General features: G+C 55.0%; 38 protein-coding genes and 1 pseudogene. 18 read left to right on the top strand and 21 right to left on the bottom strand.

The window, feature by feature from the left end; genetic code table 11:
• The coding region (locus H6F57_RS20465) for a transposase (RefSeq protein WP_190795030.1) at window positions 1-144 on the top strand (144 nt) is incomplete at its 5' end.
• A 44-nt stretch (window positions 145-188) separates the two neighbouring features.
• Here H6F57_RS20465 and H6F57_RS20460 read toward each other — a convergent pair.
• Window positions 189-2273, bottom strand: a complete 2085-nt coding sequence (locus H6F57_RS20460; RefSeq protein ID WP_190625170.1) for a M3 family metallopeptidase — start codon at window positions 2271-2273, stop codon at window positions 189-191.
• A 305-nt stretch (window positions 2274-2578) separates the two neighbouring features.
• Here H6F57_RS20460 and H6F57_RS20455 point away from each other — a divergent pair, with 305 nt between their 5' ends.
• Entirely contained in the window at window positions 2579-3640 is a 1062-nt protein-coding gene (locus H6F57_RS20455; RefSeq protein ID WP_190625169.1) for a potassium channel protein, read from the top strand.
• A gap of 94 nt (window positions 3641-3734) precedes the next feature.
• On the opposite strand, the gene H6F57_RS20450 is transcribed toward H6F57_RS20455, so the two are convergent.
• Complete coding sequence (locus tag H6F57_RS20450; RefSeq protein ID WP_190625168.1) at window positions 3735-4100, bottom strand: Lin0512 family protein; 366 nt, start codon at window positions 4098-4100, stop codon at window positions 3735-3737.
• A 263-nt stretch (window positions 4101-4363) separates the two neighbouring features.
• On the opposite strand from H6F57_RS20450, the gene H6F57_RS20445 reads away from it, so the two are divergent.
• From H6F57_RS20445 to H6F57_RS20420, 6 genes are all read left to right on the top strand, one after another.
• Window positions 4364-4558: a hypothetical protein gene (locus H6F57_RS20445; protein ID WP_190795029.1), complete on the top strand. Its 195-nt coding sequence runs from the start codon at window positions 4364-4366 to the stop codon at window positions 4556-4558.
• A gap of 111 nt (window positions 4559-4669) precedes the next feature.
• Window positions 4670-5746, top strand: coding sequence for a hypothetical protein (locus H6F57_RS20440; RefSeq protein WP_190625167.1), 1077 nt, complete (start codon window positions 4670-4672; stop codon window positions 5744-5746).
• Between the two features lie 350 nt (window positions 5747-6096).
• Entirely contained in the window at window positions 6097-6900 is an 804-nt protein-coding gene (locus tag H6F57_RS20435; RefSeq protein ID WP_190625166.1) for a cyanophycinase, read from the top strand.
• A gap of 316 nt (window positions 6901-7216) precedes the next feature.
• Window positions 7217-8023: a cyanophycinase gene (locus H6F57_RS20430; protein WP_190625165.1), complete on the top strand. Its 807-nt coding sequence runs from the start codon at window positions 7217-7219 to the stop codon at window positions 8021-8023.
• Window positions 8024-9149: 1126 nt separating this feature from the next.
• The gene (locus tag H6F57_RS20425; RefSeq protein WP_190625164.1) at window positions 9150-10220 is read left to right on the top strand and encodes a succinylglutamate desuccinylase/aspartoacylase family protein; all 1071 of its coding nucleotides are present in this window, start codon (window positions 9150-9152) and stop codon (window positions 10218-10220) included.
• Window positions 10221-10228: 8 nt separating this feature from the next.
• Entirely contained in the window at window positions 10229-10504 is a 276-nt protein-coding gene (locus tag H6F57_RS20420; protein ID WP_190625163.1) for a hypothetical protein, read from the top strand.
• 222 nt (window positions 10505-10726) lie between these two features.
• On the opposite strand, the gene H6F57_RS20415 is transcribed toward H6F57_RS20420, so the two are convergent.
• On the bottom strand, window positions 10727-11335 hold the full coding sequence (locus H6F57_RS20415; protein WP_190625162.1) for a DedA family protein: 609 nt from the start codon (window positions 11333-11335) through the stop codon (window positions 10727-10729).
• 354 nt (window positions 11336-11689) lie between these two features.
• Here H6F57_RS20415 and H6F57_RS20410 point away from each other — a divergent pair, with 354 nt between their 5' ends.
• Entirely contained in the window at window positions 11690-12790 is a 1101-nt protein-coding gene (locus H6F57_RS20410; RefSeq protein WP_190625161.1) for a DUF3616 domain-containing protein, read from the top strand.
• A gap of 273 nt (window positions 12791-13063) precedes the next feature.
• Here H6F57_RS20410 and H6F57_RS20405 read toward each other — a convergent pair whose 3' ends face one another.
• From H6F57_RS20405 to H6F57_RS20380, 6 genes are all read right to left on the bottom strand, one after another.
• On the bottom strand, window positions 13064-13987 hold the full coding sequence (locus H6F57_RS20405; protein WP_190625160.1) for a CHAD domain-containing protein: 924 nt from the start codon (window positions 13985-13987) through the stop codon (window positions 13064-13066).
• A 9-nt stretch (window positions 13988-13996) separates the two neighbouring features.
• A complete protein-coding gene (locus H6F57_RS20400) occupies window positions 13997-14443 on the bottom strand; it encodes a DUF6335 family protein (RefSeq protein WP_190625159.1) in 447 nt (148 codons plus the stop codon).
• A gap of 227 nt (window positions 14444-14670) precedes the next feature.
• On the bottom strand, window positions 14671-15123 hold the full coding sequence (locus H6F57_RS20395) for an MgtC/SapB family protein (RefSeq protein WP_190625158.1): 453 nt from the start codon (window positions 15121-15123) through the stop codon (window positions 14671-14673).
• On the bottom strand, window positions 15120-16019 hold the full coding sequence (locus tag H6F57_RS20390) for a YihY/virulence factor BrkB family protein (protein WP_190625157.1): 900 nt from the start codon (window positions 16017-16019) through the stop codon (window positions 15120-15122). Before H6F57_RS20390 ends, H6F57_RS20395 begins: the two co-directional genes overlap by 4 nt.
• 328 nt (window positions 16020-16347) lie before the next feature.
• Window positions 16348-16521, bottom strand: a complete 174-nt coding sequence (locus tag H6F57_RS20385) for a hypothetical protein (RefSeq protein ID WP_190625156.1) — start codon at window positions 16519-16521, stop codon at window positions 16348-16350.
• Window positions 16522-16899: 378 nt separating this feature from the next.
• Entirely contained in the window at window positions 16900-17358 is a 459-nt protein-coding gene (locus H6F57_RS20380) for a tryptophan-rich sensory protein (protein ID WP_190625155.1), read from the bottom strand.
• A gap of 419 nt (window positions 17359-17777) precedes the next feature.
• On the opposite strand from H6F57_RS20380, the gene H6F57_RS20375 reads away from it, so the two are divergent.
• On the top strand, window positions 17778-19346 hold the full coding sequence (locus H6F57_RS20375; RefSeq protein WP_190625154.1) for a WG repeat-containing protein: 1569 nt from the start codon (window positions 17778-17780) through the stop codon (window positions 19344-19346).
• Between the two features lie 126 nt (window positions 19347-19472).
• Here the strand turns inward: H6F57_RS20375 and H6F57_RS28425 are convergent, their stop codons facing one another.
• The 4 genes from H6F57_RS28425 to H6F57_RS20355 all read right to left on the bottom strand — a co-directional run bounded on the left by H6F57_RS28425 (window position 19473) and on the right by H6F57_RS20355 (window position 23388).
• The gene (locus tag H6F57_RS28425) at window positions 19473-20270 is read right to left on the bottom strand and encodes an MOSC domain-containing protein (protein WP_190625153.1); all 798 of its coding nucleotides are present in this window, start codon (window positions 20268-20270) and stop codon (window positions 19473-19475) included.
• Window positions 20271-20415: 145 nt separating this feature from the next.
• Complete coding sequence (locus H6F57_RS20365) at window positions 20416-21537, bottom strand: WG repeat-containing protein (protein WP_190625152.1); 1122 nt, start codon at window positions 21535-21537, stop codon at window positions 20416-20418.
• Window positions 21538-22503: 966 nt separating this feature from the next.
• Window positions 22504-22755, bottom strand: coding sequence for a hypothetical protein (locus H6F57_RS20360; protein WP_190795028.1), 252 nt, complete (start codon window positions 22753-22755; stop codon window positions 22504-22506).
• Window positions 22756-22785: 30 nt separating this feature from the next.
• The gene (locus H6F57_RS20355) at window positions 22786-23388 is read right to left on the bottom strand and encodes a Uma2 family endonuclease (RefSeq protein WP_190625150.1); all 603 of its coding nucleotides are present in this window, start codon (window positions 23386-23388) and stop codon (window positions 22786-22788) included.
• A gap of 527 nt (window positions 23389-23915) precedes the next feature.
• Between H6F57_RS20355 and H6F57_RS20350 the strand changes: the two genes are divergently transcribed.
• The gene (locus H6F57_RS20350) at window positions 23916-24692 is read left to right on the top strand and encodes a sterol desaturase family protein (RefSeq protein ID WP_190625149.1); all 777 of its coding nucleotides are present in this window, start codon (window positions 23916-23918) and stop codon (window positions 24690-24692) included.
• A gap of 62 nt (window positions 24693-24754) precedes the next feature.
• Window positions 24755-25450, top strand: coding sequence for a fatty acid desaturase (locus H6F57_RS20345; RefSeq protein WP_199289517.1), 696 nt, complete (start codon window positions 24755-24757; stop codon window positions 25448-25450).
• Window positions 25451-25525: 75 nt separating this feature from the next.
• Here H6F57_RS20345 and H6F57_RS20340 read toward each other — a convergent pair whose 3' ends face one another.
• The gene (locus H6F57_RS20340) at window positions 25526-27427 is read right to left on the bottom strand and encodes a GUN4 domain-containing protein (RefSeq protein WP_190625148.1); all 1902 of its coding nucleotides are present in this window, start codon (window positions 27425-27427) and stop codon (window positions 25526-25528) included.
• 11 nt (window positions 27428-27438) lie between these two features.
• Window positions 27439-28089, bottom strand: coding sequence for a hypothetical protein (locus tag H6F57_RS20335; RefSeq protein WP_190625147.1), 651 nt, complete (start codon window positions 28087-28089; stop codon window positions 27439-27441).
• A 314-nt stretch (window positions 28090-28403) separates the two neighbouring features.
• Here H6F57_RS20335 and H6F57_RS20330 point away from each other — a divergent pair, with 314 nt between their 5' ends.
• Entirely contained in the window at window positions 28404-28544 is a 141-nt protein-coding gene (locus tag H6F57_RS20330; protein ID WP_190625146.1) for a hypothetical protein, read from the top strand.
• A gap of 766 nt (window positions 28545-29310) precedes the next feature.
• Entirely contained in the window at window positions 29311-30429 is a 1119-nt protein-coding gene (locus H6F57_RS20325; protein WP_190625145.1) for a glycosyltransferase family 4 protein, read from the top strand.
• Between the two features lie 416 nt (window positions 30430-30845).
• Here H6F57_RS20325 and H6F57_RS20320 read toward each other — a convergent pair whose 3' ends face one another.
• From H6F57_RS20320 to H6F57_RS20295, 6 genes are all read right to left on the bottom strand, one after another.
• A complete protein-coding gene (locus H6F57_RS20320) occupies window positions 30846-31247 on the bottom strand; it encodes a fasciclin domain-containing protein (RefSeq protein ID WP_190625144.1) in 402 nt (133 codons plus the stop codon).
• A gap of 203 nt (window positions 31248-31450) precedes the next feature.
• The gene (locus tag H6F57_RS20315; RefSeq protein ID WP_190625143.1) at window positions 31451-31993 is read right to left on the bottom strand and encodes a GAF domain-containing protein; all 543 of its coding nucleotides are present in this window, start codon (window positions 31991-31993) and stop codon (window positions 31451-31453) included.
• A gap of 238 nt (window positions 31994-32231) precedes the next feature.
• The gene (locus H6F57_RS20310; RefSeq protein WP_190625142.1) at window positions 32232-32903 is read right to left on the bottom strand and encodes a glutathione S-transferase; all 672 of its coding nucleotides are present in this window, start codon (window positions 32901-32903) and stop codon (window positions 32232-32234) included.
• Between the two features lie 114 nt (window positions 32904-33017).
• A complete protein-coding gene (locus H6F57_RS20305) occupies window positions 33018-33317 on the bottom strand; it encodes a hypothetical protein (RefSeq protein WP_190625141.1) in 300 nt (99 codons plus the stop codon).
• 141 nt (window positions 33318-33458) lie between these two features.
• Entirely contained in the window at window positions 33459-35330 is a 1872-nt protein-coding gene (gene ftsH / locus H6F57_RS20300) for an ATP-dependent zinc metalloprotease FtsH (protein ID WP_190625140.1), read from the bottom strand.
• Window positions 35331-35995: 665 nt separating this feature from the next.
• The gene (locus H6F57_RS20295) at window positions 35996-36781 is read right to left on the bottom strand and encodes a transglutaminase family protein (RefSeq protein WP_190625139.1); all 786 of its coding nucleotides are present in this window, start codon (window positions 36779-36781) and stop codon (window positions 35996-35998) included.
• 312 nt (window positions 36782-37093) lie between these two features.
• Between H6F57_RS20295 and H6F57_RS20290 the strand changes: the two genes are divergently transcribed.
• The 4 genes and pseudogenes from H6F57_RS20290 to H6F57_RS20275 all read left to right on the top strand — a co-directional run.
• Window positions 37094-40243 (top strand): ATP-binding protein, encoded by a 3150-nt coding sequence (locus H6F57_RS20290; RefSeq protein ID WP_190625138.1) that lies wholly within the window; start codon window positions 37094-37096, stop codon window positions 40241-40243.
• A gap of 52 nt (window positions 40244-40295) precedes the next feature.
• Window positions 40296-43208 carry an ATP-binding protein gene (locus tag H6F57_RS20285; RefSeq protein WP_242024767.1) on the top strand — a complete coding sequence of 971 codons (2913 nt, stop codon included), beginning with the start codon at window positions 40296-40298 and terminating at the stop codon, window positions 43206-43208.
• A gap of 214 nt (window positions 43209-43422) precedes the next feature.
• Entirely contained in the window at window positions 43423-43962 is a 540-nt protein-coding gene (locus H6F57_RS20280) for a helix-turn-helix domain-containing protein (protein ID WP_190625136.1), read from the top strand.
• Window positions 43928-44150 (top strand): annotated as a pseudogene (locus H6F57_RS20275) (hypothetical protein); the annotation flags it as partial. The gene H6F57_RS20280 and the pseudogene H6F57_RS20275, both read left to right, overlap by 35 nt.

Below are 44150 nucleotides of genomic sequence, written 5' to 3'. Positions count from 1 at the left end.
TGTCATCTCTTATATCTGCCGCCTTACTCCCCGGATTTGAACCCGATTGAACATCAATGGTTTGTTCTGAAAAACCGGATGCGAAAACAGATTCAATCCGGCCAACCCTTTCGGCAAGTCGTTGACCAAGCCTTCGTTGACTGACCGGACCTATCCACGGATTGCTATAGTCTATTTAATGGCAGGCTTTAAGCGGCTACCAGGCCACGGTGGCGGAGCAAAGCTTGAGTGCTGGGCTCGCGACCCCGGAAGGCTTTGAACACCTCCATCGGATGGCGACTGCCGCCCAGGGCAAGCACGGTGTCGCGGAAGCGGCGACCGGTGGCAGCGATCGCGCCCTCATCGTTCAGCCCTGCCTCCTCAAAGGCGGCAAAGGCGTCGGCGCTCAGCACCTCGGCCCAGAAGTAGCTGTAATAACCCGCCGCGTAGCCCCCCGCAAAAATGTGGGTAAAGGCGCAGAGGAAGGCATCCTCCGGCAGGGGCTTGAGAATAGAGGACTGCTCGGCAATGCGCTGACTGACGGTGGTCACCGTTTCGCCGCTGCCGGGGCGGTAGCGATGGTGCAGCTCAATGTCAGTCCAGCCAAAGCGCACCTGGCGCAGAATGGCGCTGCCGGTCATAAAGGTGCGGGCGGCAACGATCTTTTGGTAAAGATCTTCGGGCAGGGGTGCACCCGTATCAACATGGCGGGCCAGGGTGAGCAGAGTGTCGCGGTGGTAGCACCAATTCTCCATAAACTGGCTGGGCAGCTCGACGGCGTCCCACTCCACGTTGTTAATGCCTGCGGCTCCGGTGAAGTCAACCTTGGTCAGCATGTGCTGGAGGCCGTGGCCAAACTCGTGGAACAGTGTCTCCACATCCCTAAAGGTCATCAGACTGGGCTTGCCATCCACCGGGGGAGCTTGATTGCACACCAGGTAAGCCACGGGCAGCCGCACCTGATCGTTGATTTTGCCCCGGTTGATGCAGTCATCCATCCAGGCTCCGCCGCGCTTTTCGGCGGGGCGGCTGTAGGGGTCGAGGTAAAAGTGGGCGATCGGGTCGCCGCCGCCATTCAGCACCTGAAAGTAGCGCACGTCGGGGTGCCACACCGGGGCTTCGCCATCGGCGGGGGCAATAGTGACGTCAAAGATGCGGTGGGCCAGAGCAAACAGGCCGTCGAGCACCTGGGGCAGGGGAAAGTAGGGGCGCAGCTCTTCGTCGTTGAGGCCGTACTTTTCTTCACGAATGCGCTCAGCCCAAAAGGCGGTGTCCCAGTGGGTGAGGCTGTCGGCCTCGGCGGCTCCCTTCGCTTGAGCAAAGGCTTTGAGTTCCTCCAGCTCCTTGACGGCAGTGTCGTAGCTAGCCACTCGCAGCTCGCCCATCAGCTTTTCGATCGCCTCGACAGAGGGAGCCATTTTGCGAGCCAGGCTAAGGTCAGCGTAGGTGGCGTAACCCAGCAGGTTGGCCATTTCGTGGCGCAGCTCAAGAATTTTCTCAATGTTGGGGCTGTTGTCGAGATCGCCCTCTGAGGCGCGGGTGACAAAGGCGCGATAGAGCTGCTCGCGCAGGTCGCGACGGCGGCTGTGCTGCATAAACGGGCCAAAGCTGGGGTAATCCAGCGTGATCCGCCAGGGTCCAGCGGCGGCGGTGGCGCTGTCGTCTCCGGCATCGCGGGCAGTTTGAGCCGCCTGGGCCAGTAGGCTGGGGGGCAGCCCGTCGATTTCTTCAGCAGTGGTCAGGGTAAGGCTAAAGGCCTTGGTGGCGTCGAGTACGTTGTTGGAGAACTTGTTGGTGAGTTCAGCCAGGCTCTGCTGAATCTCGTTGAAGCGATCTTTTTCAGCGCCCTCTAGGCCTACCCCCGACAGCTCGGCCTCACGGATCGAAGACTCGACGATGCGCTGCTGGGCGGGGTCGAAGCTGGCCCACTGGTCACTGGCGCGGAGCTCTTTGAAGGCTTCGTAAATGGGCTTGCTCTGGCCCAAGCTGGTGGCGAACTGCACCAGGGGCGGCTGCACTGTTTCGTAGGCAGCACGCAGCTCGGGGCTATTTTTTACCCCCATCAGGTGACCGACAATGCTCCAGCTCCAGCCCAGGCGCTCTTCGATGCGGGTAAGAGGCTCAACCAGGCCGTCCCAGGTGGGGGTGACTTGGGCTTCGAGGGTTTCTAGGGCAGTGGCGAGGTCGTCAAGCAGGGCAGTGATGCCCGGCACGATGTGAGTGGTGTCGATGCTGTCGAAGGGAGGGAGACCGGCACCAATTAGTAGGGGGTTTTGCAAAACGGAAGCTGTCATAGTCGCAGAATCAATGGAGGTAGGAGGGACAAAAACGATAAAACTGACTGGGCTGGGCGATTCTCATTCAGAAACACTTTCTCTAAAAAAGACGCCTCGCGAACGCGAACGCCCTTAGAGCGGCCCTTATACGGGCAATATTTTATAGATAGTGGACTTAGTCGAAGTCATTATGAGTTTGCTTTATAGTGTATCTCAGTTTGCTATGTGCCGCACTCTTTGAGGGGCAGACTGTCAATTACCATAGCCTTTATTTGAGAACTGATCCGATTTCTGTCGAGGCCTGGGCCCTGTCTGAGGTGTTGATGCCAAATAGCTCATTTCGGCGGATTGTGACGGGAATTATCTTCTTCTCGCTGACGGTGGTGACGGCGGTAATTGGCTATATGGCGGCAGGCTGGAACTTCCTCGACGCCATCTATATGGTCGTGATCACCATCTTTGGGGTGGGCTATGGGGAAGTGCAGCCCCTGACCTCGCCGCCGCTCAAGGTGTTTACGATTTTTGTGATTATCGCGGGAGCGCTATCGGTGGCCTACACCGTGTCGGGCTTCGTGCAGATGATTACCGAAGGGGAGATTCATCGAGCCCTCAACGTGAAACGCATGACTAAAGAGATTGCCGGCCTGGAAGACCATGTGATTATCTGCGGCTTTGGCCGCATTGGCCAGCTGGTGGCCCGCAAGCTAAAGCGCGATCGCCAGCCATTCATCATTGTTGACAATGACCCTGAGCGGGTGGCCCTGGCCCAAGAGCAGGGCTATTTAATGTATCAAGGCAACGCCACCGATGAAATGGCCCTGGAAGCAGCAGGAATTCTCCGGGCCAAATCGCTGGCGACGGTGTTGCCCAACGACGCTGCCAACGTGTTCATTACTCTGACGGCGCGGGAGATGAACCCAAACCTGATGATTTTGGCCCGAGGCGAAATGCCCTCCACCGAGAAAAAGCTGCGTTTGGCCGGGGCTAACCATGTGGTGCTGCCCGCCAGCATTAGCGCCCTGCGCATGGCCCACTTGATCAGCCATCCATCAGCGGTGGACTTTTTGTCGCAGACCGATGGCCAGCACGGGCTAAACGAGTTTTTGGCGGAGCTAGATATTCAGCTAAATGAGTTGGTGATTAATGCCGCCTCACCGCTGATTGGCGGCACCATCGGCGACATTGAGGTCAAGGGTCAGGGCACGTTTATCACCGTAGCCCTGCGCCGCGCCGACGGCGAGGTGATTATTCACCCCAGCCGAGCTACCTATCTGGCCCTGGGCGACTCGATTATATTGATGGGCCATCAGGGGGATATGCCCAACTTTGCCCAGCAGAATGCGATGAAGAAGGAGATGCGGTATCGAGGGGCGAGGTTAAGGTAAAAGTTTTGAATGTTGAGTTTTGAGCTTTGAATTATGGCGGTCAACTCAAAACTCAAAACTGAGAACTCAAAACTTTCTAACCCATATTTATTGCCTATGAATCGGGGATCGATACCGTTACTGCGGCGATCGCCACATACATATCGTCGTTCTTATCGTCGAGTTCAGGGATGGCACGCCCGGCCACTACCATGCCGCCTTCCTTGAGTACCAGGGTCTTTTGGCCAAAGGGCAGCACGGCTAGCACGTCGTCTTGCCGCACCTGATCGGGAAAGGGAACGGCGACCTGCACTTCGACAAGCATCTCGTTGGGGTGGCTGAGGCCAGCGACTTCCCAAACGCCGGGGAGGGCGTTGTGGGCGATCGCATTGCGCACCGCTCGCGCTGCCGCCACGGTGGGGTCTTGGCCGTGCTGATCGACGCCCATTCCCATTTCAATAATCAGTCGCTTGTGAGCCACGGTCAGTCCTTAAAGTCTTTATAGGGATGATTAAACGTTGCTTGAGTTAGCCTTACTTCGCTAAAAGCATGTCAAGATGTCAACTCCCCTCTACAAGGGGCAAAATTTTCAGGGCAACGTTTTTCTATGAATTTCCTATAGTAATCCTTTACTGTTGCAGCCATAGTCCATCCCAGCAGCCCTACTCCTGAAGTCTTAGCTCACTTCAGAATAGGACATTCCTTTCAAGAATTTGAACGGGCGTTGCAACGTCTAGAAAACCTATGCTTTTGATTGAAGAGGCCAATTCTCGAGCGATTTCGGGTGCCTGCCCGAATGAGCTCGACGGCTGGAACGTGACATTATCTAGCTTTATTCACGAGGGAATTAAGCTATGCGAAACTAGCCAGCCAGATGTTGTTTTGATGGACGCATCAAAGCTGGGCGCGGGCGCGGCGGCCACTGCATTACCTAGGTGATGGTCACACCACAAGGTTAAAGGTGGCCAGGGCCCACCCTACCTATTCACCCCTTATAACGAGACAGGGGTGGCCCCAGGTCCCCTCGATGACTAGATAGGAAAACTGCTCATGATTACCCGCCAAGATCTTAAGGAACTGCAAAGCCTCACCAAGGTACCCGCCCTGTCGCTGCTGCTGCCCACCCACCGCACCTCCCCTGACAACAAGCAAGATCCCATTCGGGTCAAAAACCTGGTTAAAGAGGCCACCGATCGCCTTTCCGAAGAATTTTCCACCCGCGAGCTAGAGCCGCTGCTGAAAGACCTGGACGAGTTAGTGGAGGATATCAATTACGACTACGCCCTCGACGGCCTGGCGCTGTTTGTCGCTGACGATTTCGCCAAAAAATTCTACCTGCCTTTCACTGTGCCCAAGCGGGTGATTATTGACCAGAGCTTTGCCACTCGCGACCTAGTCTACGGGCTGCACCGCGCCCAGCGCTACTGGGTGTTTTTGCTCAGCCAAAACGCCAGCCGTCTGCTGGCGGGCACCGGCGAAACCCTTGAAGAGGTGAATAACAAAGACTTCCCGTTGCAAATGGAAGGCCCTGGGGCCACCACCGCCCCACCCGATCAGGCCGACTCGGCCTATGTTGATGATCGCCATCGTCGCTTCTTTCAGTCGGTCGATCGCGCCTTTACCGCCTATGCCGCAGACGACTCGCTGCCGATCATCGTGGGCGGGGTAATTCGCCAGATCTCCTTCTTTCAAGAAGTGTCGCAGTACACGTCACAGATTGCGGGCACCATCACCGGCAACTTTGACAGCGCCACCGAGGCCGAGCTGATGCCTCAGGTGTGGCCGATTGTGCAGGAGGTGCGATCGCAGCAGCGCGCCGACGCCCTGGCTGCCCTCGACACCGCCATGGGCGAGAAAAAAGTGGCCTCTGCCCTGGAGGAAATTTGGCAGCTCGCCCACGAAGGGCGCGGTCAATTGCTGCTGGTTGAAAACGGCTACCGCATTCCGGCCACGGTGGATGACAAAGGTGGCCTTCAGGTAGTCGATGAAAAAGGCGGCACCGACGTGATGGATGACGCGATCGACGAAGTCATCGAAGCCGTGCTGGCCAAGGGGGGTGAAGTCATGCTGATGGACGACGGTGCCCTGGCCGACTACGACCGCATTGCCCTCACCCTGCGCTACTAGGTGAACCGCCAAGGTTAGACTCTCGGAGCCGCTGTGGGTTGGGTGGTACGGAGTGGAACCCAACAGCATCAGAACTTTGCTGGATTCCGCAGTTGCTTCACCCAACCCACAGTCTGAGTTCAAAACCCAACCTACAAAACGCTGACCGTTTCCCCCAGCAAAGGCGGCGAGGCTACCTTTGTCCCGCCGCTGGATGAGGTGTAGACGCTGGCTAACGCTAGACTGTGAACGCGCGATCAACCGCGCCAACGGCAACTCCTTCTCGAAGACTCAGCCGGTAGGTATGGCATGCCCCGCCTACCCAGCTGGGAGTTACTACGCTCTCAACCAATCCCTCAGGAGTTACCGCTATGGGTACCGAACAGACCATCGGCCCGCTTGTGATTATCGGCGGCGCAGAAGATAAAGAAGGCGACTGCACCATTCTGCGAGAATTTGTTCGCATTGCTGGAGGCATTAAAGCCCATATCGCTGTTATGACCGCCGCCACCAGCCTGCCCGGCGAGGTAGGAGCTGAATACATTCGCGTTTTTGAGCGCATTGGAGCCCAGTCGGTAGAGGTGGTGAACACCGAGCGACGAGAAGACTCGGATCGAGAAGACAACCTCAAAAAGATTGCCTCGGCCACCGGCATTTTCTTTACCGGGGGCGACCAGTCGCGGATTGTCGATTTTATCAAAGACACCCCCCTGGACGCGGCTATTCGCCAACGCCGTCAAGAGGGAGCTGTCATTGGTGGCACCAGCGCCGGAGCCGCCATGATGCCCGACGAGATGATCGTGGGTGGGTCGTCGGTATCAAACCCCAGCATGGATGCGGTCGAAATGGGGCCAGGTATGGGGTTTTTACCCGGCATTGTGGTCGATCAGCACTTTGCCCAGCGGGGTCGCCTGGGTCGTCTGCTATCCGCCCTGGCGCTACAACCGGCGGTGCTGGGTCTGGGTATCGATGAAAACACCAGCATTGTGGTGACCGGCGATGAGTTTGAGGTGGTGGGTGAGGGGAGCATCACCGTGGTGGATGAAACCACGGCCACCCACAACAACCTGGAGGGGGTGCTAAAAGACGAACCCATTGCCCTATGGGGCGTGAAGCTGCACATTTTGCCCCACGGCTATCGGTTTAATCTCAAAACCCATACGCCGCTGGTATAGCCGTTGCCACGAAGGTTGGGACGTTCTCATCAGTAACCCACAGTCGATGGCTATACACCCGTTCGCTGTCCCAGTCTTGGCTACAGGCGGTCAGTACTGTCCTATGCGAACTGGGGCAGCGCTACATATGCGATCACCAGGTTGGTAGAAAGGTATGGCCCAGGCAACCTCAGCCCAAGGGGGCATGCCCCCTGGGCTGAGGCCAATGTAGCCGAAAGGTATGGCCAATAGGCATAGCATGACCACCCCATTCGTCTGTGATACTTGAGTTCTGTAACGACAAACACTTTACAGACACTTTTAAGGAGTCATCACTGTGGGTACCGAACAAGAACAACTGGGCTCGCTCGTCATCATCGGCGGCGCAGAAGACAAAGAGGGCGACTGCCTCGTACTACGAGAATTTCTTCGCGCTGCCGGGGGCGTCAACGCCCACGTTGCTGTCATGACCGCCGCCACCAGCCTGCCTGGCGAAGTTGGGGACGAATATATCCGTGTGTTTGAGCGGCTTGGCGCCGAGTCAGTAGAAGTCGTGCACACCGAGCGCCGGGAAGACGCTGAGCGGGAAGACGGCCTTCGTAAGGTCTCCGAAGCCACCGGCATTTTTTTTACTGGGGGCGACCAGTCACGGATTGTTGACTATATCAAAGATACGCCCTTGGGCAAGGCCATTCGTGAGCGCCGGGCCGCCGGGGCAGTGATTGGCGGCACCAGCGCCGGGGCAGCGATGATGCCCGACGAAATGATTGTGGGCGGGTCCTCAGTATCGAACCCTAGTGTTGACGCGGTGGAAATGGGACCGGGCATGGGCTTTTTGCCGGGCATTGTGGTCGATCAGCACTTTGCCCAGCGGGGCCGCCTGGGTCGTCTGCTGGCAGCTTTGGTACTGCAACCGGCGGTGCTGGGTCTGGGTATTGACGAAAACACCGGCATTATCGTGACCGGGGACGAGTTTACCGTAGTCGGCCAGGGAACCGTCACCGTGGTGGATGAAACCAGCGCCACCCACAACAACCTGGAGGGTTTACTCAACGACGAACCCATTGCCCTATGCGGGGTCAAGCTGCATATTCTGCCCCAGGGCTACCGTTTTAACCTCAAAACCCATACGCCGATCGTGTAGTGGTAGCGGTTAGGTAACGAGTGTTATGCGATGAGTGATAGCCCAGCCCTTAGACGTACTGCGTTTCCCTGGCTCCCCTCTGCTCTAGGCACTATTGCAAACGTCCGTCGAGTTAGGACAGGTTTGACGCGGGGGCATTGCAGTGCAGTGTCCCTACCAAAGGATTGCGCCTGTCAAAGTGTCTTAGCTAAATCAACTGCTGCAATATATAGCGTTGGCCACTGCGCTTAGGACATGAGCTACTATCACCGGCAAAAACTGGGGCAGCGCATTGGCGTATAGCCATCGCTCTAAGGGATTATGCAGAGTGTCATAACCGATCTGGCGATAGCTATAGCTGTAGCTCGTCTAGTTGAGATATTGCCCTAAAAACGTTCAAACGTCTGAACGTTTTTAGGGCTTTTTGATGTTCTACCCAACATGACTATGGCTGTGTCTCCCCTGAATGGTGCTGATGGGCGGAGCTGTTACTCGCTAGAAAGGCTATCGATAGCCGCCGTCTTTAGTCTTAAAAATGGCCTCCCTTGGTCAGCAATGAGCGCCTTTGGGATTTGGCCCTATTGCCCATTGTTAGCACCATGTTCATAGCCGTTGCCGTACGTTGCCGTAAGGTTAGGACGTTTTTATAAGTAGCTTATTGGCGATGGTTATAGACCCGTTCACTACCCCAGTCTCAACTATTGCCTGTCAGGGCTGTTCTTTCGGTGCTGTTCTTATGGGAATTAGCCAGGGCTAGGTTGGGCTGGCGGTAGCAGCGCTAAGCGCCCCTGGAATAGGTTGCCACCGATGCAGGAACGATACCCTCACTCCTGGTACCCTGGATCTCCTACGGGTCGTTTTAGGTGCTCCGCTCGCTTTGGGCTCCACTCTCTATCTGCTCTGTTGCATTTTTAATAGTGCTAGCCCGCAATGCCGCAGGCCTACGGCATTGCGGGCCGAAAAATTTGAGCAGCTGCCCACCGCACCTGACTCTACCGCCGAGGCGCTTTGACCCAGGTGGGCTGCACTAGCTGCGCGAGCGATGGCCTTGAGGGGGTAGTCTAACGCTTAAGCAGAGGCTGCACTGAGAGCGTCGCGTCGCCGGTATTCATAGACGCTGGTGTAAATTCCACAACCGCTAACCCCTATGACCACTCTCATCAACCCAAGTTCCATCCCCAACCTCAAGAAGACCGTTTATACCGGTGACGTTCTGCAGGGGGTGCCGGCGATTAGCCATCTGGTCGTTGGCGATCTGGCCCCAGGACAGTGCCATCGCTTCTTTTTTCAGGGGGTGCAGATGGCGACGGGCCAGCACTGGTATGTGCCGGTGGTGGTGGCCAAGGGCGATCGCCCCGGCCCTTGTGTTGGCCTCGTGGCCGGCATCCACGGCGATGAGGTGAGTGGCATTGATGCGGCGCAGCGGGTGATCACTCAGCTCGACCCAGCGGCGATGGCGGGCAGTGTGGTGGCGGTGCTGGGAGTGTCGCGTCCGGCGGTGGAGTATACGCGATCGCACTGGCTGACGGCCCAGGGTGGCGGCTCGCAGGTGGATATGAACCGGGTGTGGCCGGGAGATGAAACTGGTGTCAATGCCGCCACTCGCCACGCCGGGCTGCTGTGGAATCGTCTGCTAATCACCAACGTCGATATGGTGATCGACTACCACACGGTAACGACTGGCAGCGACTTTACCCTGTTTTTGTTTGCCGATCTGCGGCAGCCCACGGTGCGGCAAATGGCCGAGCTGTTTCCGGCTGAGCAGATTCAAAACGATCCGGGGCTGGTCGGCACCCTGGAAACCGCTTTAGTAGCGGCGGATATTCCGGCGATGACGGTGGAAATTGGTGGGCCTAGACGGTTTGACGCCAGCAAAATTGCTTTGGCGGTGGAGGGTACCTGCAACGTGCTCAAGCACTACGGCCTGATCGATGGCCCCCTGGGGCGCACCGCCGCCGAGGTGGGCACCGTCTATGGCAACGCTCTGGAGACAATTCGCGCTACCACGGGCGGCTTTTTGGAGCTGCTGGTAGATCTGCGCGATCGCGTCACCCCCGGCCAACCAATAGCGGTCCAGCGCAATGCCTTTGGGGATGTGGTCGCTGAGTACCGAGCTAGCGTGGCTGGCGAAGTCGCCGTGGTCGCCCGCGACGCCCTCTGCGAACCCGGCTCGCGCGTGATGCAGATTCTCTACAGCCGTAGTGAGACTGAGCCCTAGGGTGCTGCATGACCATCACTAAGGTTGTCTCTGATTGCGCTGAGTATTTTAGCAATCATTTCGCCGATGGTGGCCGCGGCTTTTTTACCGCCATGATGGGGCAGATCTCCCTCATCAGCGGCATCGTTATGGTGGTTAAATCGTTGCGATCGCATCTGTCCAGGGCTTTTTGCTCAACCTCACCGTCGGTATTTCCTACGCCGGAGAAGGCCGTTGTATTTTGTTTAACCTCGGGCGGTGCTGCTGGCTCTCACTTTTTTCTCTGTCATTTTGTTCATCGTTGAGGGCGTTTGGCCCGCTGGTGGCGGCCCTAGCAGCCCGCCAGCCAACGGCTGATACGATCACCGTGGCTGATGCTTAGGTGAAATCCAGCCTGCTCGACCCAGGGAATTTTCTTTGTGGTGGAGCGATCGCCCGAGGGTAAATACTCCTCACCTAAAAACCGCCGCCAGAGTTAATCTGGCGGTGGCTTTTGAATGAGTTCAGCAAAATTCGCCAACAGCAGTCTAAGCCTGGCGGCGGCGGCGAACAGCGACCCAGATAACCAGGGCGATCGCACAGCTAATCAGCACAATTTTGCCAATGGGGCCAAGAAACACCTGCACCCGCTCAAACTGAGAGCCTAAGATGTAACCCGCCACCGCCAGCGCCCCCGTCCACAGCAGGGTACCCAGGGCAGAGTAACCCAGGTAGGGCAGCAGCGGCATGTGACTCAGTCCCGCCGGCACTGACACGTAGGTGCGCACCCCCGGCACCATGCGGCCTGCCCCTACAATCCAGCCGCCGCCACTCTTCTGAAAAAAATCCATCGCCTTTTCAATGTCTCTCGGCTTGAGCGTCAGCCAGCGTCCGTAGCGTCTCACCCAGCCCATCATCTGCTCATGGCTGATCAACTGACCCACCACATACCACGCTGACGCCCCAATCAAGGAGCCTAGGGATCCCGATAAAATAACCCCGACCAGGTTCATATCCGAGCTGTTGCGGCTGACAAACCCCGCCAACGGCATCACCAACTCCGACGGAATGGGCGGAAACAGATGTTCTAGCACCATCAGACCAAAAATGCCGACATAGCCAAGAGACTCAATCCAGGTCGTGATCCAGTTGAACATGGGGTGGGGAAATGGTTAAACCGGTTAGGGATCGGGCTTGAGATTTAGCATTCAAGAGGGCCAGAGAAGCGGCTTGGTACAAGATTAGACCTCCTGCCCTCAAGATAACTGTTGCAGAATATCGTGCTGCTAAGCAAACAGCTTGGTCATCTCAATCGAGCGACATACCACTGCTCTTAAATCCCTTTCTAAAAGAATTATATTGCTCAAACCTACGGTAGAGTTAATTTTTTAGTCCTCTATCTGTGTATAGAATGTTGGCCTTGCGCATCAGTATTTCTCTCCTTTGAAGGAGGGCGCTATCAGCCGAATTATTTAGAATAATAGTCTCAAAGTAGCGATCGGTTAGTCACTATGCCCAATGGATTTTTGCTCAGCCGCGCTCTGCTTAACTTTCAATCCGACGACGACGATCTAATAGCTGAACTATCTGCTGTGACCCGCACCCCAGATGGTAATCTCTGGCTCGGTTCCGATGAATTCACTACCCTAGAGCGGCTAAGCCCCATGGGTGATGGGGTCTATGGCAACCACAAAACCTTTCACCTCCAAGACTTTATTCAGCTCTTTGATGATGAGTCTGAAATCGATATTGAAGGCCTTGACTATTGCGACGGCTATCTTTGGGTCGTGGGTTCTCACAGCTTTAAACGTACTCAAGCTAAGGGTAAAAAGCAGCTCAAAGACATTCAGCGGCTCTCTGAAATTGAGCGTGACCCAAACCGATCGCTGTTGGCTCGCCTACCAATTCTCAATGGCGAAATTGTGCCAACCTACGCCCGGTCTGACAACGAGGGTGATACCCTCACTGCAGCTAGCTTAAAGCATGTGAGCGGCCACAATCTGCTGATGGAGGCTCTCGCCAAAGACGAGCACCTGGGGCTATTTCTCAAGATGCAGCTACCCTCCAAAGACAACGGCTTCGATGTCGAAGGCCTTGCCGTTAGCGGCAGCAAAATCTTTTTGGGCCTGCGCGGTCCAGTGTTACGCGGGTGGGCCATTATTCTTGAAATCGAAGTAGAAGATACTGAACCCGGTGTGCTCACGCTTAAAGATTTGGGAGAAGGTTGTCTCTACCGTAAACACTTTCTTGATCTCAACGGTCAGGGAATTCGCGAGTTGTGTCTACACGAAGGCGATCTACTGCTGCTAGCTGGCCCAACTATGGAGCTAGAGGGTGCTATGCAGATGTTCCGCCTTGATGACGTTCTTGAGCACACCAACGATACACTGTGGAGCCAAGACTCTGGCCAACTCAAGGTTTTGTTTGATCTACCATTTACCATCGGCTCTGACCATGCCGAAGGCTTGGCGCTGGTGCCCTGCCTAGGTTATGACGATGGGCTGATGGTGGTCTACGATTCGCCCGACGACAGGCGTCGCCCCGGCCCTAAAGCGATATTTGCTGACATCTTTCGCCTCCCTAACCAAACTGGAATCGGGGTGATTGATTGAGAGGAGTTCTGTGGCAGGTAAAGTCTAAATAGGGCAATCCAAGAGACCGAAATTCAAGCTCATTAGACACTTTTAGCAGTGCTGATCAAGGAATGAACTGACAAACCCTTAAATCTTGCATACCTTCCTAAATCCCACATTTTGGGGGCAAGCATTCTGCCATCTGTCCCCAAAATGTGGGGCGGAGCGCGATTATTACTGATATTATGCAACGCTCACTTTTTTGTTTTTCGTTCTTCTATTCTCAATCTTTATATGGTCAGCGCTGCATTTCTAAGGCTCACCCGAACTCGAAAACTCACTCTGCCAATAACTATGAATACGCCGGATGAATGTCTTGGGCTTCTCGCTGTAGAGTTTTTCCCCTAAATCTTTGGCCTGCCGGTGCAGCTTTTCTTGGCGATGAGCCAATAGGGGCATGAGTACAGTTAAATGCGTATCACTAAGCGCCACTTCCGAAGGGGGATGTTGCAAAAAATGTTGTAGAACAGCAATGTCATGGCCATCGCCCAGCAATTCAGAGAGGTAGTGAGTTTCGGAACCAAAAGTTTCCATAACGGGGGGCCAAGCCTGCTTGAGCAAACAGGAGTTGTACCACAGATCTTTAACCCGTTTGCGCCAATCGTGAAATACTTCGTCATCGCCGTCTTTGTAGGCAGCGTGGAATCGATCTTGACCCTGACGATAAATTTGTTCTAGGCTTTTGGAGATAGCTTTCCACCCCGTCTGATGCAAAGTGAGTTGGCTGAGTCGATCTTTACTCGCTTCTAGATCGGCCAGAATAGGCGCTATGGCATTGTCGCGCTCGCGCAGTGCCTTGAGTTTAGATTGATACAGGTTTGCCAGGCTGTCTTGCAGCTCAGAAAGTCCCTTATTCTCAAGTGATATTCCATAGATTTTGATTAAATCGCCCAAGGTTTTTTGATAGACAGCACCATCGCGGGCCGGGGCAAGAGCCTGACCAATACTTCTTAACTGATCATTCTCTCGCTGGTAGGTTTTTTCGCCGATAGACCTTCGCACCAGCCGCAGCAGCGATCGCCCCTTTTTCAGCCGCTTGCGAGTGTTGTGAATTGCCTTCTCAGGATCGTCTCCCATGCCTTCACTCAGCTCTTGGGCAGCTTTCCCGATCTGCTCGTTAAAAATGCGCTGAACATTGGTCTCAACGGTGCTGTCTGTGAAAAATCGATAGGGCATAGCTGACAATTAAGACTCAGGATCCTTAGACTCCGGATCAAGTTCAAACCGCTGGTCATCCCGACGATTCATTTCGTTGAGGACGCCGACGGGGTGCTCGGGCTGAATGCTAATGCCTACAGCGTCAGCGATATCATCAACATCGTTTTGCTCAGGAGTTGGTGTCGTGCCACCAATGGCCTCTTCTCCCACTGTTTCGGCTTGCCCTGCATCGGCATCGGGGTCACCCCCCGTCACGGGGCTAATCGTTTCCATAGCGTTATCGGCAGTCACTTCAGCCCCAAGCTGCGCACTGTCATAACTCTGCCCGACCCGAGCATCTTCAACTTCGAACTGACTGGGCGGCAGGTGAATTACGGGCTCGTTAGACGGCGGTGGCGCTGCATCTATCTCATGGGGGAGAAGTTTTTCAGCGAGATCAGACTGTTGTGGGTTCATCGAGTTATCGTTAGCCATAAATTCAAGGCCGCATCGTACCGTTGTATTCGCAAAAACAATGCCTGACATGAAAGCAAAAATACTTATGGTCAAGCATTTGTCGGTGCTGTTTTTGTCAACCCTGAGGAATTAATCCAGAGTAACAATCTTGCCTACGCAAATTTATCATCCTATGGATGGATTTTAAAAGGCTTTGCTATCTTCAACGCTGGCAGTGAATAGCGGTTTCGCTAGCAAATATCTACTCAATAGTGGGGAGGTTGTGGTTGTTGCACACGGCCTTCGGCAAATTTCATCAAACGTAGAATAATTAAGGCAAATCCCGTGCCTAAAAGACCCAGCTGCCATAGCCCTAATCCAGCAGCAATACCAGTGCCAGCGGATACCCAAATGGCCGTGGCAGAGGTCAGCCCTCGCACCCGATCCTCCCGGAAAATAGTCCCAGCTCCCACGAACCCAACCCCAGTAATAATGCCCTGAAGAATACGACCCATGGCGCTATTGTCCACCTGGGCCATGCCGCTTTGAATGGTTACTAAAACAAATAGAGCAGCCCCTAAGGAGACCAACATGTTTGTCCTTAGACCAGCAGCTTTGCGGCTAAATTGTCTATCGACACCAATCACCGCCCCTAGGGCAACAGCGACGGCCAATCGACCGGTAACATCTATCCAAGAAATGGGTGAAAGGGGAGTCATGACTGCTCAGGCGATGGATCTCGCTGAACAGCATACTTGTTGGGCTTAATCTGTGAGCCAAAGCGACAGCTGTAGACCTGGGTAAGTTCGGCCCCGTAAAATAAAATTTGGGCTGAATAAAACACCCAAACCAGCAAAATTATCACCGATCCTGCCGCGCCGTAGGATGAGCCAAAACTGCTATTGCCTAAGTAGAGACCAATCAAATATTTGCCTATCGAAAATAAAATAGCAGTAGCAGCAGCCCCAAACCAAACATCGCGCCAGGCAATGATGGCGTCGGGTAAATATTTAAACATGACGGCAAAAAGCAAAGTGCTTAGACCAAAGGCCAGTACAAAATTGAGGAACTGAACCAGTGCGTCTAAACCTGGCATGAGCATGCTGAGATAGCCTGAAAACCCAGAGATCATCGAACTGGCGATCAGCGACACCAGCAGCAGAAAGCCAATGACAATAACCATCCCCAACGATAGCAGCCGCTTGCGAACTTGATCGATCAGGCCGATTCCAGGGCGAGCTTCTAAATTCCAAATTGTGTTGAGCGACAGTTGGAGCTGCGACAGTACCCCCGTAGCACCCACCAACAGCAGCACCACGCTGATTGCTGACGCCACCCAGCCAGAGTTTTCTCCAGGGCGGTTGGCGTTGTCGAGCACGGTGCGCACAAAGTCGGCGCTAGCCCCACCCATCAAAGATTCGACTTGGCCCATGAGTTGCTCACGCACGGCACCGTTATCAAAAAACAGGCTGGCGATCGCGATCGCTAAAATAAGCAGAGGCGCTAGAGAAAACAGGGTGTAGTAGGCCAGCGCAGCGGCTAACTGCGAAGCTTTGTCTTGGTTCCACTCCTGAAAAGCCTGCTTGAGCAGTCGCCAAACCTGTTTTAAACTCATTGTCAGCGCTCTGGTTTCTCGTTGCGTTATGGCCAAAAAACATCAGATCGGCAGCCCGCTTTCTGACGCTTTATTTTTGTCGTTTAGGCAATCGAACTTGATTGTTCTACTGCTTCTTTTGTTTTATATAAAAGAAGCAGTAATATTGCCCCTAATTAATTGATGAACCTCTAAATTGACAGGCTAGATAGTGAATTTCAGTCCAACATCAAACTAAGTTTTATTTGGGTTTGCTAACGCGTACCTAACCTGCGCAATAGAAGATCAACTTTGTTAGTAAGTCGCGATTTGCTATAGCTCGGCCTCAGTTTTGAAGGGGTAAAAGCCTCTAGTCGTCACCTCCACCCTCTTCCTCTTCCTCTTCTTCGCCTTCGACAGGCTCAAGCCCGCTCGGCTCTGTTTCTAGCTGTTCTTCAGCCTCAGTGTTTCCTGCGGTGTCACAGGCAACAGTTAGAGAAGCAAGACCAAGCACCAACGGTAAAACCATCCAGCTTGCTTTCATGGCGTTTGCTCTATCTACATGAATAGAAATAGATTACAGATTGGAGCAAAAGATTGCTACCTGCCGCGAGGCATAACTTTTTTAATCTAAATGTATAAATTTTGCTGAGAGGGTTGATAGAGAGGCTGAAGTGTAAAATCTGGCTCTCAAATTGTTTTAGTCTGAGTTCAAGCAGATCCCAAAGAAAATCTTAGAGAATTGACGGATTCTGCTGCTACTGGTTTTTTGTAGCTCAGGCGTGACATAAAACTCTAAGGTTTTCAACGGCGATCGCACTGCTATTTCATATGATTAAGACTAGTGAGTTATTGTGGTGCGATCGCCGACTTCTCTAATGCATCGTCAATAAACAAACTTGAGTTGGTCAGACCACCAGGGTTATTGGCCCGGATTTAGCTGCGTCATCTGCCAGGTAATTAGCGTTCCTACTGGGCTCCATAGTAGGAAGGGTAGCAGCAAGAGGAATGCTGTTCCGTCTACCTGTGCCACTGGCAAGGCCAGCAGCAACCCAAACACAAACCCTGCCGCACCGATCGCCGTGCCCGCTCGCAAATTCTGTAAGTTGCACATGACCGGGTTATAGCTCACAATCAGCAGCTCAAGCACGACGTACCCCGCCATGAACCACCAGCTCTGGGTTTGTTTCCAGACAATGTAGGCCGACCAGCCACCGCAGATAAATACCGCCATCCACACGACAGGAATGGCAAACTCAAACTTTAACCAGTCGGGGCGACGCTGTCGCTTAAACCACTTAAGACCGCGAGGCCTAACCAGGCTGGATGCAGACGCGATCGCCGCTCCCACCACCGCAATGACTAACCAGGCTGGAAACATTATCCACCTCACAGGATCTGCTTAAACTAAACCAGGCCAGAGCCGCCGCGACATCTTACCCATGGCACAACTTAAAAAAAATGGCGGACTGGGGATGCTAGCCTGCCATAGGCCTTGTCAAATGGTGTGGAGGCTGATGGTGGCGCGTGATGGCTAAGGGGAGGAGTTGGCGATCGGGAAGCGATAGGTGAGAGCGTTGATGGGGTGGTGGGTAGTGCCCACCCTACTTTTGATCCTGACTAGAGCTATAGAGGTTGAAACAGTTTTAACAGATGAAACAATTAGGCATTAATCTTCTATTGTCTGCTGATAATTCTTAAAGCTGCATTCCATTTCATTGACCTATCTGGTGTAGGATGACCTTTCTCAAACTGCTTCGCTCCATTACCCTTTCAGCAACCGCAACTGTCACTTGGGCTTTGGCTGCTTCCAGCGCCCTTGCTTTTTCAGATACCCAATCTCATTGGGCCGCTACCTGTATTGACCAATTAGCGGCGCAACGTCGGGTGAGTGGTTATCCCGAGGGCAGCTTTCGCCCCCAAGCAACCCTGACTCGCACTGAATTCGCTGTTCTCATGCTCAATTCGTTTGGCGATGTTGAGCCGACTCGCAGTGCTCCGACGTTTCGAGATGTGCCCTCTACCTTCTGGGGCTATCGAGCTATCCGAGATGCCTACGCGCGGGAATTTTTCTCAGGCTATCCGGACGGCACATTTCGGCCTACAGAAGCCATTCCCCGAGTGCAGGCGATCGCAATTTTGGCGAATGCTACTCACATGAGCAGCCCAGAAGCAGCGGAAACGGTCTTGCAGCGACATTTTGACGATGCTCAGCAGGTGCCACCCTACGCTAGAAATGCGATCGCAGCCGGAACGGTTGGGCGTTTGGTCGTGAACTATCCGAACCTGCGGCAACTACAGCCCAATCGAGCCATCACTCGGGGTGAGGTAGCGGCCTTGATCTGTCAGTCCCTCAACCTCGCTCGGACGGTGCCCGTACAGTATGTGGCAGGCGATCGCACAGTGTTTACGATTCCTCCTGAACTGGGCGGGTTTGATCGCTTTTCAGAGGGGCTAGTGCCCTTCTTAGTCAATGGAAAAGTTGGCTATATGAACCAGCAGGGGGCAACGGTAATTGCACCGCAGTTTGACGAGGGGGGAGCATTTTCAGACGGGTTAGCGGCGGTGCGGGTCGGGGCTGAATGGGGCTTTATCGATCGCACGGGAGCTTACGCCATTCCCCGTCAATTTACAACCCGCCCTGAGGACTTCTCGGATGGCCTGGCCGCCATTCGCCCTGAGAGTGAGCTGACTGGATTATTTATTGATAAAACGGGGGCGATCGCTATTCGGCCTTATCCCTATTACGTGACCTTTTTTACGGAAGGGCTGGCCGCGATCACAGTAGATGGTCAATCTGGCTTTATCGACAAAACGGGGGCGATCGCGATTCAGCCCCAGTTTGAGCAAGTCAGAGCGTTTTCCGACGGGTTGGCGGCTGTGAAAGTGCGTCCTTCTCCCACGGCTAGTGCATTGTGGGGCTATATCGATCGCACTGGGGCCTTTGTGATCGAGCCTCAGTATTACGATGCCGAGCCCTTTGCTGAGGGATTGGCTGCCGTTCTCGGCCTCAATGGTGATGGACGAACCTGGGGCTACATTAACCGCGCTGGTGAAACGGCAATTTCACCGCAATTCTTTGCCCATGCAGAGTATCAAGGCCTGGTGGCAACTCCCTTTTCGGGGGGCATTGCCATGGTGCGCCGGGGCGAACAGGCTGGCTTTATTGACCGCACAGGGCGATATGCGATCGCACCTCAGTTTGTGGATGCGGATCGGGTCTCAAATGGCATGGCACGGGTCAATGTGGGCGGCACCTGGACCCGAGTGCAGACGGTCTGTAGCCAAAGCGACGGCTGTTTTTATTCCAGCCAGCTCCGGGGTGGCAAGTGGGGCTATATTCAAATGCCGCGCACTGCCAATCCATAAGCAAAGTATCTGTGGGGTGGGCACTGGCCCGCCCTACTTTCACTAACGCGTCACGCAACCTACAGTATTGCCTTAACTGTGAATATGTTCCATGCTGTCAGCAGAAAGTGCAGCCGACAACTGAGATCAGGCTACTTCCAATTCGATAAAATCGCCTTTTTTCAATACTCCTTCAACTAAAACTGCACAGTAGAGTCCGGCAAAGTTGCCATTTGCTTGGGTAACTTTCTGTGAAACTTCAGGGTTGTGTTCTCCTGTATCTGGATCGAGCGAAATCATCTTGCAACGCGGGTCGCGCTCAAGAACCATAACCATTGCGGTCGAACCAATCTGTAGACGACGACCGACAAAATTATCTTCAGCAAATCCGCTTTCGTCTGACGCAAACTCGAAGTAGATGTTTGCTCGAAAACGCCGCTTATCAATTGGGATTGAGCATTCTGAGTTAATTTGTCGAATCGTGGATAAGCTGATCAACGAAATCGGGCGACAATCGGTTAAAGCCCGGTCTGAGTGCACAAGTTTCAGTTGGGTCTTTTCGTCGAGTCCTTCGCCCAATAGTTGTATCAGTTCTGGGTCATCAACAGAAATAGTTTTGCCCGCCGGAGTGACAATGTCCAAAATCATGTCTTCTGGATTACTGTTAGCCGGTGTCACTCCAGGTGCTATGCTCGCTGCTTCAATTAAATTTGGCGGTTTCGAGGCTCGTTCTGGGTAGCGATATTGTGGACGATACTGCAACATTTGTTGCTGCACATTCGCATTCAAATAAGGAAAGCCTTTGTGGGCAGTAGAACTTTTGAAGGCGTAGCAGCGATCGCCGTAGACGCCAGAAAACCCCATAAAGATTTCGGGCATTTCCACGCCGCGCATACTTTTAACTGGGTAGCACCACAAGCTCTCGACGGTTCCGATAGTTGTCACGGCAAAATTGAAAATCTCATTTTAGCTGGCTACTGCTGATTGGTTGAGGTTCCAGGCTCGAATGAGCCTGCTGTGCCAAGCAATTATCCAACTTTTTCTTGGAAGCAGCCGGATGTATTAATGCTGGGGTAGATGAGCGTTTTCCTTAACGGTAGATAAAGCGGCAGTGATCGCCCCCAAAACAGACACGGGCAAACCCATCGGAAAAGGAATAGACATCATCATACACAGGACGAATTGCCCAGCGACCTTGGCGATCGATGAATCCCCAATGGCCTCCGAACCCCTGCCCATCTGCATCCACCCGTACCGCCGCCAGCCCTAGCCGAAACTCCATTGCACCATCGAAGCGCGGTTTGATGACCCATTTTCCAGTTTTATTGATATAGCCAAATTTTTCGGACTCTACAACAGCAATGCCGTCGGAAAATGCCATCGTCCGGGCCGGGCGAGGAGAAATACGCCAGGCTCCTGTGGTGTCGATGTAACCCCAGCCTTCATGGGTCGCAACAGCCGCCAACCCTTCGGAAAATGAGATTGCTGAACGGTATTTAGGCGGAATCACCCATTTCCCAGTTAGATCGAGAAAGCCCCACTGCTCACCGTCCTGCGCCGCTGCTAAGCCTTCCCGGAACGGGAGTAAATCCGTAAATTTGGGGGAGACAATCCATTTCCCGGCACGATCGATGATGCCCCAGCGATCGCCCACCCGCACTGCCGCACGGTCATCCACAAAACCGTCCGCCGCATCGAACTGAGGTAAAATTACCCACCGTCCATCTCGGTTGATGTAGCCCCAGCGGTCATTTTGTGGCACCGAGGCCATGCCCTGTTGAAACTGGTAGTCGGCAACGAACTTTATAGGTTGTGGCCCTGGCAACGGCTTTCGCTGGAACTGGGGTTCAATCATCATCTCACCAGACGGATTGATAAACCCATACAGCCCATTTTTCATGACCGCTGCCAAGCCTTCTGAAAAGTCTTGAGCCAGCTCAAACTCAGCAGGGATAACCAGTTTTCCTTGGCGATTGATGTAGCCATAGCTCTGGAACACCGGCTCGACTTGGGCCAATCCTTCGCGAAAGCTATGGGCGGAATAAAACCAGCGATCGACTAGTAGTTGCCCAGTCTGGGGCGTGATCTCTTTTGAGCGAACGGGATAGCGATCGCATCCCCCAGTTCCCAACATCACGCACCCCAACAGAACCATGCACCACAGACTCAATCTCAACCGCCGAATCCACCGCCGTCCTAGACCCACAGCCATGCCAGTACCATTCACTCCAGAAATCTAAAATCCAAAAGGTCTCAGACGTAGGTTGGATTTCCTTCGTTAATCCAACCTACAGGAGATCTGCGATCGCACTCGCCAACATACGAGCACTTTCACTACTACTACCTTTGCTGGAGAAATTCCTTCTTAGTTACCCATATAAGACTCTCCTGATAAAAGCATCACGAGAAGCATACTCATCCAAAGTGCGAACGTTAGATAGATTAATAGAGCAAAACAATTTAGTACCAGCCTTAATACCTTTCGCCATACGCGCTGTTTTCGTCTAATTGCTGTGATGACCTTCACTAATCCTGTAATAACAAGGGGGAGTGTTGCGATCGCAGCTAAAAGACAACCACAGAATAAAGAGATAAATGGTGCTATTTTAAGCACTACATGCATCAGCATTATTAGACAAGCCAGAACGAGCAAGCCTGCACAATTGAGTTCTATGAGAAGGCTTCCCATACTAGATTGTGCTCGCCTGCGATATTTAAGAGCACTTGTAGCAATAAGAATTCCATGTAATCCAGCCAACCCAGCAATTACGTACATTGGTGTTTAACTCCGGCGTAAAGCTGTTTGAAAAGTCTGATAGACAACAAAAAACCCTCCTCAGATGCTCTGGTTTTTCCATAAATAATCGCCGCTCATTCCCACAACTCATACCAAAACTTTCAGAACCCATCGCTTCCGGAAGTGGGCAAGTTAACTTGTTATTAGAGGGAAAAATTCCGCTTAATATGCCTATATAGCAGTTTGAATGGGAATTTGGCGGCCTAATACACTGTGGGGGTGTTAGGTGGCAATACGTCAGTTTAATTGCTCTATATGAGTGATTAGATAGAAAAAATCCAGTATAACTACCTCTCTATTGGAGGCTAAAATCTTTCAGCTTCCCTTTACAGATAGCTCTCGTCCACGGTTGACGGGGAGCTTTATCCTCCATGCCCACGGCTACACCGACCCCAACGACTGGAGCGACTCCATCCTCGTGCCGCCCACCAGCGACGTCCATGGTTCCGCTAGATGCTGAACCGGGTTGTGAATGGCGATTCCAGGACGGATACTCGTTCCGAGTCGGTTCCCGAATGCTTCGCGAATCGCCACTAAAACCGTGCTGATTGAGTAATGCCCGCCGCCCGCCCTAACGGCATACTCTTTGCTATCGGGGGCTGCGATCGCTAAAATCAACTCCCCTGCCCCCACGCCTGGGCACACTGAGCAGCCCGTTTCGTATTAGAACTCAGAGATTTCCTCAGATGGCTCCAGCGTCACGTCTTCGTACAGGGCCGCAATGGTGGCTGTAAAGTCGATGCTCTCTAGGCAAAACGTAGCTGTTTCGGGCATGGCTGTTTCGGCCATAAAATATTGCAACACCCACAGCCCCGCCTCATTGCGGCGAAAGCATTCCACCCGCTGGTGGCGCGTGTTGATCAAGACGTATTCTTCTAAGCTCTCCAGGGTTTGGTAGTCAGCAAACTTATCGCCCCGGTCAAAAGCCTCGGTAGAGTCAGACAGCACCTCAACCACCAGCTTAGGAAAGCGCTTGTAGGCTGAAGTTTCCTGGTCGCGCGGGTCGCAGGTGACTATTACATCGGGATAGTAGAAGCGATCGCGAGTCTCAATGCGAACCTTCATATCTGAAATGTAGACCCGGCAGCCCGTGCCGCGCACATGGCTACGGAGCAGGGCAAAAAGGTTGCCCGCAATGGTGACATGTACATCACTGGCCCCAGCCATAGCATAGACTTCTCCCCCAAAGTACTCATGCTTGATGGGGCTTTCGGCTTCGAGCTGAAGGTAGCTTTCAGGGGTGAGATACTGCGGCGAGGCGACCATGGCATTAGGTAACGTCAACAATCAAGTTTGAGCCGTAATCCAATCTCCAATCATCCTACTGTTTGTGGCTGCTGCACCGCGATGGTTAAAGACCAGCCTCATAGGGCCAACGCAACCGCTAGCTACATCAGTAAACTGGAGGATTTTCCAGCATGATAAATCGTCGACGATCGCCCTTATAAAAACTTAAAAACCGCCCAAACGACGGGTGGTAATTTGCTGTTGGCAGGATAGGGTAATGCCAATGGGGTAGGTTGTCCAACTCGCTTGAGGCACAGGTTCCTACCACCGGAAAAACTGAGGTAGCACTCTGGCGTACTAGCGCTACTAAGGGGTGTACAGCATGTCTTAACCGACCTGGCAATGGCTGCAACCACCCCTTGGTGTGGTGAGCGATCGTCAGGCCCAACGGCTGGCCTGCTGCTAAACTCGGTCTACATCGGGCGACCCCAGCTCCCTAGATCGTTGACGCGCACCTCGGGCGAACACCACTGCACCATAAGGGCCCAAAAAGGAACTAAATCAACTTGAGAGAACAATCCTTTGAGTTTTACAGCATCGCCTTTTTAGGGATCATTATGTTCCGCTATTTTTTAGTAGCAGGCATCACCTACTGGGTCTTTTATTCGCCAATCAGTCAGTTGTTTGTCAACCATCGACTGCGGCAGCGAGTGCCATCCTGGCCAGCGATTCGTCACGACATCAATCTTTCGACGCTGTCGGCCTTGGTGTTTGCGTTGGCTGCTGGCTTTATCCTCTCCTCCTACCAAGACGGAGCCACCCGCCTCTACACCGACCCGAGACAATATGGACTGTGGTATTTGGGGGCTAGCTATGGCGCAGTCTTGGTTTTGCAGGATACCTATTTCTATTTCACCCACCGACTGTTTCACCATCCCAAGCTGTTTGCCTGGCTGCACCGGGGCCACCACCGATCGCGTTACCCCACCCCCTGGACTTCTTTTGCCTTTGACCCCCTAGAAGCTGTTGCTCAAGCGCTCTTTTTAGTCGGCATTATCTTTGTGCTGCCGCTGCATTTCATTACAGTGGTTGCCGTGCTCACAACGATGACGGTATGGGCTGTGCTTAACCATTTGGGGCCAGATCGCCTACCGGCTCTGTTTCCCCACCACTGGCTAGGGGAGTGGGTAATTGGCCCCGCCCATCACTCTATTCATCACCTCAAATACGCTGTGCACTACGGGCTTTACTTCACGTTTTGGGATCGACTACTGGGCACCCAAGACCCAAACTATACGCAAAGCCTAAGCGACTTTCGATTTGGTCGCGGCGACAGCGTTTAGTCCGTAGCTCTAAGTGTTAATTACTGAAATCTATAGCCTGGTTTTGTAGGCCATTTCTTGTCATGGGTATTTTTGTCGCATTAATAATTGTGGTGCTCTGGCTGAGCAGTTTGACAGGGCTTTTGCTGGTAGATATAACCCAGCTCAACCTGCTGTGGATGGTTGTAGCCATACTAGGGCGTACTTATATTCAAACTGGGCTATTCATTGTGGCCCACGACGCCATTCATGGGGTTGTGGTGCCGAGCGATCGCCGCTTAAACCACAGCATTGGGCAACTGGTCGTCACCCTATATGCCCCTTTGTCCTATCAGAAACTCTCTATCAATCATTGGCGGCACCATCGGTATCCTGGTCAAGCTCAAGATCCCGATTTTCACGACGGCACTCACCGCAGCTTTGCCCGCTGGTATTGGAAATTTATGGCGGGCTATATCAACGGCCGAGAAAAATTGGTCATGCTGCTAAAGCTAGTTGCCATCGGTCTACTATTCAACATTGGATTTCAAATTCCTGTCAGCAACCTGATCTTATTTTGGCTTTTGCCCATCGTGCTGAGCTCGATGCAGTTGTTTTTGTTTGGCACCTATTTGCCCCACCGCGCGGAACAAGCCAATCCTCACTGTGCGGTTAGTAGCAACTATCCACTCGTGCTGTCGCTGTTGACCTGTTACTACTTCGGCTACCACTGGGAGCACCACGAATATCCCCATCTGCCTTGGTATAACCTGCCCTCAGCCCGCCAGCTCAATTCCTGAAACTGAGGGCGCACTGGCCGCCGTTGCGATCGAGGGTGAAGCTGCCTTCACCCTCGATCGCAATGAATACGCTAGTTATTGCAACAATCCACGGTAGGGATGCCAGAGTTGCACTCGCTGCCCCTGGGCCATTAAAAACTGACCATTGGGGCTGAACTGAAACTGGCCCACGTCGTGGAGCTGCGAGAGCGACTGCCCGGTCGCCACCGACCACAGGGTAATGCCCTGGCTGGGGATGGGTTCGCTTTGCACCAGAGGCAGCAGCAGGGTGCTGGTGGCCAGGGTTTGTCCGTCGGGGCTGAAGGCCACTGCGCCTAGGTTGGTAGGCTGAGTGGGGTGCCCAGCGCTTTGATTGAGCGTGAGGGTGTGAACCGTCTCATAGGTTTGCCGGTTCCACAGGCGAGCCGTTTTGCCGTCGCTGGTGGCCAGGCGCTGGGAGTCTGGGCTAAAGGCCAGATGCCGCACGGGCTCGGTGTGCCCGGTGAGGGTAAGCTGGCGTACGCCAGTGGTGGCGTTCCAGAGCTTGACGCTGTTGTCGCGATCGCCTGTGGCCAAAATTTGCCCATCGGGGCTAAAGGCCAAAGGCAGCAGGGGGGAGCGGGTTGCGGCCCGGTTCACCAGGGTGCGCACTAGTTGCCCAGTGGTGGTATCCCAAAGCTGGAGGGTATTTTGGGCAGTCGCTGTGGCCAACCGCTGACCGTCGGGGCTAAACCGCAGGGTGTGCACCATGCCATCGGCGGCATTCATCGACATCGTCCGCAACAGCTGCCCGGTTTGTAGGTTCCACAGTTTTAGAGTTTGGTCTGCGCTGGCGCTAGCCAGAGTGGTGCCGTCAGGGCTGATGGCGATCGCCCGCACTGCATACCGATGTCCCTGAAACGTGCGGACGTGCTCGCCCGTCGTCGCTGACCAGAGCCGAATCACACCATAAGACATGCCCGCTGCGACAAACTGACTGTCGGGGGTAAACGCTACGGCATTGGCCACATCCCCAACGATGCGAGTTCCTTGCCCCGCAGGCTCCTGGGGCGGATTCCCCTGAGCAGAAGCCTCTAGGGCTGGCCCTCGGTGCAGGGTAATGATGCGGTTGCCGCGCTCAGCGTTCCACAGGGCCAGAGCACTTTCTCCACGGGTGCACGATCGCTCGTAGCTGTAGCTGCCGATGGCAATTACCGCCCCGTTGGGGCTAATGGCCGAAGACGCAGTGCGAATCGGGCACTGGGAGTCGGGGTAGAGAGATTTGAGATCGATGCTTCTCGCCAACTGGGGCTGCTGCCAGGAGCCGACCGCCGGAACGGGTAGCCCTAGCGCCGTGTCTACCCAGTTAAACAGCAGCGGCAGATACTGGTTGAACCGTTCGCCCTGTAAGTACATGGCGTCGATGGTGCAGCTGCCACAGCTTTCAACTGACAGAATTTTGCTGATTTGCTCCCAGCTCACCCCGGCCCAGGGCAGGTGGCCCACGGGTGCATCCAGGGATGGGTTAATTTCTTGCTCGGTCAGCCATTCCCCAGCAATAAAGGTGGGGTCTTCTATGCCAGGGGGGCGTGTCCAGCCGACGCGATCGCCAAAGGCCTTCGCTGCCACCGCCGAATCTACCGGGTTCGCGGCTCTCACCTCAGCCCAAATTTTCTGCTGCACGCTAAAGCCAAACCGACCGTCGCTGGCCTCAACCCAGAGCTGATCGAGGGTTTGCAGTACCTCGGGAGGAATGTTGGTCGCTAGCGGCGTGCCGAGAATCGCGCTATCAGGATGAATCCAGGGGTCCAAAATACGGCGGGTTTCGGCATCGGCAGCGGGCCAGTCTTGGGCAGCCAGGTGCGATCGCAGCGCCCCCACATCTACCGCCTGGACTTGTGCCCAGTTCATTTGCTGAGGGGTCGGGTCAACCTGAGCCCGGAGAGACACTGGCCAGCTCAACGTCGTCGCCAGCACCAGACCCAAGGCCAGGTAGGCCAGCCGTTTGAGTCGCTTCATATTGCCTCGTATCATAGTTTGAGCCCCTGAATAGTGGTGTTGAGGTGGGGTAAAAACGTCTCGAATAACTCTTCGTCAGAGAACGAGCCGCTGGGATCGCCGCTAATTACCCCGGTGGCAAACACATGGAGCATGGTGCCGTCGGTGGTCACATAGCCAATGCCGCGATCGAATAACGCCCCGTTGGGATGGGTGATGGTGTAGCCGTAGCGCAGGCCGGGCAGAGTGCCGATGGAAATGGCTACCGGCGTTTCCCCAACAAACTTGAGGGCGGGGTCAGCCCCCTGACGATCTGCTTCGATGGTGCGGTAGTGGTCGCTCACCCAGGCCTGAAGAAACTCAAGCTCTGACCCTTCGGGCAGCGGTAAGCCGCCCTGTACGGGCACTTCGCTGAGGGGATGGCTAAAGCGTTCTACCGTGCCAATGAGGTCACCATCGGCCTCAACGCATAACAGCACCTCGTTGACGCAGGGCTCAACCTGCCAGTTGGGGGGAGCAGATATCGGCCCTAAAATGTTGGCCCAGTTGGATGGGGTGGCCGCTTCGTTCTGGGGCGCGGACGTCTCCGGCGGGGCAGCGGGGGGGCCTGCGGAGCAGGCCAGTAAAGCTGTGGTGAGTAAACTGATGCCGACTAAAGCCGGAAAGCGAATAGAAGTTTTCATAGGACATCGGGAGAGGAAGACGTTGCGCCCTTGGGCGAGGCCAGAGTCAACGTCGGGGGCAGGGTGGAGGGGTGTGAACATAGAGCCAAGCGATCGCATACCTCTTGAAGCCGCAGCATCGCTCCAGATCCTTCAGCCGCCAGCGAGATAATTCCGCATGGCAGGCCAGAGATTTCTCAGGTTCAACTGCTATCTTCCCCAAGGGGTGAAGGGTTTCTAGGACGGTTACTAGAACTGAAACGCCAGGGTGAGGCAGCCAGAGGCTATAACTCCCCAGGCCAAAGCGATAGTCCTGGCCGAGCGAAACTGCCTTAATGACTACAGGCGATCGCTCGGCTCGGCTTTACACCCTGCTTTCCATCGGAACCGCTGTTTTAACCAGCCTGCTCAAAACAACGGCTTACCTACTGACGGTTCGATTGGGCTACTGTCTGATGCCGCTGAGTCAGTGGTAAATTTAGCGCGCGATCGCCTGTAGCGGTACTATTCACATTGGCAGAATGGCGACCCTAAAAAATAGGATCGCTAGCACTCAACAGGAAAATTTATTCGACTATCTAATTCGTTTTTAACCTGGTTCTGTGGCCAAAAGATGAATTGAGTACAGCAAAGGTTAAATACAATCGGCTTACTTTTTTCTTAACTGGCTCAGAAAGTCTCTAGGCTCAAGACCTATCGCTATAAATGCTGAGGAATAGAAAGCATTCTCTAAACACAACTGTAAAGGACTTGGGTAAGTAATCAGTGGGCTCTGGCTTTTCTCAAAAGAGATGGTTTTGGAGCGATCGCACGTCCTAAATGCTCTGCCAAGTATCAGAGATTCAGGTTCGCCTAGGATTTTTTTCTAAAGGCTCTATCCTACGGATTTTGAAGGCTGCTTTTCAGCTTCGGTATAGGCTCAAAGCTCACTACGATCGCTGCCAATTGATTTCAAAATCCAAGCTATTTTTTCTATACCAAAAGGTATGGATTGAGCCAGTCTTAGGGTAGAGATTTTTAGGTGGGCCAATCGCTACAGCGGTATAGGCTACTGCCAAATCAGAGCCTTAGGATGACGGTACGTTGAATAAATATTTTGTTTTCAGTTTGGTACTGCATTTGGCATCAAATTTCTGGATGAAAAATGCGACTAAAGCCATACATTTTCAAAGACTCATTAACTAATGACTGATGACCTAGCGTTGCATCGCCTAGCGTCACACTAAAACTGGAGAGGTCTATATGAAAATTGCCCAGATTACACCCCTTTGGGAGAGAGTACCGCCCCTAGCCTACGGTGGCACTGAAATGGTAGTGAGTTTGCTCACCGAAGAGCTGACGCGCCGTGGGCACCAGGTGACGCTGTTTGCCTCAGGCGATTCTCAGACCCAGAGCCGGTTAGTGCCGGGTTGCCATCGCGCCCTGCGCTCCCTGGGCTTGCTGCCGCTAGAGTATGCCAGCTACGAGCAGCGACAGCTCGAAAACGTCTTTCAATCCGCTGGAGAGTTTGACCTCATTCATTCCCACATGGATTTGGCGGCGCTGCCCTATGCTCACCTCAGCCCAACCCCAGTGGTTCACACTCTGCACGAATTGCTCACCCCTGCTTTTGAGAAAATCTTCAGGCAGTATCGGCAGCAAAACCTAGTCACGGTGTCTAGGTCGCAGCAGCGGCCCGAAGTGGGGCTGAACTATATAGCGGCGATATACAACGCGATCGCCATTGACCAGTTCGATTTTTATCCTTTACCTCAAGAGCCGCCCTATCTGGCCTATCTGGGCCGCATGTCAGAAGAGAAAGGCCCCCACCTGGCGATCGAAATTGCCAAGCGCAGCGGCTGCCGGCTCAAAATGGCAGGAAAAATTGAGTTTGAAGACCAAACGTTTTTTGAGCAGCAGGTGGCACCCCTAATTGACGGCCAGCAAATCGAATTTTTGGGGGAGGTCACCCAGCCTCAGAAAAAAGCGCTGATTGGCCACGCTACCGCCACCCTGTTTCCCATCACCTGGCCAGAACCCTTTAGCCTAGGGATGGCCGAGTCGATGGCTAGCGGTACTCCGGTAATTGCCCTGGCCATAGGGTCAGCCCCGGAGCTAGTGGTCGATGGCAAGACGGGCTTTCTCTGCCACAGCGTTGACGACTGTATTGACGCGGTGGCCCAGGTGCATCGCCTCAGTCGTCGTGCCTGTCGAGAGCACGTTGAGGTCAATTTTAGCGTTGAGCGCATGGTCGATGGCTATGAGGCTGTCTATCGTCAGCTAGTTGGTGAGGGGCAAAGTCGGGTCGAGGGCGATCGCGTTCATCTGGCCCCAGAGCGTACTGTCGTTCGGCCGCAGCCCAATCTGATCGAAACTGCTTAACCGTCGTCCCATTCCTAAGACAACGCCATGATCCAGTCTTCCCATTGGGGTGATCTACCGCTTGGCTTTTAAGGCGGGACAAACGCTGCTCAATCTGGAGTTTGGGCACTTCCGCAAGGCCACCGCCTGCCGGGTAGTGCGCAAATGAGGAAACCTGCGGGTGGTGATTGAGGTCTAATACAAAATCTGAATCACACAACCCCGATTTCCAAGAGGCCAAACTGTAGAGGCGAATTACATTCGCCCTTCGGAATCAGGGGTTTAACCGAGAAGGGTTTGGTATTACGCCTTTCAACTATAAAACCTCCCACGGTGGAAGGTTTTATAGGTACCGGGATGGTCGGCAGATCATGCCCGAGCTGAGTTTAAGCGTGAATTAATGATTGAGTGGCGATCGCCACCCAATTATTAATGATCTACGCCGGCATTAGCACGGTATCAATGATGTGAATTACACCATTGTCAGCCGCTACGTCGGGGGTGGTCACCGTAGAGTCGTTGATCTTGACTCCATTGGAGGCGTCAACTGTGACATCGGAGCCTTCAACGGTGGTAGCCGTCTTCAGTTTGGTTACGTCAGCGGCCATCACCTTGCCAGAAACGACATGATAGGTGAGGACTTTCTTAAGCTTGGCAACATCTTTTAGCAGGCCATCTACAGCACCTGCGGGCAGTTTTGCAAAAGCCTCATCTGTGGGTGCAAAGACAGTAAATGGGCCTTGACCCTTGAGAGTATCGACTAGACCAGCGGCTTTAATAGCAGCCACTAGAGTACTAAATGAACCGGCGCTTACAGCAGTATCTACAATGTCAGCCATGGGTTTAACCTAGGTTTATTACTAGTTAACTAAGGTCATCTATTACGGATGAGCGGCTAACAATTAAAGTATTACAGGCCGATGGTTGATTTAAGGGTGGATTCGTTGTTTGATATCAGGTTTTGTATGTTTACCCCAATTTAATTGAAGAACCAATGGCACTAGCCCCTATTAAACGGCCTTGGTTGCCAGGATTGTTCTCCCTATGCCCCGCCTCGGATGGCGGGGGCGATCGCCAAGGTCTCGGCCCCATACAGCATGGCCGCAATATCGCCATCCGTCCAAACGTGGGGAGATTGGCAGTGGTGGGCTACGAGCAGTCCCCAAAGATCGTCACCCACCAGCACCGGCACAACTAGGTTGGCCTGCACCCGCAGCTCACGCAGAAAATTGCGGTGACATTCGGCAATCGGCTCGGTCTCAATGTCGGCGATCGCCCGGATCCGCCCAGCTAGATACAGCGCCGCATGTTCGTCGGTAAAACATTCATCTGGCCCAGTAGAACCAAAGATCGAAAACTGCGGATCGCTGAGGGCTTCAAAGGTCACTCGCCCTTGCCAAGGGCGATAGAAATAATACAACAGCACTCGGTCAGCGCCCAGTTTTTCTTGCAGATCGTGGGTAGTATCCACGATCTGCGTATCCTTCTCCAGGGTGGTCGAGAGGCGGGTGATGATGCGCTGGAGACCGGGATCGGCTCGCCATGCCGAGTCGGGATGGGGCTGCTTGGAAGATGGCTGTTGCACAGATAGATTCGGTATAGCTACTGGGGAACGTGGTGCCTATATTTTAACTAGCCAGGGTGAGCTGATTGCGAAAAATCAGCACGGTGTAGGAGCCAATCGATAGGGTGCTGTGCTACAGCAGCCCCTCTCGGTCGTCAGGCTCTGCGGTGGCGTCGGTGCTGGGGTGCTTGGCAACTCTGTCGTTGTAGTCCTGCCAATCACTTTAGGCTCGTCAATTACACCTAACGTTGTGCCTGGCTTAACTCAAAAGTTCATACTTACCACCCCGGTTCAGCGCGTTTTGGTAGGCTGGTCGAGCATGAATACGATTTAAGAAGGCCATGAGTTTGGGACGACTGGCATTGAGCCCCGCCCGCGTCGCGGCAGCTTCGAGCGGAAAGCTAAGCTGAATGTCGGCGGCGGTGAAGTCTTCCCCGGCAAACCAGGGGCTTTTGCCCAGCTCTGCCTCCATAAAATCGAGGTGCTGGGTGATCTGAGGATGAATAAATGAGTCTTTGACTCGGCCGACGATGCCACGGGCGATTGGCTTGGCAAAGAAGGGCATCGGGCTTTGCTCAATGCGGTCGAAGATGAGCTTCAGCAGCAGCGGCGGCATGGCCGACCCCTCGGCGTAGTGCAGCCAGTGGGTGTAGCGCAGCCGCTCTGGGGTATTTAGAGGCGGAATCAGCCGCCCATCGCCGTAGCGATCGACTAAATATTCGACGATCGCCCCCGACTCAGCCAAAGTCAGATCACCATCGGTAATCACCGGCGACTTACCCAGCGGGTGCACCTGCCGAAGCGAGTCTGGAGCCAGCATGGTCTCTGGGTCGCGCTCGTAGCGCTTCACATCGTAGGGCAGGCCCAGTTCTTCGAGCAGCCAGAGCACCCGCTGCGATCGCGAGTTATTTAAGTGGTGGACGGTAATCATCTTGCTCTCCTAGGGTGAGTCACCAAGCCATAGTATCTAGGCCCTTGATTTTAGCGACCCGTCTATTTATGGATAGGCCCGCGATCGCTTTGCTAGGAGCTACAAAACTGGTTTTTAATCAAACAAACCCTCTACGGTTTGGCGAAAGGCAATCAAGGCATGGGTTTCTTGAAAGGGCTTTAGCTCGTCTAGCAGCTGGTCAGATAGCTTTGCGCTGACGATTGTTTTGATTTCGATGTTGGTGTTGTAGCCAGCAATATCGCCCATGCGTCTGCCGTGGCTGCCGGCCCCTTTGGCGGGCACAATCGTATAGCCTGACACCTCAAGCTGGCTGAGCAGGTGAATCAGGCGCTCTTGCAAAACCGCTTCGCCAATAATGGTGACGAGAGTGCCTTTGGTTAGAGAAGATGACATAGAGACCTCCAAGGAATTGATAAAAAAGCTAAAAAAGCAGGCTTGAGAATTGTGGTTGGTTGGGGAGAACAACCGTGGCACCCAACCACAATTGGCTTTGTTGGGTTGCCCTACGTTTCACCCAGCCGACCAGAATCCTCCCTAAACGCCAGTTGGGATAGCCTGCACTTGGTCGAGCAGATGGTGCAGGGTTGAGCCCTCGATCGCCTCAGTTTCTAGCAGCTGCATGGTGATCGTTTCCATCAGATCGCGGTTGTGGCGAATGGTGGCTAGGGCCTGCTGGTGAGCGGTCTCAACAATGTCTTTGACCTCGCGATCGATCGCCTGGGCGGTTTCTTCGCTCATGGCGCGGCGGCCGCTGGCCATGCCTTGGTCGAGAAACATCGGGCGCGCCCCCTGCTGGTAGGCCAATGGCCCCAGCACCTTGCTCATGCCAAAGGCGGTGACCATTTGCTCAGCCAGATCCGTCGCCCGCTGCAAATCGTTAGACGCCCCAGTGGTGATGCTGTTGAAGACGATTTCTTCTGCCGATCGCCCCCCCAGCAGAGTGGCAATTTGCCCCCGCAATTCAGCTTCATCCATCAAAAAGCGGTCTTCGGTGGGCAGCTGTAGGGTGTAGCCCAGGGCCGCCATGCCCCGCGACACAATGGAGATTTTTTCGACCTTGCCGCTGCCCGGCATGAGGGAACCGACTAGGGCGTGGCCGACCTCGTGGTAGGCGACAATTTTCTTTTCTTTGTCGTTGAGCACGCGGCTTTTCTTTTCGAGACCAGCGACTACGCGCTCGATCGCCTCGGCAAAGTCGGTCTGGGCAACCGCTTCACGGTAGTTGCGGGCTGCCAGTAAAGCGGCTTCATTCACCAGGTTGGCTAGGTCGGCTCCAGCAAAGCCGGGGGTGCGGGTGGCGATCGCCCTCAGATCCACATCGTCGCCCAGCTTCACCGTTTGGGCGTGGATATTGAGAATGGCCTCACGACCGGAGAGGGCGGGGCGATCGACTAGCACCTGCCGGTCAAAGCGACCGGGGCGCAAGAGAGCAGGGTCAAGAATTTCGGGCCGGTTGGTGGCCGCCAGCACAATCACCGTGGCGTCTTCGGCGGCAAAGCCATCCATCTCTGAGAGCAGCTGGTTGAGGGTCTGTTCGCGCTCATCGTTGCCGCCGTACATGCCGTTGCTGCTGCGCGACTTGCCGATCGCATCCAGTTCATCGATAAATACTATGCAGGGGGCCTGCTTTTTGGCCTGCTCAAATAGGTCGCGCACCCGCGACGACCCCACCCCCACAAACATTTCCACAAACTCAGAGCCTGAGATGCTAAAGAAAGGCACCCCCGCTTCGCCAGCGACGGCCTTGGCCAGCAGCGTCTTTCCGGTTCCTGGTGGGCCAACCAGCAGCACCCCCTTAGGAATGCGCGCCCCAATCTGGGTGTAGCGCCCCGGCGTCTTGAGAAAATCGACGATCTCTACCAGCTCGGTTTTGGCCTCTTCGACCCCGGCCACATCGGCAAAGGTGATTTTAGCCGCCTCGCCTTCGACGTAGACCTTGGCCTTGCTCTTGCCGATAGACAGCATGCCCTGCGCCCCACCGCCACCGCCGCGACGGATAAAAAATTGCCAAATGCCAACAAAAATCAGCGGCGGAATCACCCAGCTCAATAGGCTGCCTACCCAGCGGTTTTGGGGCGGCGGCGTGGCGGCAAACTCAACGCCGTTGTCTTGCAGGGTGTTTGGCAAGCTCAGATCAAAAATAGGAGTGGTGGTGAAGACTTGGCCGGTCTCTTCCTCGTCCACAGGCTTGAGCTGGTACTGAATCTGATTTTGGCCGACCTGCACCCGCGCCACCTCGCCCTCTTGCACCTGGTGAATAAACAGGCTGTAGGGCACCCCTGGAATCTGCGGCCCTAGAATGGCGGGCAAGATGAAGCTGGCCGCCAAAAACACGACGCCCAAAATCAGAAAAATATTGTTGAATAGCCGAAATTTAGGTTGAGTCGGTTTATCTTTAATCGGCATTTGTATGATTTATCCAGTATCAAGGAGAACGTTCTTTGCGCGTGATGGTCTGATGGTTGATTAAAGGATTGAGTTGATGAAGTACGACACCAATCTTTAATCGTCAAAAAAAACCCATCGCCCCAGAGGTTTGAGCAATGAGAAGGCCTGTGCAGCGGTTGTCAGCTGCGTACTATTGGCCTGAGTTATTCAGCAACAGAGCAGGCAGAGAGTCAGCGATCGCGCCGATCGACCAATCCACTATTTTGCCTAAAGGATGCTCAGGCTTAGCATTAGCAAGTTTTCTGCCGACGAAGCATCCGCCAGGCTAAAAATTCTTCAGTCTGACTAGAGTTAATCGTATTGTTTCCGCTCTTTTTTTGGCTTTTTAGTGCCGTCAGCGTCGGCCTTGGGCTTCTTGACTTCCTTGTTGCCTTTCTTTTCCTTGCCCATGGTTATACTCCCTTACTGATCTACAAAAAATATCTGTTGTTAGCAGCATATTGGCCCATAGCACCGTTAATTGGCTCTGGATGGTTGGCCAAACATCCGAACCGTTCTAGAGTTTGCAATCGTTAAAGTTTTATAGGCATGCCTATTGGCGAGCCTCACAACGGGTAGCGCTATCGCTAGGACTATCTTTATTGTAATGGGAATGAGTCAGCCTTGACCGATGGGCAGTCAAGCTACAGGTCGGCTGGGTTTACCCAAACCGCCATTTCGGTCAAATTTAGAGGTCCATATTGGGTGGCTAGCGCCACGTCAGCGGCATCGCGGCCATAGGCAATAACAATGCGGTTGCCTTTCGGGGTGGGTTGCGTAGCGTCAAAGGTATACCAGCGATCGCCCACGTAGGCCTCAAACCAGGCGTGTAGATCCATCGGGTCGAGCTGGTGCAGATATCCCACTACCATGCGGGCCGGAATCGTCAAGCTGCGGCATAGGGCAAGACCCAAATGCACAAAATCGCGGCACACCCCCACGCGGTTTTTTTCGGTTTCGATCGCTGAGGTCGAGGCATTGCTAGTGCCGTAGCGGTACTCAATATTGGTGCGAATCCAGCGGCGAATCGCCTCGACTTGGTCGTAGCCGGGCTCGATGCCAGCCACAATGTCGTTGGCTAAATTGGCCATCAGGTCAGATTGGCAGTAGCGGCTGGGCAACAAAAACTGAAGCGCATAGTCGGGCAAGTCTTGCACGGGCACAAACTCAGCGCCAACCTGCACATCGATGGCGTCGGCGACCTCGACGGTAGAGGTGCTGCGCACCCGCAGCTGCCCGACTGGGGCGAGTAGCCGCTGACAGAGGTTGCCGTAGCTATCGACGTAGTCGACCACGGGCACGTCGGGCCCAAGCGCTAGGTTATCTTGCATTATCTGCTGGGCGGCCCCACCGCGCGGACGCAGCATCAGAATGAGCGGCGAAGGCTCAGTGGTCTCAAACAAAAGCTCACACCCGGCAGTTAGTCGCATCAGATTTTCCGGTAGCAGTACAGTAAAGGGTAGTTTGACGCCAACGAAGAGCTTAGGATCGGGCGATCACTGATGGGTTAGGCGGGTTAGCTATAGAGTATGGCGAAATTTTCCCGTTCTGACCCAGCGGTCCACCCAATATTCTCTGCCTATTCTGGTGGAATCTAGCAGGTGTTTAGTTTAGGCTGAGGTGCGCGGGAGCGCAGTTGTTACCCTAATTCAATCACTTTTAATTCGATCAGTGGGAGAGCAAGCGCGATTACAATGCAGGCCAGGTTTCGCTCCCAAATATCTAGTCTCCGTGCTCGCCTGGTGTTGCTGGTTCTCCTGGCCGTAATTCCAGCATTGGGGCTGATTCTCTATACGGCAGCGGTGCAGCGTCGCACTGCCGCCGTAGAGTCGCAGGAAAATTTGTTGCGGCTAACTAAATTTGCGGCTGCCCACCAGCGGCAGACGAGTGAAGGAGCCCGGCAACTGCTGATCGCACTTTCCCAAATACCTGATCTGCGCGAGGGCGATGCAGAGGCCTGTAATCAGCTCTTGGCCGATCTGGTCGAAGAATACGGGGCCTACGCGGGCTTTGGGGTTGCCAATCGGGCAGGCTACATAATCTGTAGCACCTCCACAACAACTCAACCGGTGTACGTGGGCGATCGCCTCTACTTTCAGCTCGCCCGCGACAGCCGCGACTTTGCCATTGGCAACTACCAAATCGGTCGCATTACAAAACAGGCCGACCTCAGTTTTGGCTATCCCATTCTCGATGATGTCGGGCAGGTGCAGGCTGTGGTCATAGCCGCGCTCGATCTGGCCTGGCTCGAACAGTCAGCCGCCGCCGTGGACTTACCGCAGGGGGCGGTCATGACCATAACCGATCGCAACGGGGTTGTTTTGGTGCGCTATCCAGATTCCCCCAGATGGGTAGGCGTATCGTTGCCAGATTCACCCGTGACCCAGATTGTGCTGAAGCAGCAAGAGGGCACGGCGGTAGCCAAGGGTCTCGATGGCGTCGAGCGGTACTACGGGTTTGCAACCTTAAGCGATAGCGTTGTCGACCAGGCGATACATATTCGCATTGGGGTGCCCAAAAGCTTTGTTGTGGACGAAAGCAACCGGCTGCTGGCGCAAAACCTGTTTGCTCTAGCCGGGGTGACGGCGCTAGCCCTGGTGGCCGCCTGGGTTGGGGGTGATGTTTTTCTGACGCGCAAGGTCAAGTCTCTGGTGCAGACAGCCCACCAGCTTCGGGGGGGCAATTTGGGGATTCGCACTGAGCTGTCTTACCAGTTTGGAGAGCTGGGTCAGCTGGCGCAAGCGTTTGATGAGATGGCCTCGGCCCTGGAGGCGCGAGAACAGGCGATCGCGGCGCTCAACCAAGACCTGCAAACCCTCTTTGAGGTGATTCCGATTGGGGTTTTAATCGCTCAAGATGCCGAGTTTAGGCAGGTTAGATCTAACCCGGCCTTTGCCCAAATTTTAGGGCTTGACCCCAAGGAGAATGTGTCTTACACCCCCGTCGAGAACCCACCGCCAGCCTACAAACTCTTTAGAGAGGACCGAGAACTCGCCCCCAACGAATTTCCTCTGCGCTACGCTGCAATTCACAACACAGAAGTTAAAGGCACTGAGGTTGATGTTGTGCGAGGCGACGGCAGCCGGTTTAGTCTATTTGGCTACGCCAAACCGCTGCTCAATCACCAGGGTCAGGTGCGGGGGTCGGTAGCGGCTTTTTTAGACATTAGCGATCGCAAACAGGCCGAGCTTGAACGCGAACAACTCCTGCATCGGCTAGAGACCAGTCTGGGCCAGCTCGAAGCCGTCATTAACAGCATGACCGAGGGCCTGGTCATAGCTGACCCCGAGGGCCAGATTGTGACGTTTAACCCCGTGGCCCTGGCCTTGCATGGCTATGACAGCGTCGAGCAGGTGCAGCAGTCCCTGCCCAAGTTTGCAGACCTATTTGAGACCCAAGATTTGCAGGGCCGCCCCATTCCCCTAGGGGAGTGGCCAATGACCAAGGCGTTGCAGGGCGAAACCTTTGACGATTACGAACTTCGGGTGCATCGTCGTGATACCGGCAAGACCTGGATTGGCAGCTACAACGGCACCCCGGTGCAGGATAAGCAAGGCCGAATCATGTTGGCCATTATCACCGTACGCGATATCACGGCCCAGCGCCAGGCCCAGCTTGCGCTGACCCGCAGCCTGGCTGCCGAGCAAGCCGCTCGGGCCGAGGCGGAGACGGCAAACCGCATTAAGGATGAGTTTTTAGCCGTGCTTTCCCACGAGCTGCGCACCCCCCTCAACCCGATTTTGGGCTGGTCTAAACTGCTGCGATCGCGCCAGTATGATGCCGCCACGACCGACCGTGCCCTAGAGACCATCGAGCGCAACGCCCAGCTGCAAACTCAGCTGATTGGCGACCTGCTCGATGTCTCGCGGATTCTCCAGGGCAAACTACAACTGGTCGACCAGGCCGTTGATTTGAGAGCCACAATTCAGGCCGCCGTCGAAACCGTGCAGCTAGCGGCCGACGCTAAGACAGTTGAGATTCAAACGGTTTTTGATGCCGCTGAGGGTAAAGTGTCTGGCGATCCGAACCGGTTGCAGCAGGTGATTTGGAACCTGCTCTCCAACGCGGTTAAATTCTCGCCCGCCGGCGGTCGGGTTGAGGTGACCCTAGAGCGGGTGCTGGGCAGCAGCCCCTGGCCCTGGAGCGCCGCCTCCGCAATGCCTGGCGATTCCCCCTCGGCGATCACTCACGCTGCCCAAATTCGAGTCACCGACAGTGGCCAGGGGATCGCCCCGGAGTTTCTGCCCCACGTGTTTGAGACCTTTCGGCAGGCCGACAGCGCCACCACCCGGCAGTTTGGTGGGCTGGGGCTGGGGCTGGCGATCGCCCGCCACATCGTAGAACTGCACGGGGGTAGCATCGCCGCCAACAGCCCCGGCCTTGGGCAGGGTGCTACCTTCGCCGTCAGGCTGCCCCTGCGGTCAGCCTGGCCCGAGGCCGAGGTAGACCGCCCGCCCGTTGCCCCTGGGGGCGCAAACCCTACCCCACTGAAGGGCGTCAAAGTTTTGCTGGTCGACGATGAAATTGACACCCGCGACGTGTTTTCGTTTTTGCTCGAACAGGCCGGAGCCGAGGTGGTGGCGGTGGCCTCAGCGGCGGCGGCCCTGGCCGCGTTACCTCAGCTCAAGCCCGACCTGTTGTTGAGCGACATTGGCATGCCCAACATCAACGGGTACCAGCTGATGCGGCAGATCAGAACCCTGCCGCCCGAGCAGGGGGGCACCCTAGCGGCGATCGCCCTGACCGCCTACGCCGGCGAACTCGACCAGCAGCAGGCCCTAGCCGCCGGGTTTCAGCTGCATCTGGCTAAACCGGTGGAGCCCAAGGAGCTAATTGGGGCGATCGCCACCCTGGGCATTGGCCATGCCTCCTCTGCCCAAGAAACTGGGTAGGATTAAGATTTGTTGGTCTCACCAACCGCCTAGCTATTCCCTGAACCCATTCATGGCTGAACCTTCTCCCGACTCGGCGTCACCTGCGCAGCCTTTATCAGCTTCCGAGACCGCTCGGCAGCAGGCGCTGATGCGATTAGTCAGTCAGCAAACCGTCGAATTCACCCAGGCCAGTCAGCTCCACTTCGAAATTGCCGATCGGCAGCAGGCTGAAACCGCCTTGCAAAACGAGCCGGAGATGCTGCGGGTGCTGCTTGACAATGTGCAGGCCGGCATTGTGGCCTGTAACGCCGAAGGCGTTTTAACCCTGTTTAATCAGGCGGCCCGCGAGTTTCACGGGCTGCCCAAGCAACCCCTGCCACCGGAGCAGTGGGCCGAGGGCTATGATCTGTACCGCGCCGATGGTCAAACGCCCCTGCCGCTGGCAGAAATTCCCCTCTTTCGAGCTTTGCAGGGCGAAACCGTTGACAACGCCGAGATAGTCATTGCGCCTAAAACTGGCCCCGCCCGCACGCTGCTGGCCAACGGGCAGGCGATCGTCGATGCCCAGGGCAAACGGCAGGGGGCCGTGGTGGTCATGCACGACATCACCGAACGCAAACAGGCCGAAGCCATGCGCCTGTGCCTGGTCGAAGAACAAGCCCAGTTAGCTAGAGCGCAGGCGGCCCGATTGGAGGCTGAGACTGAGCAGCGGCGATCGACCTTTCTCGTGGAGGTGAGCACGGCCCTGGCCGCATCTCTGGACTACGAACAGACGCTGCAAAGTGTTGCCCGGTTAGCCGTGCCCTACTTTGCCGACTGGTGCTCAGTGGACCTGTTAGATGAGGATGGCAGCATTAGCCGCGTTGCCGTCGCCCACTGCGATCCTCAAAAGGTGGAGCTGGGCTGGGAGTTAGCCCAGCGCTTTCCCAGGCACCTAGACGATGGCTATGGCATCTCCCAGGTGATGAAGACTGGGCAGAGCGAAATTATGGTGACCATCACCGATGAGCAACTGACCGCGACGGTCACCAACCCGGAGTATCTAGACATTCTGCGCGGGGTGGGCCTGAGGTCCTGCATTGTTGCCCCTTTGCAGGCGCGGGGCCGGGTGTTGGGCAGCATTTCTTTTGTGTTTGCCGAGTCTGAGCAGCAATATGGCCCAGCCGATCTGACCCTGGCTGAAGACCTGGCCCGTCGCGCCGCGATCGCCATCGACAATGCCCGCCTATACCAAGCCGCTCAGCAGGCCCAGCAGGCTGCCGAAACCGCCGCCGATCGCACCGCTCGGTTGCAGACGGTGACTGCGGCCCTCTCTGAATTGCTCACGCCGGAGCAGGTGGCGGCGGTGATTGTGGAGCAGAGCGTGGCGGCTCTAGAGGCCGATGCCGCCCTCATGGCCCTGCTCAGCCCGGATGGCACCACCCTCGAGATTGTGCAGTCGATCGGATATGAGACTGATCCTCAGGAAATCCAGTCTCGCTTTTCGGTTGATGCGCCATTTCCGCTCTCAAAGGCAGTTAAAACTGGTCAGCCGGTCTGGTCAGAGCCGCTGGCGGAACGGCTGGCCCGCTACCCCCATCTGGCCGATGCCTACAAGCGCCATCCCTATCAGGCCTGGATCTCGCTGCCTCTCATGGTGGAAGGCAAGCCGGTGGGGGGTCTGTCGCTGTCGTTTAAGCAGTTTAAGCACCTCAGCCAGGACGATCGCGAGTTTATGCTGACCCTGAGCCGTCAGTGCGCCCAGGCTATTTCGCGATCGCAGCTTTATGAGGCCGAGCGCCAGGCCCGAGCTGAGGCCGAACGGGCAAACCAGATCAAAGACGAGTTTTTGGCGGTGCTTTCCCACGAGCTGAGGTCGCCGCTTAACCCTATCTTGGGCTGGTCAAAAATCCTCCAGCAGCAGCAGCACGACTTGGCAACCCAAACCCGCGGCCTCCAGACCATTGAGCGCAACGCCAAGCTGCAAACCCAGTTGATTGACGACCTGCTCGACATGTCGAAAATTTTGCAGGGCAAACTCAGCCTTGAGGCCACGCCGGTCAATCTTCAATCGGTCATTGAGGCTGCCTTAGAAACGGTGCGGCTGGCGGCTGAAGCCAAGGCGATCGCAATTCAGGTTGACTATGCTCAGGTGGGCTATGTCTCAGGGGATGCCGGCCGCCTACAGCAGGTGGTTTGGAACTTGCTCTCCAACGCGGTGAAGTTTACCCCCAACGGAGGACGGGTGGAGATCACCCTACAGTGTGAGGCAGGTACAAATTCTGAATCTGACTCCCCAACCCTGCTCCAGGGCTACGCTCAAATTACGGTGACCGATACGGGCAAGGGCCTGACCGACGAGGTGCTTCCCTATATTTTCGATCGCTTTCGTCAGGCCGACAGCAAAACGACCCGCCAGTTTGGTGGGTTGGGGTTGGGTCTAGCTATCGTGCGTCAGCTGGTTGAGCTGCACGGCGGCACTGTGCAGGCCGAGAGCCCCGGCGACGGGCAGGGAGCCACCTTTAAAGTGAAACTACCGCTGCTGACGACAGCAGACAGCAAACCAGCGGATTACCAGTCGCCTGGGGCCGTGGGGTTTAGCGCTGCGCCCCTCACGGGGATTCGAGTGTTGGCCGTGGACGATGAAGCCGATTCTCGCGAGATATTGACCTTTATTTTGGAGCAGGCCGGGGCATCCGTTACAGCTGTGGCCTCTGCGGTAGAAGCGTTACAAGCCCTCAACCAATCGGTGTTTGACGTGCTGATCAGTGACATTGGCATGCCCGATATGGATGGCTATATGCTGTTACAGCACGTAACCGCTCAGTTTAGCGAGCTAGGCAGGCAAGAACCGGCTGACCCCTTACCTAAGGCGATCGCCCTGACCGCCTACGCTGGGGAAATTAATCAGCAAAAAGCCCTAGCGGTCGGGTTTCAGCGTCACTTTAGTAAGCCGGTGGAACCCGCTGAACTGGTGGCGGCGATCGCTAGCCTGCTCAACTGACGAACTGTGCCCAGTGGCCAACTAGCTGTCCTACCTCAGGCTTCATACCGACTCCCAAAACTCTGATTCGTCACCGATACCCCGTAGGGACATTGCAGTGTGTCACGCGCTGTAAGGTTGTCCCCCTAAGATACGACATAGAGTTGTGCCCCTTCGGCGTTTTAGCGGTAGAACAGAAGACGTTGTAAAGCCGTCGTGACTGGAGGTGAAACCGATGACTACCGTCATTCCAGTGCCGCTGCGTCGAGACATTGTGACGCGTCATCAAGCGGGAGAAACACTTTCGGGGATTGCCCAACAGCTGCGGTTGTCGGTCTGGGGCGTGCGTAAGATCTGGCGACAGTACCGAGACCAGGGCGAGGCGGGGCTGACGATCCGCTATCGGCAGAGTGGGCGCAGGGGGCCTTGCGGTGAGCGGTTGATCTATCGAGCAGCGGTGTGGCTGAAGCGACGACATCCGGGATGGGGGGCGGGGCTGATTCGAGTCCTGCTGGCCGAGCGATATCCGCAGGCCGCGATTCCTCATCAACGCACCTTGCAGCGTTGGTTTCGCCAGCAGCAGCTGAGCATACCGCCGATGCGACGTCCTCCGGTCGAGCGGCACCGGGCCGAGCGGGTGCATGACGTCTGGCAATTGGATGCGACCTCCCACCAGCGCCTGGCCGATGGGACACCCGTCAGTTGGCTATCACTGATTGATGAACACAGTGGTGCGGTGCTTGAGAGCCGCGCTTTTCCCCCAATACGTCTTTGAAGCGGTGCCGGTTCAGCAGGTTCAAGCCGCCCTCCGAGACACCTTTGCTCGATGGGGGCAGCCTCAGGCGTTGCGGGTCGATAATGGCCCACCCTGGGGAAATCGCCACCATATGCCTCAGGCCCTGACGCTTTGGCTGGTCGGGTTAGGCCTTGACGTTATCCATAACCGCCCCTATCGTCCGACTG

The organism is Leptolyngbya sp. FACHB-60 (genome assembly GCF_014695775.1).
In the GTDB taxonomy this organism is placed as follows: domain Bacteria; phylum Cyanobacteriota; class Cyanobacteriia; order Phormidesmidales; family Phormidesmidaceae; genus Nodosilinea.
This window is presented reverse-complemented; position numbering and strand designations above follow the sequence as displayed.

What these genes read in the sequence shown, in the direction of transcription:
- H6F57_RS20330 (WP_190625146.1), top strand. Translation starts at nt 28,404, where the DNA reads ATGACTACAGGCGATCGCTCGGCTCGGCTTTACACCCTGCTTTCCATC.
- H6F57_RS20445 (WP_190795029.1), top strand. Translation starts at nt 4,364, where the DNA reads ATGCTTTTGATTGAAGAGGCCAATTCTCGAGCGATTTCGGGTGCCTGC.
- H6F57_RS20310 (WP_190625142.1), bottom strand. Translation starts at nt 32,903, where the DNA reads ATGATTACCGTCCACCACTTAAATAACTCGCGATCGCAGCGGGTGCTC.
- H6F57_RS20280 (WP_190625136.1), top strand. Translation starts at nt 43,423, where the DNA reads ATGACTACCGTCATTCCAGTGCCGCTGCGTCGAGACATTGTGACGCGT.
- H6F57_RS20320 (WP_190625144.1), bottom strand. Translation starts at nt 31,247, where the DNA reads ATGGCTGACATTGTAGATACTGCTGTAAGCGCCGGTTCATTTAGTACT.
- H6F57_RS20410 (WP_190625161.1), top strand. Translation starts at nt 11,690, where the DNA reads ATGCCCAATGGATTTTTGCTCAGCCGCGCTCTGCTTAACTTTCAATCC.
- H6F57_RS20295 (WP_190625139.1), bottom strand. Translation starts at nt 36,781, where the DNA reads ATGCGACTAACTGCCGGGTGTGAGCTTTTGTTTGAGACCACTGAGCCT.
- H6F57_RS20435 (WP_190625166.1), top strand. Translation starts at nt 6,097, where the DNA reads ATGGGTACCGAACAGACCATCGGCCCGCTTGTGATTATCGGCGGCGCA.
- H6F57_RS20325 (WP_190625145.1), top strand. Translation starts at nt 29,311, where the DNA reads ATGAAAATTGCCCAGATTACACCCCTTTGGGAGAGAGTACCGCCCCTA.
- H6F57_RS20380 (WP_190625155.1), bottom strand. Translation starts at nt 17,358, where the DNA reads ATGTTTCCAGCCTGGTTAGTCATTGCGGTGGTGGGAGCGGCGATCGCG.
- H6F57_RS20355 (WP_190625150.1), bottom strand. Translation starts at nt 23,388, where the DNA reads ATGGTCGCCTCGCCGCAGTATCTCACCCCTGAAAGCTACCTTCAGCTC.
- H6F57_RS20340 (WP_190625148.1), bottom strand. Translation starts at nt 27,427, where the DNA reads ATGAAGCGACTCAAACGGCTGGCCTACCTGGCCTTGGGTCTGGTGCTG.
- H6F57_RS20365 (WP_190625152.1), bottom strand. Translation starts at nt 21,537, where the DNA reads ATGGCTGTGGGTCTAGGACGGCGGTGGATTCGGCGGTTGAGATTGAGT.
- H6F57_RS20345 (WP_199289517.1), top strand. Translation starts at nt 24,755, where the DNA reads ATGGGTATTTTTGTCGCATTAATAATTGTGGTGCTCTGGCTGAGCAGT.
- H6F57_RS20440 (WP_190625167.1), top strand. Translation starts at nt 4,670, where the DNA reads ATGATTACCCGCCAAGATCTTAAGGAACTGCAAAGCCTCACCAAGGTA.
- H6F57_RS20455 (WP_190625169.1), top strand. Translation starts at nt 2,579, where the DNA reads ATGCCAAATAGCTCATTTCGGCGGATTGTGACGGGAATTATCTTCTTC.
- H6F57_RS20385 (WP_190625156.1), bottom strand. Translation starts at nt 16,521, where the DNA reads ATGAAAGCAAGCTGGATGGTTTTACCGTTGGTGCTTGGTCTTGCTTCT.
- H6F57_RS20460 (WP_190625170.1), bottom strand. Translation starts at nt 2,273, where the DNA reads ATGACAGCTTCCGTTTTGCAAAACCCCCTACTAATTGGTGCCGGTCTC.
- H6F57_RS20415 (WP_190625162.1), bottom strand. Translation starts at nt 11,335, where the DNA reads ATGTTCAACTGGATCACGACCTGGATTGAGTCTCTTGGCTATGTCGGC.
- H6F57_RS20390 (WP_190625157.1), bottom strand. Translation starts at nt 16,019, where the DNA reads ATGAGTTTAAAACAGGTTTGGCGACTGCTCAAGCAGGCTTTTCAGGAG.
- H6F57_RS20400 (WP_190625159.1), bottom strand. Translation starts at nt 14,443, where the DNA reads ATGGCTAACGATAACTCGATGAACCCACAACAGTCTGATCTCGCTGAA.
- H6F57_RS20395 (WP_190625158.1), bottom strand. Translation starts at nt 15,123, where the DNA reads ATGACTCCCCTTTCACCCATTTCTTGGATAGATGTTACCGGTCGATTG.
- H6F57_RS20305 (WP_190625141.1), bottom strand. Translation starts at nt 33,317, where the DNA reads ATGTCATCTTCTCTAACCAAAGGCACTCTCGTCACCATTATTGGCGAA.
- H6F57_RS20425 (WP_190625164.1), top strand. Translation starts at nt 9,150, where the DNA reads ATGACCACTCTCATCAACCCAAGTTCCATCCCCAACCTCAAGAAGACC.
- H6F57_RS20420 (WP_190625163.1), top strand. Translation starts at nt 10,229, where the DNA reads ATGACCATCACTAAGGTTGTCTCTGATTGCGCTGAGTATTTTAGCAAT.
- H6F57_RS20405 (WP_190625160.1), bottom strand. Translation starts at nt 13,987, where the DNA reads ATGCCCTATCGATTTTTCACAGACAGCACCGTTGAGACCAATGTTCAG.
- H6F57_RS20285 (WP_242024767.1), top strand. Translation starts at nt 40,296, where the DNA reads ATGGCTGAACCTTCTCCCGACTCGGCGTCACCTGCGCAGCCTTTATCA.
- H6F57_RS20335 (WP_190625147.1), bottom strand. Translation starts at nt 28,089, where the DNA reads ATGAAAACTTCTATTCGCTTTCCGGCTTTAGTCGGCATCAGTTTACTC.
- ftsH (WP_190625140.1), bottom strand. Translation starts at nt 35,330, where the DNA reads ATGCCGATTAAAGATAAACCGACTCAACCTAAATTTCGGCTATTCAAC.